Origin of the sequence: Bradyrhizobium forestalis, assembly GCF_002795245.1 — a bacterium.
Taxonomy (GTDB): Bacteria; Pseudomonadota; Alphaproteobacteria; order Rhizobiales; family Xanthobacteraceae; genus Bradyrhizobium; species Bradyrhizobium forestalis.
In genome coordinates this window covers 112,081-168,321 of sequence record NZ_PGVG01000013.1, presented here as the reverse complement: position 1 = coordinate 168,321, position 56,241 = coordinate 112,081, and the positions used below count along the sequence as shown (strand labels likewise).

At 64.8% G+C, this 56,241-nt stretch carries 55 protein-coding genes and 1 pseudogene (2 of these 56 cut by a window edge); 32 read left to right on the top strand and 24 right to left on the bottom strand.

Translation table 11 applies throughout. The features are described 5' to 3' along the window. Positions 1 to 1,023, bottom strand: the 5' portion of a protein-coding gene (gene dnaK, locus CVM73_RS18030) for a molecular chaperone DnaK (RefSeq protein ID WP_100233281.1). The gene continues 879 nt to the left of window position 1, outside the view; 1,023 of the gene's 1,902 nt are visible here — the first part of the coding sequence; its start codon is at positions 1,021 to 1,023; its stop codon lies off the left edge, out of view. 396 nt (positions 1,024 to 1,419) lie between these two features. Here dnaK and CVM73_RS18025 point away from each other — a divergent pair, with 396 nt between their 5' ends. Further along, positions 1,420 to 2,361 carry a hypothetical protein gene (locus CVM73_RS18025; protein ID WP_167406905.1) on the top strand — a complete coding sequence of 314 codons (942 nt, stop codon included), beginning with the start codon at positions 1,420 to 1,422 and terminating at the stop codon, positions 2,359 to 2,361. A gap of 270 nt (positions 2,362 to 2,631) precedes the next feature. Beyond that, positions 2,632 to 3,354, top strand: a complete 723-nt coding sequence (gene pncA / locus CVM73_RS18015) for a bifunctional nicotinamidase/pyrazinamidase (protein WP_100233278.1) — start codon at positions 2,632 to 2,634, stop codon at positions 3,352 to 3,354. A gap of 119 nt (positions 3,355 to 3,473) precedes the next feature. Here pncA and grpE read toward each other — a convergent pair whose 3' ends face one another. Beyond that, complete coding sequence (grpE, locus tag CVM73_RS18005; RefSeq protein WP_100233277.1) at positions 3,474 to 4,091, bottom strand: nucleotide exchange factor GrpE; 618 nt, start codon at positions 4,089 to 4,091, stop codon at positions 3,474 to 3,476. Between the two features lie 95 nt (positions 4,092 to 4,186). Then, positions 4,187 to 5,275 (bottom strand): heat-inducible transcriptional repressor HrcA, encoded by a 1,089-nt coding sequence (gene hrcA, locus CVM73_RS18000; protein ID WP_100233276.1) that lies wholly within the window; start codon positions 5,273 to 5,275, stop codon positions 4,187 to 4,189. Positions 5,276 to 5,443: 168 nt separating this feature from the next. On the opposite strand from hrcA, the gene rph reads away from it, so the two are divergent. The 3 genes from rph to hemW are packed head-to-tail and all read left to right on the top strand — an operon-like array spanning position 5,444 to position 8,004. Next, a complete protein-coding gene (gene rph, locus CVM73_RS17995) occupies positions 5,444 to 6,157 on the top strand; it encodes a ribonuclease PH (protein ID WP_100233275.1) in 714 nt (237 codons plus the stop codon). Between the two features lie 10 nt (positions 6,158 to 6,167). Next, a complete protein-coding gene (gene rdgB / locus CVM73_RS17990; protein ID WP_100233274.1) occupies positions 6,168 to 6,803 on the top strand; it encodes an RdgB/HAM1 family non-canonical purine NTP pyrophosphatase in 636 nt (211 codons plus the stop codon). Between the two features lie 16 nt (positions 6,804 to 6,819). After that, positions 6,820 to 8,004 carry a radical SAM family heme chaperone HemW gene (hemW, locus tag CVM73_RS17985; RefSeq protein WP_100233273.1) on the top strand — a complete coding sequence of 395 codons (1,185 nt, stop codon included), beginning with the start codon at positions 6,820 to 6,822 and terminating at the stop codon, positions 8,002 to 8,004. A 75-nt stretch (positions 8,005 to 8,079) separates the two neighbouring features. Here the strand turns inward: hemW and CVM73_RS17980 are convergent, their stop codons facing one another. Continuing rightward, positions 8,080 to 9,312 carry a penicillin-binding protein activator gene (locus CVM73_RS17980; RefSeq protein WP_100233307.1) on the bottom strand — a complete coding sequence of 411 codons (1,233 nt, stop codon included), beginning with the start codon at positions 9,310 to 9,312 and terminating at the stop codon, positions 8,080 to 8,082. 340 nt (positions 9,313 to 9,652) lie between these two features. Here CVM73_RS17980 and rsmI point away from each other — a divergent pair, with 340 nt between their 5' ends. From rsmI to CVM73_RS17945, 7 genes are all read left to right on the top strand, one after another. Continuing rightward, positions 9,653 to 10,615 (top strand): 16S rRNA (cytidine(1402)-2'-O)-methyltransferase, encoded by a 963-nt coding sequence (rsmI, locus tag CVM73_RS17975; RefSeq protein WP_100233272.1) that lies wholly within the window; start codon positions 9,653 to 9,655, stop codon positions 10,613 to 10,615. Next, positions 10,602 to 11,003 carry a YraN family protein gene (locus tag CVM73_RS17970; RefSeq protein WP_100233271.1) on the top strand — a complete coding sequence of 134 codons (402 nt, stop codon included), beginning with the start codon at positions 10,602 to 10,604 and terminating at the stop codon, positions 11,001 to 11,003. Before rsmI ends, CVM73_RS17970 begins: the two co-directional genes overlap by 14 nt. Positions 11,004 to 11,013: 10 nt before the next feature. Beyond that, positions 11,014 to 11,958 (top strand): glutathione synthase, encoded by a 945-nt coding sequence (gene gshB / locus CVM73_RS17965; protein WP_100233270.1) that lies wholly within the window; start codon positions 11,014 to 11,016, stop codon positions 11,956 to 11,958. A 360-nt stretch (positions 11,959 to 12,318) separates the two neighbouring features. Then, entirely contained in the window at positions 12,319 to 13,140 is an 822-nt protein-coding gene (gene cpaB, locus CVM73_RS17960; protein ID WP_100233269.1) for a Flp pilus assembly protein CpaB, read from the top strand. A 10-nt stretch (positions 13,141 to 13,150) separates the two neighbouring features. Further along, positions 13,151 to 14,668 (top strand): type II and III secretion system protein family protein, encoded by a 1,518-nt coding sequence (locus CVM73_RS17955; protein ID WP_100233268.1) that lies wholly within the window; start codon positions 13,151 to 13,153, stop codon positions 14,666 to 14,668. A 52-nt stretch (positions 14,669 to 14,720) separates the two neighbouring features. Further along, a complete protein-coding gene (locus CVM73_RS17950; RefSeq protein WP_100233267.1) occupies positions 14,721 to 15,452 on the top strand; it encodes a CpaD family pilus assembly protein in 732 nt (243 codons plus the stop codon). Further along, positions 15,449 to 16,738 carry a CpaE/TadZ family protein gene (locus tag CVM73_RS17945; RefSeq protein WP_100233266.1) on the top strand — a complete coding sequence of 430 codons (1,290 nt, stop codon included), beginning with the start codon at positions 15,449 to 15,451 and terminating at the stop codon, positions 16,736 to 16,738. Before CVM73_RS17950 ends, CVM73_RS17945 begins: the two co-directional genes overlap by 4 nt. Before the next feature lie 21 nt (positions 16,739 to 16,759). Here the strand turns inward: CVM73_RS17945 and CVM73_RS17940 are convergent, their stop codons facing one another. Both CVM73_RS17940 and CVM73_RS17935 read right to left on the bottom strand, forming a co-directional pair. Then, on the bottom strand, positions 16,760 to 17,545 hold the full coding sequence (locus tag CVM73_RS17940; protein ID WP_100233265.1) for a tetratricopeptide repeat protein: 786 nt from the start codon (positions 17,543 to 17,545) through the stop codon (positions 16,760 to 16,762). An 80-nt stretch (positions 17,546 to 17,625) separates the two neighbouring features. Continuing rightward, entirely contained in the window at positions 17,626 to 17,871 is a 246-nt protein-coding gene (locus tag CVM73_RS17935) for a PilZ domain-containing protein (protein ID WP_028145870.1), read from the bottom strand. A 521-nt stretch (positions 17,872 to 18,392) separates the two neighbouring features. Here CVM73_RS17935 and CVM73_RS17930 point away from each other — a divergent pair. The 6 genes and pseudogenes from CVM73_RS17930 (at position 18,393) to CVM73_RS17910 (ending at position 25,419) form a co-directional block, all read left to right on the top strand. Then, positions 18,393 to 18,782, top strand: a complete 390-nt coding sequence (locus tag CVM73_RS17930) for a hypothetical protein (RefSeq protein ID WP_100233264.1) — start codon at positions 18,393 to 18,395, stop codon at positions 18,780 to 18,782. A gap of 156 nt (positions 18,783 to 18,938) precedes the next feature. Next, complete coding sequence (locus CVM73_RS39200; RefSeq protein WP_146006606.1) at positions 18,939 to 19,361, top strand: hypothetical protein; 423 nt, start codon at positions 18,939 to 18,941, stop codon at positions 19,359 to 19,361. Positions 19,362 to 19,643: 282 nt separating this feature from the next. Further along, positions 19,644 to 21,182: a YifB family Mg chelatase-like AAA ATPase gene (locus CVM73_RS17925; protein WP_100233263.1), complete on the top strand. Its 1,539-nt coding sequence runs from the start codon at positions 19,644 to 19,646 to the stop codon at positions 21,180 to 21,182. A gap of 108 nt (positions 21,183 to 21,290) precedes the next feature. Next, positions 21,291 to 21,758: a hypothetical protein gene (locus CVM73_RS17920; protein WP_100233262.1), complete on the top strand. Its 468-nt coding sequence runs from the start codon at positions 21,291 to 21,293 to the stop codon at positions 21,756 to 21,758. A gap of 117 nt (positions 21,759 to 21,875) precedes the next feature. Continuing rightward, positions 21,876 to 24,144: pseudogene (locus CVM73_RS17915) on the top strand (ATP-binding protein). A gap of 282 nt (positions 24,145 to 24,426) precedes the next feature. Next, on the top strand, positions 24,427 to 25,419 hold the full coding sequence (locus CVM73_RS17910; protein WP_347338457.1) for an AI-2E family transporter: 993 nt from the start codon (positions 24,427 to 24,429) through the stop codon (positions 25,417 to 25,419). A gap of 72 nt (positions 25,420 to 25,491) precedes the next feature. Here the strand turns inward: CVM73_RS17910 and CVM73_RS17905 are convergent, their stop codons facing one another. The 8 genes from CVM73_RS17905 to hisB all read right to left on the bottom strand — a co-directional run bounded on the left by CVM73_RS17905 (position 25,492) and on the right by hisB (position 30,749). Continuing rightward, positions 25,492 to 25,731, bottom strand: a complete 240-nt coding sequence (locus CVM73_RS17905) for a hypothetical protein (protein ID WP_100233260.1) — start codon at positions 25,729 to 25,731, stop codon at positions 25,492 to 25,494. A 125-nt stretch (positions 25,732 to 25,856) separates the two neighbouring features. Next, a complete protein-coding gene (gene coaA / locus CVM73_RS17900; protein ID WP_100233259.1) occupies positions 25,857 to 26,813 on the bottom strand; it encodes a type I pantothenate kinase in 957 nt (318 codons plus the stop codon). A 21-nt stretch (positions 26,814 to 26,834) separates the two neighbouring features. Beyond that, on the bottom strand, positions 26,835 to 27,161 hold the full coding sequence (locus CVM73_RS17895; protein WP_100233258.1) for a phosphoribosyl-ATP diphosphatase: 327 nt from the start codon (positions 27,159 to 27,161) through the stop codon (positions 26,835 to 26,837). A 91-nt stretch (positions 27,162 to 27,252) separates the two neighbouring features. Further along, positions 27,253 to 28,026: an imidazole glycerol phosphate synthase subunit HisF gene (hisF, locus tag CVM73_RS17890; protein ID WP_100233257.1), complete on the bottom strand. Its 774-nt coding sequence runs from the start codon at positions 28,024 to 28,026 to the stop codon at positions 27,253 to 27,255. 10 nt (positions 28,027 to 28,036) lie between these two features. Next, entirely contained in the window at positions 28,037 to 28,771 is a 735-nt protein-coding gene (gene hisA / locus CVM73_RS17885; protein ID WP_100233256.1) for a 1-(5-phosphoribosyl)-5-[(5-phosphoribosylamino)methylideneamino]imidazole-4-carboxamide isomerase, read from the bottom strand. Positions 28,772 to 28,913: 142 nt separating this feature from the next. Then, entirely contained in the window at positions 28,914 to 29,564 is a 651-nt protein-coding gene (gene hisH / locus CVM73_RS17880) for an imidazole glycerol phosphate synthase subunit HisH (protein WP_100233255.1), read from the bottom strand. Next, a complete protein-coding gene (locus CVM73_RS17875; RefSeq protein WP_100233254.1) occupies positions 29,561 to 30,091 on the bottom strand; it encodes a DUF2628 domain-containing protein in 531 nt (176 codons plus the stop codon). The genes hisH and CVM73_RS17875 overlap by 4 nt, the downstream gene beginning before the upstream one ends. Before the next feature lie 64 nt (positions 30,092 to 30,155). Then, positions 30,156 to 30,749 carry an imidazoleglycerol-phosphate dehydratase HisB gene (hisB, locus tag CVM73_RS17870; protein WP_027561673.1) on the bottom strand — a complete coding sequence of 198 codons (594 nt, stop codon included), beginning with the start codon at positions 30,747 to 30,749 and terminating at the stop codon, positions 30,156 to 30,158. Between the two features lie 187 nt (positions 30,750 to 30,936). Here hisB and hslV point away from each other — a divergent pair, with 187 nt between their 5' ends. The 5 genes from hslV to CVM73_RS17845 all read left to right on the top strand — a co-directional run bounded on the left by hslV (position 30,937) and on the right by CVM73_RS17845 (position 35,493). Beyond that, a complete protein-coding gene (gene hslV / locus CVM73_RS17865; RefSeq protein ID WP_100233253.1) occupies positions 30,937 to 31,497 on the top strand; it encodes an ATP-dependent protease subunit HslV in 561 nt (186 codons plus the stop codon). A gap of 189 nt (positions 31,498 to 31,686) precedes the next feature. After that, positions 31,687 to 32,172 carry a GNAT family N-acetyltransferase gene (locus CVM73_RS17860; protein WP_100233252.1) on the top strand — a complete coding sequence of 162 codons (486 nt, stop codon included), beginning with the start codon at positions 31,687 to 31,689 and terminating at the stop codon, positions 32,170 to 32,172. Then, entirely contained in the window at positions 32,169 to 32,786 is a 618-nt protein-coding gene (locus tag CVM73_RS17855; protein WP_100233251.1) for a DUF2585 domain-containing protein, read from the top strand. The genes CVM73_RS17860 and CVM73_RS17855 overlap by 4 nt, the downstream gene beginning before the upstream one ends. A gap of 49 nt (positions 32,787 to 32,835) precedes the next feature. After that, positions 32,836 to 34,140 (top strand): ATP-dependent protease ATPase subunit HslU, encoded by a 1,305-nt coding sequence (gene hslU / locus CVM73_RS17850; protein ID WP_100233250.1) that lies wholly within the window; start codon positions 32,836 to 32,838, stop codon positions 34,138 to 34,140. Between the two features lie 228 nt (positions 34,141 to 34,368). Further along, the gene (locus CVM73_RS17845; protein WP_100233306.1) at positions 34,369 to 35,493 is read left to right on the top strand and encodes a hypothetical protein; all 1,125 of its coding nucleotides are present in this window, start codon (positions 34,369 to 34,371) and stop codon (positions 35,491 to 35,493) included. A 167-nt stretch (positions 35,494 to 35,660) separates the two neighbouring features. Here the strand turns inward: CVM73_RS17845 and CVM73_RS17835 are convergent, their stop codons facing one another. From CVM73_RS17835 to CVM73_RS17825, 3 genes are read right to left on the bottom strand one after another with little or no spacing between them, the layout of a single operon-like run. Continuing rightward, positions 35,661 to 36,251, bottom strand: a complete 591-nt coding sequence (locus CVM73_RS17835) for a Smr/MutS family protein (protein ID WP_100233249.1) — start codon at positions 36,249 to 36,251, stop codon at positions 35,661 to 35,663. Next, entirely contained in the window at positions 36,248 to 37,777 is a 1,530-nt protein-coding gene (mltA, locus tag CVM73_RS17830; RefSeq protein WP_167406904.1) for a murein transglycosylase A, read from the bottom strand. The genes CVM73_RS17835 and mltA overlap by 4 nt, the downstream gene beginning before the upstream one ends. Further along, positions 37,755 to 38,462 (bottom strand): Tim44/TimA family putative adaptor protein, encoded by a 708-nt coding sequence (locus tag CVM73_RS17825; protein ID WP_100233247.1) that lies wholly within the window; start codon positions 38,460 to 38,462, stop codon positions 37,755 to 37,757. Before CVM73_RS17825 ends, mltA begins: the two co-directional genes overlap by 23 nt. Positions 38,463 to 38,859: 397 nt before the next feature. On the opposite strand from CVM73_RS17825, the gene secB reads away from it, so the two are divergent. After that, positions 38,860 to 39,345: a protein-export chaperone SecB gene (gene secB / locus CVM73_RS17820; RefSeq protein WP_100233246.1), complete on the top strand. Its 486-nt coding sequence runs from the start codon at positions 38,860 to 38,862 to the stop codon at positions 39,343 to 39,345. On the opposite strand, the gene dnaQ is transcribed toward secB, so the two are convergent. The 4 genes from dnaQ to CVM73_RS17800 are packed head-to-tail and all read right to left on the bottom strand — an operon-like array spanning position 39,336 to position 42,159. Beyond that, on the bottom strand, positions 39,336 to 40,052 hold the full coding sequence (dnaQ, locus tag CVM73_RS17815) for a DNA polymerase III subunit epsilon (RefSeq protein WP_100233245.1): 717 nt from the start codon (positions 40,050 to 40,052) through the stop codon (positions 39,336 to 39,338). The two genes, secB and dnaQ, sit on opposite strands and share 10 nt — an antisense overlap. A gap of 27 nt (positions 40,053 to 40,079) precedes the next feature. Next, entirely contained in the window at positions 40,080 to 40,679 is a 600-nt protein-coding gene (gene coaE / locus CVM73_RS17810) for a dephospho-CoA kinase (RefSeq protein WP_100233244.1), read from the bottom strand. A 23-nt stretch (positions 40,680 to 40,702) separates the two neighbouring features. Beyond that, positions 40,703 to 41,311, bottom strand: coding sequence for a Maf family protein (locus CVM73_RS17805; RefSeq protein WP_100233243.1), 609 nt, complete (start codon positions 41,309 to 41,311; stop codon positions 40,703 to 40,705). A gap of 8 nt (positions 41,312 to 41,319) precedes the next feature. Beyond that, on the bottom strand, positions 41,320 to 42,159 hold the full coding sequence (locus tag CVM73_RS17800) for a pyruvate, water dikinase regulatory protein (protein ID WP_100233242.1): 840 nt from the start codon (positions 42,157 to 42,159) through the stop codon (positions 41,320 to 41,322). 459 nt (positions 42,160 to 42,618) lie between these two features. Between CVM73_RS17800 and hemJ the strand changes: the two genes are divergently transcribed. The 7 genes from hemJ (at position 42,619) to CVM73_RS17760 (ending at position 51,385) form a co-directional block, all read left to right on the top strand. Beyond that, positions 42,619 to 43,053: a protoporphyrinogen oxidase HemJ gene (gene hemJ / locus CVM73_RS17790; RefSeq protein ID WP_100233240.1), complete on the top strand. Its 435-nt coding sequence runs from the start codon at positions 42,619 to 42,621 to the stop codon at positions 43,051 to 43,053. 250 nt (positions 43,054 to 43,303) lie between these two features. Next, positions 43,304 to 44,569, top strand: coding sequence for a transcription termination factor Rho (gene rho / locus CVM73_RS17785; RefSeq protein ID WP_028133442.1), 1,266 nt, complete (start codon positions 43,304 to 43,306; stop codon positions 44,567 to 44,569). Between the two features lie 313 nt (positions 44,570 to 44,882). Then, positions 44,883 to 46,253: a tRNA uridine-5-carboxymethylaminomethyl(34) synthesis GTPase MnmE gene (mnmE, locus tag CVM73_RS17780; protein WP_100233239.1), complete on the top strand. Its 1,371-nt coding sequence runs from the start codon at positions 44,883 to 44,885 to the stop codon at positions 46,251 to 46,253. A 542-nt stretch (positions 46,254 to 46,795) separates the two neighbouring features. Next, complete coding sequence (mnmG, locus tag CVM73_RS17775) at positions 46,796 to 48,676, top strand: tRNA uridine-5-carboxymethylaminomethyl(34) synthesis enzyme MnmG (protein WP_100233238.1); 1,881 nt, start codon at positions 46,796 to 46,798, stop codon at positions 48,674 to 48,676. 138 nt (positions 48,677 to 48,814) lie between these two features. Continuing rightward, positions 48,815 to 49,456 (top strand): 16S rRNA (guanine(527)-N(7))-methyltransferase RsmG, encoded by a 642-nt coding sequence (gene rsmG / locus CVM73_RS17770; protein WP_245452324.1) that lies wholly within the window; start codon positions 48,815 to 48,817, stop codon positions 49,454 to 49,456. 28 nt (positions 49,457 to 49,484) lie between these two features. Beyond that, the gene (locus CVM73_RS17765) at positions 49,485 to 50,351 is read left to right on the top strand and encodes a ParA family protein (RefSeq protein ID WP_100233236.1); all 867 of its coding nucleotides are present in this window, start codon (positions 49,485 to 49,487) and stop codon (positions 50,349 to 50,351) included. 149 nt (positions 50,352 to 50,500) lie between these two features. After that, positions 50,501 to 51,385: a ParB/RepB/Spo0J family partition protein gene (locus CVM73_RS17760; RefSeq protein WP_167406903.1), complete on the top strand. Its 885-nt coding sequence runs from the start codon at positions 50,501 to 50,503 to the stop codon at positions 51,383 to 51,385. A gap of 230 nt (positions 51,386 to 51,615) precedes the next feature. On the opposite strand, the gene holA is transcribed toward CVM73_RS17760, so the two are convergent. From holA to leuS, 3 genes are all read right to left on the bottom strand, one after another. Continuing rightward, a complete protein-coding gene (holA, locus tag CVM73_RS17755) occupies positions 51,616 to 52,644 on the bottom strand; it encodes a DNA polymerase III subunit delta (protein WP_100233234.1) in 1,029 nt (342 codons plus the stop codon). A gap of 109 nt (positions 52,645 to 52,753) precedes the next feature. After that, positions 52,754 to 53,305, bottom strand: coding sequence for an LPS assembly lipoprotein LptE (gene lptE / locus CVM73_RS17750; protein WP_100233233.1), 552 nt, complete (start codon positions 53,303 to 53,305; stop codon positions 52,754 to 52,756). Beyond that, entirely contained in the window at positions 53,292 to 55,916 is a 2,625-nt protein-coding gene (gene leuS / locus CVM73_RS17745) for a leucine--tRNA ligase (RefSeq protein WP_100233232.1), read from the bottom strand. Before leuS ends, lptE begins: the two co-directional genes overlap by 14 nt. A 191-nt stretch (positions 55,917 to 56,107) precedes the next feature. On the opposite strand from leuS, the gene CVM73_RS17740 reads away from it, so the two are divergent. Then, a protein-coding gene (locus tag CVM73_RS17740; protein ID WP_208639215.1) for a GGDEF domain-containing protein crosses the window boundary here: on the top strand, positions 56,108 to 56,241 show its 5' end (the start). The gene runs 913 nt beyond the window's last position; the window shows 134 of its 1,047 coding nt (coding positions 1-134); its start codon is at positions 56,108 to 56,110; its stop codon lies off the right edge, out of view.

The window sequence follows — 56,241 nt, the reverse complement described above, 5'->3', positions numbered from 1 at the left end:
CATGCGCGACATGCCGCCGACCAGCACGACTTCGCCGATCTCGCCGGCGGTGACGCCGGCATCCTTCAGCGCCTTGCGGCAGGGCTCGACGGTCTTCTGGATGAGGTCGTCGACCAGCGCCTCGAACTTGGCGCGGGTGAGCTTCATGGTGAGATGCTTCGGACCGGTCTGGTCCGCGGTGATGAAGGGCAGGTTGATCTCGGTCTGCGTCGTCGACGACAGCTCGATCTTGGCCTTTTCAGCGGCTTCCTTCAGGCGCTGCAACGCGAGCTTGTCGTTGCGCAGATTGATGCCCTGCTCCTTCTGGAACTCGTCGGCCAGATAACCCACGAGGCGCATGTCAAAATCTTCGCCGCCGAGGAAGGTGTCGCCGTTGGTCGACTTCACCTCGAACACGCCGTCGCCGATTTCGAGAATGGAGATATCGAAGGTGCCGCCGCCGAGGTCGTACACGGCGATGGTGCCGGCCTTGGTCTTGTCGAGGCCATAGGCGAGCGCGGCCGCGGTCGGCTCGTTGATGATGCGCAGCACTTCAAGGCCCGCGATCTTGCCGGCGTCCTTGGTCGCCTGGCGCTGGGCGTCGTTGAAGTAGGCGGGAACGGTGATGACGGCCTGGTCGACCTTCTGGCCGAGATGGGCTTCCGCGGTCTCCTTCATCTTCTGCAAGATGAACGCCGAGACCTGCGAGGGCGAGTAGGTCTGGCCGTCGGCCTCGACCCAGGCGTCGCCGTTGGAAGCCTTCACGATCTTGTACGGGACGAGCTTCTTGTCCTTCTCGACCATAGGGTCGTCGTAGCGGCGGCCGATGAGGCGCTTCACTGCGAAGAAGGTGCGTTCGGGATTGGTGACGGCCTGGCGCTTGGCCGGCTGGCCGACGAGGCGCTCACCGTCATCCGTGACGGCGACGATCGAAGGCGTCGTGCGCATGCCTTCGGAATTCTCGATGACTTTGGCGTTCTTGCCATCCATCACGGCGACACACGAGTTCGTGGTGCCGAGGTCGATCCCAATGACCTTTCCCATGGTCCTGATATCCTTCTTTTTGCGGCAGGTTGGCTGGGCCCAGAAGGCACCCGAACCGAAACCCCCTAAGATCAAACATCCGCGATATTGCGATGATTGAGGCTCATATAGGAGGGGGGGAGGGGCCCGCAAGGACCGAAGCTACGTTTCTGCCGTGAAAACATTGGGTTTTGGAAGATCATATCCGGACACAACCGCCCTTGCGGGTGAGGAATTATTAACAGGTTTGCCCTTCGGCAAGCCCCCCGCTACCGCAACCGGCCCCGCCCTGTTGCGGCGAGGCCAAACCCGCTAAAAGGCGGACCGGCCGGGCAGCCGCCTCGAGCTGCCCCGCGCGACAAAGCGGCCCGGTGGCCGACCATCGAACGGCCTCAATGTGAACCAAACAAAGTGCCCATGAAGCTGATCCGCCCCCTCGCCGCGCTCGCCCTCCTCGCCGCCTCCGCGTTTCCGGCCTTCGCCGCCGACGCCGTTTTCCCACCTGGCTTGCGTCTCGGCATGGTGCCGTTGATCGGCCTCAGCACGGCCAAGACCTTTCCGGGCTTCGAGAGCGAGGACGGCAGCGTCAAGGTGCTGATCACCGAGCTGCCGCCGGCGGCCTATGGTGAGGTCGTGAGCGCCTTCAATTCCAACCCGGCCGGCACGGGCGGCGTCAAGCAGGACAAGATCGAGACCCCCGCGGGTCTTGCCTATTTCACCACCGAAAGCGGCAAGGCCGGCGATACCCCGGTGAAGCGCTATTCGATGATCGTGCCCGGCGCCGGCTTCTCCGGCTATGTCGCGGTGCAGATCCCGGAGAATGCGACCAAGATCTACACGGATGAAGCGGTGCGGCAGATGTTTGCGAGCGCCGCCACCCGCAGGCAGGTCTCGGCCGAAGAGCAGATCGCGCTGATGCCGTTCAAGATCACCGATCTCGCCGACTTCAAGGACATCCGGACCCTGGCGCCGGGCTCGAGCATCATCCTGGCCGACGGCGATGAGAGCACGGGCTACGAGTCGCGGCCGTTCATGATCCTCGGCCTGATCGGCGCCACCCCGCAGCAGGCCGACGACCGCGCCCGCTTCGCCCAGGAGACGGCGCTTCAGATTCCCGGCGTGCGCGAATCGCGCATCACCATGTCCGAGCCGATCCGCATCAACGGCCAGCAGGGTTTCGAGACCCGGATCGACGGCGTCAGCGGCAAGGACAAGGTCCCGGTGACCGTGGTGCAGTGGATCCGCTTCTCGACTGGCGGCGCGTCATTGCGCATCATCGCCAGCGCCCCGCGCGACAAATGGCAAGCCGCCTTCACCCGCTTCCGCGCCGTGCGCGACGGCATCCAGCCGAAGGGGTAGGCGCGCATCCGCAAAGACGGCGCGCTCCCTCCCCCGCAAGCGGGGGAGGGTTGGGGAGAGGGTGCTTCCGGCAACGGGACATCCCCCCAGAGGATAGAGCCCTCACCCGCCGCGCTTCGCGCGTCGACCTCTCCCGCAAGCGGGAGAGGTGCACCGAACCCGCGGCTCAAGCCCAACCACTCACCAAAGCCGGCTGCATTTTCGGGCTTCTGTTCGTATACGAACGGAACTAGGCTTCCCCAATTGGATCATCCCAAGGGGAGGCGAACGATGCTTGATCGACGACAAATCCTTGCGGCGCTCGGAACGACGGCGCTCGCGACGCTGGCGCCAACCGCGCTGTTCGCGGCCGCATCGATCAAGCCGGACGATGCATCCGCGCTGCTCGTGATCGACGTGCAGAACTGCTTCCTGCCCGGCGGCAGTCTCGCCGTGAAGGAAGGCGAGCAGGTGGTGCCCGTCATCAACAGGATGGCAAAAGCGTTTTCGAACGTGGTGATGACGCAGGACTGGCACACGCCCGGCCACGTTTCGTTTGCGTCGGTCCATTCCGGCAGAAAACCGTTCGAGACCATCGACCTGCCCTACGGCAAGCAGGTGCTGTGGCCCGACCATTGCGTGCAGGGCACCGACGGTGCCGCGCTGTCGAAGGATCTTGCGATCCCGCACGCCGAGCTCATCATCCGCAAGGGTTTTCACAAGGACGTCGACAGCTACTCGGCCTTCCTCGAAGCCGACGGCAAGACCTCGACGGGGCTTGCCGGCTACCTGAAGGGCCGCAAGATCAAGCGCGTCTTCGTCGCTGGCCTCGCGACGGACTTCTGCGTCGCCTGGACCGCGCTGGACGCGCGCAAGGCGGGCTTCGAGGTCTATGTGGTGGAAGACGCCTGCCGCGGCATCGACACCCAGGGCTCGCTGGCAAAGGCCTGGGCCGACATGGCCAAGGCCGGCGTGAAGCGGATTCAGTCGAGCGATATCGCGGTGAGCGCGTAAGATAGCAACCCGTCGTTCCGGTGCGATGCGAAGCATCGAATTACGGTGCGCAATTGCGCACCTGAGAACCTCGAGATTCCGGGTTCGGCTCTGCGAGCCGCCCCGGAATGACACCAAACTCAGTTAGCCGCGCCGCTCGACTCATTGTTGTTCGCCGCGGGCGCGGCCTTCGCGCCGCCCTTGGCGACGCCGACCAGCGCCGGGCGCAGCACGCGCTCGCCGATGGTGTAGCCGGCCTGCACGACCTGGACCACGGTGCCCGACGGCACCGACGCATCGGGCACTTCGAACATCGCCTGCTGGAAGTTCGGGTCGAACTTCTGGCCCTGGGGATCGAACTTCTTCACGCCGTGCTTTTCCAGCGCGTTGAGCAGCGAACGCTCGGTGAGCTCGACACCCTCGATCAGCGAGATCAGGCCGGGATCGGCCGCGGCACGCGCTTCGGCCGGAACGGCATCGAGCGCGCGCTGGAGATTGTCGGCGATGTCGAGCACGTCGCGGGCAAAGCCGGTGATGCCGTAGAGACGGGCGTCAGCGACCTCCTTGGTGGTGCGCTTGCGCAGATTTTCCATCTCGGCCAGCGTCCGCAACATGCGGTCGCGCGCTTCGGCGGCTTCCTTCTGCAACGTCTCGACCGAACCGGGCTCGGGATCGTCGGGCATGATGTAGGGTTTTGACACCACGGGCTCGCCGGTCGCTGCAGTCGTGTCTTGAGGTTGCCGCTCTTGATCGCTCATCGGCTCTAATCTCGAACTCGTTTCAGGGGTTGTTGGCCCGGATATCGTGCCTAAACTTGCGAAAATCAAGCGCCCGTGATCGGCGGAAACGCCGGTCAGCCCCCCAAAAGGCGGCTGACGATGCGGGCGGCGTAGTCCACGGTCGGGATCACGCGGGCATAATTCAGCCGCGTCGGGCCGATCACACCGAGAACGCCGACAATGTGGCCGGCGGCATCCCGATAGGGCGAGATGATGGTGGAGGACCCCGACAGCGAAAACAGCTTGTTCTCACTGCCGATGAAGATGCGCACGCCCTCGGCGGTTTCGGCCCGGCCGAGCAGGTCGATCACGCCGCGCTTGGTCTCGAGATCGTCGAACAACAGGCGAACCCGCTCCAGATCCTCCAGCGCGTGCAGGTCTTCGAGCAGATTGGCGTGGCCACGCACGATGAGCTGGCGATCCTCACTCTCGCCGCCGGACCAGCTGGCGATACCCGCCGAGATCACCTTCTGCGTGAGCTGATCGAGCTCGGCACGGGCCTCTCCAAGTGCCGTCTCGAGTTCGAGCCGCGCCTCGGCCAGCGTCCGGCCGCGGATGCGTGCATTGAGGAAATTACCGGCTTCGGTGAGCGCCGAGGAGGGAACTCCGGGCGGCAGCGCCAGCACGCGGTTTTCGACCTGGCCATCCTCGCCGACCAGGATCACCAGCGCCTTCTCCGGTTCCAGGCGGACGAACTCGATGTGCTTGAGCCGCGCATTGGATTTTGGCGTCAACACGACAGCGGCGGCCCGGGTGAGGCCGGAGAGCCGCATCAGGGCCTGATCCAGCGCCGCCTCGACCGATTGCGCCTCGCCGACGGAGGAGAGCTGGCTCTGGATCGACTGCCGCTCGGCCTCATTGAGATCGCCGACCTGCATCAGGGCATCGACGAAGAAGCGCAGCCCGAGTTCCGTCGGCAGCCGGCCCGCCGAGGTGTGCGGGGCATAGATCAGGCCGAGCTGTTCCAGATCCGCCATGACGTTGCGGACCGAGGCCGGCGACAGCGGCATCGTGATCAGGCGCGAGATATTGCGCGAGCCCACCGGCTCGCCGGTCGCAAGATAGCTTTCGACAATTTGACGAAAGATGTCGCGGGAACGCTCGTTGAGCTGGGCAAGGCCTGCGCGCGGCGCGATCAGATGGATCGGATCGTGATGGGCCACAGACGGTAACTCCTCTCAGATACTCATAATTTGTCCATCCCGGACGGTTCTGACAAGCGTGGCGTTTGCGGCCTCGAAACCAGGGGGTGAAAAAGCCTTGCCGCCCACCCCTGCCCCACCTACAAGCACCGCGAACAGCCTTTTCCCGTGAGTTTTGGAGGATTTCCCATGCGGCCAAGCCGCCGTGCGCCCGACGAATTGCGCCCCGTGACGCTGGAGCGCGGCGTGGTCAAATATGCGGAAGGCTCGTGTCTGGTGAAATTCGGCGACACCCACGTGCTGGTCACAGCCACGCTCGAGGACCGCCTGCCGCCGTGGCTGAAGGGTCAAGGCCGCGGCTGGGTCACCGCCGAATACGGCATGCTGCCGCGCGCGACCTCGGAACGGACCCGCCGCGAGGCCTCCGCCGGAAAGCAGAGCGGCCGCACCGTCGAGATCCAGCGCCTGATCGGCCGCTCGCTTCGCACCATCATCAATCTGGAAGCGCTCGGCGAGCGCCAGATCACGGTCGATTGCGACGTGCTTCAGGCCGACGGCGGCACGCGCACGGCCTCGATCACCGGCGCCTGGGTCGCGCTCGCCGATTGCGTCAACTGGATGAAGGCGCGCAACATGGTCAAGGCCAACGTTCTGCGCGACAACGTCGCCGCGATCTCCTGCGGCATCTACAGCGGCACGCCGGTGCTCGATCTCGACTATGCCGAGGATTCCGAGGCCGAGACCGATGCCAATTTCGTCATGACCGGCGATGGCCGCATCATCGAGGTGCAGGGCACCGCGGAACGCGAGCCGTTCACGGAAACCGAGTTCCTGGCCCTCATGGCGCTGGCCCGCAAGGGCGTCGCGCGTCTGGTGGACTTGCAGAAACTGGCTGTGGCGTAGTCAATAGGCCATGCACCGCCGAATCACGGACAGGCTCGTCATCGCCACCCACAATCCCGGCAAGCTCGCCGAGATGAAGGAGCTGCTTGCGCCGTACGGGATCGAGGCGGTGTCGGCCGGTGAGATCGGCCTATCCGAGCCGGACGAGACCGGCAACGATTTCCGCAGCAACGCCGCGATCAAGGCGATCGCGGCGGCGCGGGCAGCCAGGCTTCCCGCCTTCGCCGATGATTCCGGTATCGTGGTCGACGCGCTCGACGGCGCGCCCGGCATCTACAGCGCGCGCTGGGCCGGCCCGACCAAGGATTTCAAGGCGGCGATGGCGCAGATCGAGCGCCTGTTGCAGGAGCGTGGCGCCACCACGGCCGACAAGCGCAAGGCGCACTTCGTCTCCGCACTTTGCGTCGCCTGGCCCGACCATTATCTCGAAGAGGTCGAGGCGCGCGTCGACGGCACGCTGGTCTGGCCGCCGCGCGGGAATGCCGGTTTCGGCTATGACCCGATGTTCCTGCCCGATGGCCACAGCCGTACCTTCGGCGAGATGGAAAGCATCGAGAAGCACGGCCTGCCGCCGCTCGGCCTCGGCCTGTCGCACCGCGCCCGTGCCTTCGTGAAACTGGCGGAGATCTGCCTTGAGCCGCGCTAGAGCGTTTTCAAGCGAAGTGGATACCGGTTCGCGCCAGGAAAACGCGTCAAAACAAGAATCTGAAGCCTTCGGCGTCTACGTGCACTGGCCGTTCTGCCTGTCGAAGTGTCCCTATTGCGACTTCAACAGCCATGTCCGTCACGCCGCGATCGACGAGGCGCGGTTTGCGTCCGCTTTCGCGCGCGAGATTGCGACCACCGCCGAGCGCGCGCCCGGACGCGAGGTGACCTCAATTTTCCTCGGCGGCGGCACGCCATCCCTGATGCAGCCTGCAACCGTCGGCGCTGTGCTCGACGCGATCGGCAAGCATTGGACCGTCGCCGGCGACGTCGAGGTCACGCTGGAAGCGAATCCGACCAGCGTCGAGGCCACGCGCTTTGCCGGCTATCGCGCCGCCGGAGTCAACCGCGTCTCGCTCGGCGTGCAGGCACTCGATGACGCCTCGTTGAAGGCGCTCGGCCGCATGCACAGCGCGCGCGAGGCGCTCGATGCCGTCGCCATCGCACGCCGCTCGTTCGACCGCTATTCGTTCGACCTGATCTACGCCCGCCCCGACCAGACGCCGGCGATGTGGGCCGACGAACTGCGTCTCGCGATCGATGAAGCCGCCGAGCATCTGTCGCTCTATCAATTGACGATCGAGGAAGGCACACCGTTCTTCGGCCTGCACCAGGCCGGCAAATTGAAGACGCCGAATGAGGCGGTCGCACGCGCGCTCTACGACGTCACGCAGGAGACCTGCGACAAGCTCGGCCTGCCCGCCTACGAGATCTCCAATCACGCGCGGCGCGGCGCCGAGTGCCGGCACAATCTGGTTTATTGGCGCGGCGAGGAATATGCCGGCATCGGCCCCGGCGCACACGGCCGCCTCGACATCGGCGGCGTGCGCCACGCCACCGCCACCGAGAAGCGTCCCGAGGCCTGGCTGATGCGGGTCGAGACCAACGGCGACGGAATCGTCACCGACGATCTCCTCAACAGCGAGGAGCGCGCCGACGAATTCCTGCTGATGGGATTGCGTCTCGCCGAGGGCATCGACCCCGAGCGTTACAAGGCCCTCGCCGGCCGCTCGCTCGACCCCCGCCGCATCGCGCTGCTGCGCGAGGAAGGCGCGATCACGGTGGACGCGACGGGACGCCTGCGCGTGACCAGCAGCGGTTTTCCAGTGCTGGATGCCGTGGTCGCGGATCTCGCGGCGTAGCGATATCTCGCCATCGTCGTCCCGGATCTACGCGCGCTTGAGGCGCGCTTGTCCGGGACGACAGCGAAGATCTCGCTACGCCCCAAAACTCTTCGGCGAGCCCGCCACCGCAGCGCCGCCACCTTGCGTCACCTTCATGACGGCGAGACCACGCTCGTTGGTGCCATCGGCGCGGAATCGGAACAGGCCGTCGATGCCGGCGAATCCCGAAGGGTTGGTGAGGACATCAGAGGAGAAGCGTGTGGTGCCCTGCGTGCGCGCGAGCGCGGCGACGAGGGCGACCGCGTCATAGGCGAGCGTGGCGGTTCGCACCGGCTCGCCGCCATATTTGGTGCGGTAGCGGCCGGAGAAGGCGCGGAAGCCGGCCGGGTCGGGCGCGGCGTAGAGACCGCCTTGCAGCGCCGAGCTCGCATAGACGCGCGGATTGTCCCACAAGCCGGTGCCGAGCAGCTGGATGTTACGCAAATTCGCACCCGCCGCCGTCATCGCATCCGCCACTGACACGACGGCGTCACCGTCATCGGCGATGAACAGCGCATCCGCGCTGCCGAGCTGCTGCGCCACGGTGCGGGCCGGCGTGGCGCGATCGGCGCCGTATTTCTCGAAGGCAACGATGCGCCCGCCACGCCGCGGCACCGCCGCCTTCACCGCGGCCTCGACGACATTGCCATAGGCATTGTCGGGCACGAGCACGGCAACGGAGCGCTTTCCGATGCGCGCGGAATATTCGACGATGCGGTTGACGTCGGACTCCGGCAGGAAAGAGAGTAGATAGACGCCGCGGCCGGCGATGCTGGAATCGGTCGAGAAGGCGATGACGGAAATGCCGCGCGTGCGGGCGCCCTGCGCCACCGCCGGCACCGACTGCGCGAACAGCGGCCCGAGGATGATCTCGGCGCCTTCGTCGACCGCCTGCTGCGCGCCGGCTTGCGCGCCTTGCGGGCTGCCATTGTCGTCCTTGATGAGGAGCGGGATGTTCGGGTTCTGGAACTCGGCCAGCGCCATCTCGGCGGCGTTGCGCATCGATTGCGCGGCGAGGCCCGCATTGCCGGCGGCCGAGAGCGGCAGGATCAGACCGCCCTTCACACCGCCGGTGCCGGCGGTCGTCGCCTGTTGCTGGGGACCTGCCGGCTGGGCCGGCGGTGCGGAGCTCGAGAACGGGTTGGAGAACTGGCTGAGGCTTTGCTGCACCCCGGCGCAGGCCGACAGAAATGGCGCACCGAGCAACAGGCCGAGCGCACTCCGGCGGGTCGCCCCCGCCGATCGGGATCCCGGAACGGGAGACTTTGGATGACGCGGGCCCACCATGGCAGCTTCTCTTCTGACCGGCCGCCGCCGGCCGGTCATGACATTCCTTCCGCGACACAACCAGCGGATTCAGGCATATTGTCGGCAAATAGTTAACCAAAACAAAAGGATAACAACCGCTTAACGCGGCCGCCCTTCCCGTCCCGGCAGCTGTTCGCCATCACTCATTCAGCATCAAGGCGGCGTTTCCGCCGTGAATATGGCGCAAGCGCCCTCATTCCCTCTCGACGTGATCCTGGATCGATCACATTCCCGTCCGTTCCTCGCCCCTCACCTCGGCACGATCTTTTTCGGCCAGCCGGTTCCCAGCCCTGCGGATCGTGCCTAAGTTGACTTCATTATGCGCGCAAAGCCGGCCTCGATAAATACGCCTGAAGCTCAAGACGCCGCCTCGCGCGGTTTCTCCATCGATGCCCATCGGCTCGCGGCGCCGAAGGCCGCGCCGGGCCTCTATCTGGTGGCCACACCCATCGGCAACCTCGGCGACATCACCCTGCGGGCGCTTCAGACGCTCGCCGGCGTCGACGTCATCGCCTGCGAAGACACCCGCATCACGCGCCGCCTGACCGAACGCTATGCGATCACAGCAACGCTCAAGCCCTATCACGAGCACAACGCTGAAGCGGCGCGCCCGAAGATTCTGGAAGCGCTGGCGCAAGGCGGCTCGGTCGCGCTGGTGTCGGACGCCGGCACGCCGCTGATCTCCGACCCCGGCTTCAAGCTGGTGCGCGAGGTCTGCGCTGCGGGCCATCCGGTGCATGCGCTGCCCGGCCCGTCCTCGGTGCTGGCAGCTCTGTCGGTCGCCGCGCTGCCGACCGACCGCTTCTTCTTCGAGGGTTTCCTGCCGGCGAAATCCGCGGCGCGCCGCGCACGCCTGGCCGAGCTTGCGCGCATCGACGCGACACTGGTGATGTTCGAATCGGGCAATCGGATGCAGGCCACCTTGACCGATCTCGGCGAGATCATGGGTGAACGAGAGGCCGCGGTCTGCCGCGAGCTGACCAAGTTGCACGAGGAGGTCAGGCGTGCGCCCCTTGCCGAGCTCGCGCGGCAAGCCGACGCGCCGGAGACGCGCGGTGAATTCGTTCTGGTGATCGGCCCGCCTGCAGCCGACGCCGACGTGCTGGCATCGGATGCGCTCGACGGTCTCTTGCGCGAGCAGCTTGCCGCCAACAGCGTCAAGGATGCCGTGGCGCATGCGGTCGCACTCTCGGGCCGGCCGCGCCGCGAGGTCTATGCCCGCGCGCTCGAGCTCGCAAAGAACTTGCACAAGGATTTGCGAGGCGGCGATGGCGAAGACTGAGATCCCGGCGGAACCGAAGGTCGCCTCGCCCGAGCGCGTCGCCGCATTCCGCACCGGGATTTCCGCAGAGAGCCGCGCCGCGGCCTATCTGATGGCCAAGGGCTACCGCATCCTCGCCAAACGCTACCGCACCCCGCATGGCGAGATCGACATCGTGGCGCGTCGCCGCAATTTGATCGCCTTCGTCGAGGTCAAGGCGCGGGCGACGCTGGATGATGCCGCTTTCGCCGTGACGCCGCGCCAGCAGCAGCGCATCATCGACGCGGCGCAAGGCTGGCTCGTAGCGCATCCCGAGCATGCCGAATTCGAATTGCGATTCGACGCCATGCTGATTGCGCCGCGCTCACTTCCGCGCCATGTGTTGGCGGCATTCGACGCCTCGACCTGAAAGGCAGACCATGAAACTGAACGTCGCCGTCCAGATGGACCCCATCGCCCGCATCAACGTCAAGGGCGATTCGACCTTTGCGCTGCTTCTGGAAGCGCAGAGGCGCGGCCATGGCCTGTCCTATTACACCCCCGACAAGCTCTCGATGGTCGGCGACGAGCTGGTCGCGCCGGTCCAGCTCCTGACCGTGCGCGACGAGCCCGGCAACCATTTCACTCTGGGCGAGCCCAAGCGCGAAGCGCTGAACGGCTTCGACGTGGTGCTGCTCCGCCAGGACCCGCCATTCGACCTCGCCTACATCACCTCGACGCATTTCCTGGAGCGTATCCATCCGAAGACGCTGGTCGTCAACGATCCCGCCTCCGTGCGCAACGCGCCGGAAAAGCTATTCGTGATGAATTTTCCGCAGCTGATGCCGCCGACGCTGATCTCGCGCGACCTGGATGAGATCAACGCGTTTCGCGACAAGCACGGTGCCGTCGTCATGAAGCCGCTGCACGGTCATGGCGGCGCGGCGGTGTTCCGCGTGATGCCGCAGGACATGAATTTCGGCTCGCTGTTCGACATGTTCTCGGTGACGTTCAGGGAGCCCTGGGTGATCCAGCAGTTCATCCCCGAGGTGAAGCACGGCGACAAGCGCATCATCCTGGTCGACGGCGAGTTCGCCGGCGCGGTGAACCGCGTGCCGGCCGCCGACGACCTGCGCTCCAACATGGTGCGCGGCGGCGCGGCGCAGGAGACCGAGCTCACCCCGCGCGAGCGCGAGATCTGCGCCACCGTCGGCCCGGCGCTGCGCGAGCGCGGCCTTTTGTTCGTCGGCATCGACGTCATCAACGGCAACCTCACCGAGATCAACGTGACCTCGCCGACCGGCATCCGCGCCATCGCGCGGCTCGGCGGCCCTGATGTCGCGGCGAAGATCTGGGACGTGATCGAGCGGAAGCGGAAGAAGTAAGCGCTCATCTTTCTTCGTAGCCCGGATGAGCGCAGCGATATCCGGGGCAGAGAGCAACCAGACGTCGCTGCGCTCATCCGGGCTATGCACTGAGCGCGCGGCACCACCCCCGTACATCGCTAACCACCCATTCACCATGACGTCGCGCCTCGCAGCCACGCGCGGCGCCTCCTTCTGCGTGAATCTACGGGGTCGCTGGCCGATCGAATAACGCCACGTTCACCATCTGCCGAAAACCAGCATCGCTGGCCGGCCATCGCGTTCGGCCTCGCAACACCCCTTATACTTTTACTCCCTACTCATCGACGCGGGGGAACACGCCAGGTGCGGTTCGAGTGCCCCGCGTAAGAGTAGAAGCGTATGAATACCGCACGCATTGTCGTTCTCGTCATCGCGCTCGGCGCCGGCGGCGTCGCTGCGTATCTGGCGAGCGGCTATCAGAATGCACCCGCGCCCATCCTGCCGGCCGCCGAGAAGCTGCCGACGGTCGAGGTCCTCATCGCGAAGAACGACATCCAGCTCGGCCAAGCCGTCAAGCCCGACGACCTGCAATGGCAGGCCTGGCCGGCGGCCACCGCGAGCAGCGCCTTCATTCGCCGCGACAGCAGGCCCGAAGCGCAGACCCAGATCGCCGGCTCGATCGCGCGCGTGCCGTTGATGCAGGGCGAGCCGATCCGCGAGCAGAAGCTGGTCAAGGCCGAAGGCTCCGGCTTCATGGCCGCGATCCTGCCGTCCGGGATGCGCGCCGTCTCCACCGAGATTTCAGCCGAAACCGGCGCCGGCGGCTTCATCCTTCCGAATGACCGCGTCGATATCGTCCTGACCCGCCGCCTGAAGAATCCCGACGGCGGCAACACCAACGGTCCGACCGGCGGCAACGACCTCGTCCTGTCCGAGGTCATTCTCACCAACATCCGCGTGCTCGCGATCGACCAGGCGCCGAAGGAGAAGGACGGCCAGAACGCCGTGGTCGGCAAGACCGTCACGCTCGAGCTCCGGCCTGACCAGGTCGCCACGCTTTCGGCCGCACGCCAGGGCGGCACTCTGACACTCGCGCTGCGCAGCATCGTCGATGCCAACGCAGTCGACGGCACGCCCGAGGACCAGGCGATCAAGCGCCCGGGCGGCGTGAACGTGATCCGTTACGGCGTGCAGGCACGGCAACTGACGTCACAGAGGTGATGGGGACAGCATGAACTACGGGGGTGATCGGACGGGCCTGCGCATTCGGGGGAAGCGCGCGCGCTCGTTCCTGGCGGGGACGATGTTGATGCTGGGGCTGCTCGCGGCGCCCAGCGTCGTCAGCGCAGCTGATGCGCCGGTCGGCGACCAGGCGCCGATGCAGGCGCCGGACCTCGGCGTGTCGCCGGTCGGGACAGTCGCACCGGCGCGGACGCGCTTTCTTTCGCTCGGCGTCGGCAAGTCGGTCGTCATCGACCTGCCGCGCGAGGTCAAGGACGTGCTGGTGGCCGATCCCAAGATTGCCAACGCGGTGATCCGCTCGGCCCAGCGCGCCTATATCATCGGCGGCCAGGTCGGCCAGACCAACGTCGTGTTCTTCACCGCCGACGGCCAGCAGGTCGCGTCCTATGACATCGCTGTGAAGCGCGATCTCAACGGCATGCGCGCGGCTCTGCGCCAGTCCTTGCCGGGCGTGCAGATCGAAGGCGTCGGCGACAGCGTGATGCTGACCGGCTCGGTGTCGAGCCCGGTCGAGGCCCAGCAGGCCGGCGACGTCGCGGCAAAACTGGTCGGCGGCTCGGACAAGGTCGTCAACAACATCGTTGTGCGCGGCCGCGACCAGGTCATGCTCAAGGTCGTGGTCGGCGAAGTCCGCCGCGACATCGTCAAGCAGCTCGGCGTCGATCTCAGCGCCAGCCTGAACGCCGGCACCGCCGTGGTGAATTTCAACAATTCCAACCCGTTCTCGGTCTCCGGCGGGCCAATCGTCGGCAGCAATGGGCTCGGCGTCACCGGGCTCGCCAAGGGCGTCGCCACCGTCAACGCCACGATGCGGGCGATGGAGAGCGCCGGTGTCATGCGCACTCTGGCCGAGCCGAGCCTGACCGCGATCTCGGGCGAATCCGCCACTTTCGTCGCCGGCGGCGAATTCCCGATTCCCGGGGGCTATGCCTGCGATCCGGTCACTCACGTCTGCACCACGCAGGTCACCTACAAGAAGTTCGGCATCTCCCTGAACTTCACCCCGGTCGTGCTCAGCGAAGGCCGCATCAGCCTGCGCGTGATGACCGAGGTCTCGGAGCTGTCGAACACCAACTCGATCACGTTGACGCAGGCCGTGTCCTTGACCACGAACAACTCGATCACGATTCCTTCGGTGCAGACCCGCCGCGCCGAAACGACGCTGGAAATTCCCTCAGGCGGCTCGATGGCGATGGCCGGCCTGATCCAGCAGCAGACCAAGCAGGCGATCAGCGGCCTGCCCGGCGTCGACCAGGTGCCGATCATCGGCGCGCTATTCCGCAGCCAGGACTTCGTCAACAACGAGACCGAGCTGATGGTGATCGTGACGCCCTATGTGGTGCGCGCGGTCGCCCAGAAGGAACTGTCGCGGCCCGACGACGGCTTCGCGCCGGCCTCGGACGCGCAGAGGGCGCTGCTCGGCCGGGTCAACCGCCTCTACGGCATCGCGAGCCGTGTCGATCCGATCAGCGGCACGCCCGGTGATTTCGGTTTCATCATCGACTGAGACGAACGGTTTGGGGACCGGGGCAAGAAACGGGGCAAGAGGGGATCAGGCGATGACGAAGACGAGAGCCGATCGACGTCGCAAGTTGCGGATCGCACTGGCACTGACGGGGCTCTCCGTCATGCTCGGCGCCTGCAACACCACCGAGATCGTCACCCAGACGGTGCCGACCGACTATCGCCAGCGCCACCCGATCGCGGTGCAGGAAGGCAAGAAGTCGATCGTGATCTTCGTCGGCAAGGCGAGAGGCGGCCTGTCGGCCGCGCAGCATTCCGACGTCGCGGGCATCGCGCGGGACTGGGTGCGCGAAGGCACCGGCTCCGTCGTCGTCGACGTGCCGGTCGACACCGCCAATTCGCGCGCGGCTGCTGCGACCTATCAGGAAATCCGCTCCGTGCTCGCGTCCGGCGGCGTGCCGTCGCGTGCCATCGTCCAGCATCCCTATCGTCCTGAGGATCCCGGGCTGCTGCCGACCATCCGCCTGAGTTATTCGAAGATCGCGGCCGTCGCCGGCCCCTGCGGGCTGTGGCCGGAAGACGTCGGCCCCTCCATCCTCGATCCCGACTACAGCGAGAACCGGCCCTATTTCAATCTGGGCTGCGCCAGCCAGCGCAATCTCGCGGCGATGATCGACAACCCGGCCGACCTCGAGCAGCCGCGCGCCGAGACGCCGGCCTATACCGCACGGCGCGACATCGCCTTCGACCGTTACCGCAAGGGCACGCCGATCGCGACGCCCTCTGCCGAATCCGACAAGGCCAAACTCAGCGATACCGGCAAATGACAGGCATCCACGACGAAGACGCGGACGATCCGCGGCACCCCGACGAACACATCGCGCCGGTTCCTCGCATTTCGGTGCAGGCCTTTTGCGAGACCGAGCAGACGCTCAAGGCGGTGACCGCGGCGGGCCAGGATCGCCGGCTCGCCAAGGCCCACCTCACCGCCAAGGACGGTGGCCTCGCCGCGGCGATCGAGGCCTATGAATCGATGCCGACGCCGAACGTGATCGTCATCGAGTCCGACGGCACGCGCGACATCCTCGAGGGGCTCGACGACCTCGCCGGCGTCTGCGATCCCGGCACCCGCGTGGTCGTGATCGGCAATCCCAACGACACCGCGCCCTATCGCGAGCTGGTGCGCCGCGGCGTCAACGATTACGTGGTCGGACCGGTCGAGACCCTCGACGTCGTCCGCTCGATCTGCAGCCTGTTCTCGGCCTCCGAGGCCATCATCACCGGCCGCGTCATCGCGGTGGTCGGCGCCAAGGGCGGCGTCGGCGCATCCACCGTCGCGCATAATCTGGCCTGGACCATTGCCCGGGACCTCTCGCTCGATTCCGTCGTGATCGATCTCGACCTCGCCTTCGGCACGGCGGGCCTCGACTACAACCAGGATCCGGTGCAGGGCATCGCCAATGCGGTGCTGTCGCAGGACCGGCCGGACACGGCGCTGATGGAGCGCCTGCTCGCCAAATGCACCGATCGCCTCAGCCTCTTGGCGGCGCCCGCCACGCTCGACCGCGTCTACGATTTCGGTGCCGAAGCCTTCGATGCCGTGTTCGACACGCTGCGCATGACCACGCCCTGCATCGTGCTCGACGTTCCCCATCAATGGTCCGGCTGGACGCGGCGCGCGCTGGTGAGCGCCGACGACATCGTGATCGTGGCCGAGCCCGATCTCGCGAACTTGCGCAACACCAAGAACATGCTGAGCGTGCTGAAGGCGGCACGACCGAACGACCGGCCGCCGCTGTACTGCCTCAACCAGGTCGGCATGCACAAGCGCGCGGAGATCGAGGTCAAGGCCTTCGCCAAGACCATGGAGAGCCAGCCGATCGCGGTGATCCCGTTCGATTCGAAACTGTTTTCCACCGCGGCCAACAACGGCCAGATGATCGCGGAGGTCTCCAAGACCCACCGCACCACCCTTCTGTTCCAGGCCATGGCGAACCGCCTCGCCGGCCGCGGCGAGGTGAAGAAGCCGAAGCGCTCGCTGCTCGAGCCGCTGTTGAAGAAGCTGAAGGGCAAGTCAGGACGCGGCTCGGCCCCGCATCGCAAGGCGTCGTAAGCGTACACCAGAAGGGGCGGATTACTTGTCCGCCCGCTGCTGCTTCTTCGCCAGCAACTGCCTCAGCGCCGCGACCTTGGCCGCTGCCTGGTCCGGCGGCAAATCTGCCTTCACGAGGATTTCGGCCTCGGCCTCGCGACCCTGCAATCCCAGCACGAGCGCCAGATTGGCGCGGACCCGCGCATCGTTCTGATTGCGCTGATGAGCGCGGCCGAGCACCTGTTCGGCCTTCGACAAATTGTTTTGCAGCATATAGGACAGGCCGAGATTGGACAGCACGGTCGGCTCGTTCGGCACGATCTTCAACGCTGCGGCGTAATATTGCTGCGCTTCCTCGTTGCGGCCGAGCTGATCGAGCACCGCGCCCTGCGCCGACAGGATGCGCCAATCGGGATCCTCGGGCGAATGAGCGCGGCCGAGGACGTCGAAGGCCTGCTGGAAATTGCCGCTGTCGGCGAGTGCGCGGCCATAGCTGGCGAGCAGCGCCTTGTTGCCGGGATGGGCGAGCACGGCCTGCTCCAGCACCGCGACCGCCTGCGCACGCTGGCCGCTGTCGCGCAGCGCCTTGCCATATTCGATAGCAATTGCGGGATCGCTGGGCTTGGCGCGATAACGCTCGCGAAGTGCGTCCATCTCCGGCCTGGCGTCGGCCTTGATGTCGGCCTTGGCGACGGACTCCTGCTTGCCGCCGAGCGCACCGGTGACGTCCTCAATACCGGTGGTCTGACAGCCGCCGAGGGCAAGGATCAGAACGGCGGAACACAGATATCTCGCCGGGGGAAGAGCGAGGAACGAACGCTTGGACATACTCTGATCACTCGGCAACTGATCAGAGATGCTTACCGATTAACGCTAAAGTCCCGTTAAGGAGGCGCGCCTGTTGAGGTTCAGTCGACGAATTCGGCACCGAATTCGCAGCCGATGCGCCAGCGCAGGCGGCATTGGCGGGAATAATCGGGCGCGAAGATGATGGTGAACTGCGGCGGCACTTCCAAAAATTCCGCCACCACTTTCACGCCGCCATCCGAAATATCCGTGATCGTGCAATCCCGCGGCAGCGAGCCCGCGCCAAAATGGATCTTGGCGAGCCGGCTGCACACCCGACGTTCGCTTCTCCGGCGATTTACCAGCATCTTGCTTCTTCACTAGTTAGATCACGGCCCATCCCGCAGCCCCAGGAATAGCGGACATTCGTTGGGATGTGCTGAGGACAGAAGACCGCATTCGAAGCGTAGTCTCCGCGTCGCGTTTACGATTGGTTAGGGCTAGCGCGGCGCCCGGAAATATTTCCCGTTTTGTCCTTGCATGTGGGTGGGAGCGTGTCCTTGCAAACCTGATTTCAGAACGATCGCAGAGACTTAGGCGTACAACCTAACGCAACTCGGCTGGTTATCCACCAGATTTGGTATTTACCCGCATAACTCGACGCTAGTTCTTGACCCACAAATCCGACGGGCAGATGTTGGCAGACATCTGGAATCGAAGAAGCCACCAAGAGCTGGCGGGCTCAGGGTGGCTTTCGGAAGTTCCAGTCCGCTAATTTAACCCGAGGGACGGGCCCAGCGGAACGTCGGTTCTTGGTCTAACAGTTCGAGTGAATCGAACTTCCTACCGGTGGTCAAGCCTGTCTCTCTGCATAGCTAGCAGGTGACTAATGACTCCACCGCTCTTTCCGCAAACCTCGCCCTTCGGCTTGGTTCCTCAGGATCCGGCGCCTCCCCTTGCGACCGTTCGTGGTGCAAGTGGAGCGGTCTATCAGTTCCAGATCCACCCAATCGGCACTGAGTACCTGCCGCGCTCCGGCGTCTACATCTTTGTCAAGATCGGAGCAAACGGTCAGTGGGACCCGATCTATATTGGCGAGACAAGCAGTTTCCAGCGTCGCCTCTATAACGACCTGCGACTGCATCATCAGTGGCCGGGCATTGTTGCTCATCGGGCCAGCCATATCCTGACGCTGCACGTTCCCGGCGTTCTCGCGCTCCGTGAGAACATCGAGACGGACATCCGCCAGATCACCACCACGCCCTGCAACGAGCAGTAGGGTAATATGGCGACGGGCGATCATTGACCGCCCCCGCCTTCCTTCTTCGGACCAGATGGCTTCTGGCGCGATCTTACCGAGCTGTTCGTCGAAGCGCTTTACCCTGACGAGCTGCCGCTTAATGCCGCTCAGTGCGCCTCATTCAAGGACTACGTCGTGCGGTTGGGCGATCGATCTGAGTTTCGGGCGAAAGATATTAGGTTCTCGCTGGAGGACATAGTAGAGGTTTCATCGCACAAGCATGACATTCTGCAATGTCTCGACGTGATCCTGGGTGCGATGAACTTTCGACTGACCCGCAAACACAAGGACAAACACGACGGTAAGACGCGACGATCAGCAAAGACACTCGCAAAGCTCCGCGTCTACAATCACATCAATAAGCGCATTCGCGAAATCTATCCGAACTTCAATATCGGCATCACGACCGGCCACGGCGGCGACCGAACTAATCGCTGGAACCACCCTTACCGCCACTGGAATTTCGCATCTCAAAAGCAAGACCCGCCAAAGCGGCAAGGCCCCATACGCGCTACTCCCGCAGACGAGTCTGTGGAAGATTCCCAAGCAGGAACTTGAGCCTTCGCGGCGTACAGGGCCCAACTCGGATTGGTCCGAATCGGACCAAATGATTCGTATGCCAACTCAAGATATAGTGTTAGTCATTAACGTTTTCTACTAAAGAGGGGTCCTTTTCCTACCCTTTCTTTCGAAGGATAGCGCCATTGGCGCATGCCATGATCCTTCGGAGGTGCACCTGACGCCGCGGTGCCAAGGGTGCCGCCGGCGCGTATGTTCGCGTATTGTTCTTGTCAAGGCCACCCTGGCTCTGCTACCTTCGATTGTGCGAGGGGGCACAGCATGGTTCAACGGGTTTCTACCGTCGCCTTTGAGGGGATCGAGGCCCGCGCGGTCGACGTGCAGGTGCAGGTCGCGCCCGGCCTGCCGGCCTTCGCCATCGTCGGCCTGCCGGACAAGGCGGTGTCGGAGGCGCGCGAGCGGGTGCGCTCGGCGCTGATCGCCTCGGGGCTGGCGCTGCCGGCGCGGCGGATCATCGTCAATCTGGCCCCAGCCGACGTCCCGAAGGAAGGCAGCCATTACGACCTGCCGATCGCGCTCGGGCTGATGGCGGCGATCGGGGCGATCCCGCCGGATGCGCTGACCGGCTTCACCGTGCTCGGCGAGCTCGGCCTCGATGGCTCGATCGCACCCGTGGCCGGCGTTCTTCCCGCCGCGATCGGCGCCAATATGCGCGAGGAAGGGCTGATCTGCCCGGCGGCCTGCGGCTCCGAAGCAGCGTGGGCGAGCCCGGACATCCAGATCATCGCGGCAAGCTCGCTGATCCAGATCGCCAACCATTTCAAGGGCACGCAGGTGCTGTCGCGGCCCTCGCCCAGGGTGCACGAGGCCGCCGCCTCCACGCTCGACCTGCGCGACATCAAGGGCCAGGAAAGCGCCAAGCGCGCGCTGGAGATCGCGGCCGCCGGCGGGCATCACCTGCTCATGGTCGGCGCGCCCGGCGCCGGCAAATCGATGCTGGCCGCGCGCCTGCCCTCGATCCTGCCGCCGCTGTCGCCGGGCGAGCTGCTCGAGGTCTCGATGATCGCGTCCGTCGCCGGCGAGATCGAAGGCGGCGCGCTGACGGCGCGGCGCCCGTTCCGCTCGCCGCATCACTCCGCCAGCATGGCCGCGCTCACCGGCGGCGGCATGCGCGCCAAGCCCGGCGAGATCTCGCTGGCGCATCAGGGCGTGCTGTTCCTCGACGAGCTGCCGGAGTTCGATCCGCGCGTGCTGGATTCGCTGCGCCAGCCGCTGGAGAACGGTGAGGTCGCGGTGTCGCGCGCCAATCACCGCGTCACCTACCCTGCCCGCTTCATGCTGGTCGCGGCCATGAATCCCTGCCGCTGCGGCAATGCGTTCGAGCCCGGCTATGCCTGCAAGCGCGGCCGCATCGACCGCTGCACCGGCGATTACCAGGCGCGCATCTCCGGTCCGCTCATGGACCGCATCGATCTGCGCATCGAGGTGCCGGCGGTGTCGGCCGCCGACCTCATTCTGCCGCCGCCGGCGGAAGGCTCGGCTGAGGTCGCCGCCCGCGTGGCGGCGGCGCGCGACATCCAGCTCACGCGCTATGCGGATGCTGGCTTGCCCCGCATTCGCACCAATGCCGAGGCGCCCGCCTCGGTGCTGGAGGAGATCGCAAAGCCCGACGCGCAGGGTCAGAAACTGCTGAGGGATGCCGCCGAGACCATGCGCCTGTCGGCGCGCGGCTATCACCGCGTGCTGCGGGTGGCGCGTACGCTGGCCGACCTCGATCACGCCGACAAGATCGGCCGGCTGCACCTGGCGGAAGCGCTCTCCTACCGCGCACTCGCGGAGGATGTGCGGCAGATGGCGTAAGCGCCTCGCGCATCAACCCGGCGGTAACGAGTTTCCTTTACGCTCTGCAAACCATAAGGCCCAACGCTTTCGGTTGTGAGGTTCCAAGGGCCTGGCGAGTAGAGCGTCATGTTGCGTTTCAAGTTCCTGGCCTCGGTTGTCCCCGTGTTGGCGGCTGCGGTGTTCGCCCGCGCCGAGATCGGATCGGTTTCGCATCCCTGCATCGCGCTGGGCGAAACATCGGTCGAGCTCACCTCCCTGTTCTGGACCGCCGGCGTGCATGTCGCCTTCACCGACGATCCTGCGCGGGCCACGGTCCGGGTCCAGATCACCGACGATGCGGACGTTGCGGACTTCGCCGTCGTCGACGACGGCCTCGGCGACGAGCCGGAGTCCTGCCAGGCCAATCCGTCGACCCGCCTGGTCTCGATTGCCGCGCAGCCGGTCGATGGCGGCCAGGTGATCTATCTCTCCAGCGAAGGACCGGCGGATTACCGCATCTATGTGCGCTCGAAGACGTTCTCGCCGCGCGAAGCGGCGGCGCTGATCGTCGGCGCCCGCGGCGGCCATGGCCGCGTCCAGGCGGCTTCGCTTTAACCCGTTAACACCTCGTCAACCCTGTTTGGAGGCAGCGCCAAAACCTCAAGCTGTTCGCAAGGTCAGCGGGCCATCGTCGCACGCGGCGGCGGGGGTCACAGGCAAGGGTCGGTTGCGATGGGTCGGACGTTCCGGATCAAGGTGCGCATGCGCCGCTTCAGGCGGCAGCATCCCAGGCTAGCCTTCGCGATCCGCTCCTTCATGATTTTCTCGGCGACCTTCGGTGGCGCCTATGGTTTCGTGTCCGGCAGCCGGTCCGAGAATTCCGGCTACGATCCCCACGCCTTTGCGATCGGCGCGAGCTTCCTGTTTGCGCTCGCCTGCCTCGGCCTTGCGACGTTGAGCATACGCCTGCGCTTCGTGGGCAAGCGACTGCGGACGCTCGCCGCCCACAACGAGGCGTTGATCGACCGCAATTGGGAGCTGAAGGAAGCGGAGGAACGCGCCCGCAGCCTGTTCGAACAGCAGGGCGACCTCATCGTGCTGCGCGACACAAGCGGCCGCATCACCTTTGCCAACGAGGCCTATTGCGCGCTCGCAGGACAGGCGCGCGGCGCGCTGGTCGGCACGCGCTTCGATTTCGACGTGCTGGAGCAGGGCGACAGCGCGCGCGAGAGCAACGGCACGCGCATCCACGACCAGAAGATCGCAACCCCGCTCGGTGCGCGCTGGATCGCCTGGCGCGAGGGCTATGTCCGCCTCGATGCCGGGCAGCCCGCCGAATTGCAGAGCGTGGGCCGCGACGTCACCGACCGGACCGAGACCGAACGCGCATTGTCCGACGCGCGCGACCAGGCCGATGCCGCCAACCGCGCCAAATCGCGCTTCCTCGCGATGGCCTCGCATGAGATCCGCACGCCGCTGAACGGCATCATCGGCATGGGCGGCCTGTTGCTCGACACCACGCTGACCCCGGAGCAGGCGACCTATGCCAGGGCGGTGAAAACCTCGGGCGAAGCCTTGATGGCGCTGATCGAGGAACTGCTGGACTATTCCAAGATCGAGGCCGGCAAGCTCGACCTCGATCAGCGTCCCTTCGCGCTCTCGACCCTGGTCGAGGAGATCACCGAGCTGCTCGCGCCGCGCGCGCAGGCGAAGTCGCTCGAGATCGCCGCCTATGTCGACGAGCGCCTGCCGCTCGAAGTAGTCGGCGACGCCGCGCGGCTGCGCCAGGTGTTGCTCAACCTCGCCGGCAACGCCATCAAGTTCACAGGCAACGGCGGCGTCGCGCTGATCGTCGAGCCCGGCATCTGGCCGAACGAGATCAGCTTCCTGGTCCGCGATACCGGCATCGGCATTGCCGCCGAAGCACAGCAGCGCATCTTCCGCGAGTTCGAGCAGGCCGACGAGCGCGTCGCCCGGACCTATGGCGGCACCGGGCTCGGCCTTGCCATCAGCGAGCGCATCGTCAAGCGCATGGGCGGCCGGATCACGCTCACGAGCGAGCCGGGCAAGGGCTCGACCTTTGAGGTCGCGGTGCCGCTTCCGCCATCGCAAGCCGACGCCGGGCAAACCGCATTTCCGAGCCCCGACCTCACCGGCAAGTCGATGCTCCTCGTCGCCGACGGCATCGAGGCCTCGTTGATCGCGCGGCGTCTCGAGCGCTGGGGCGGCCAGACCTGCCTGGTTGCGGATGCGGCGGTCGCCGAAGCACTGCTGCCGGAACGCTCATGGCACGCGGTGCTGATCGATCGCGCGATCGGTCCTGCCATCACCGACCATCTGGGTGACGCGGCCCGCGCACATGCGTTGCAGCGCCTCGTGCTGCTGACGTCGAGCTCGCGCCACGAGAAGCTGTCGCCGGCCTTCACCGGCTTTCTGGTCAAGCCGCTGCGCGCGGCCTCACTCGCCGCGCGTCTCGCCCTGACGCCGGAGGTCGCCTCGCCCGATCTCGCGCCGGAGCCGTCGGCTGTATCCACCGGCACAGCACAGGCGAAAGGCCTGTCGATCCTCGTCGCCGAAGACAACGAGATCAACGCCTTGTTGATGCGCTCGCTGCTGACCAAGCTCGGCCATCGCGTCGTCATCGCCGTCCACGGCGAGGCCGCGCTGGAATCCTGGCTCGCCGCCTCATCCGCCGGCACGCCGTACGATCTCGTGCTGATGGACATCCAGATGCCGCAGCTCGACGGCATCGAGGCGACCAAGCGCATCCGCGCGCACGAGGCGGCCACGGTCGGTCACCACACGCCGATCCTGGCGCTCACCGCCAACACGCTGGTGGAGGATCGTTATGCCTGCTTCGAGGCGGGCATGAACGGATTTCTGATCAAGCCGCTCGATCGGGAGAAGCTCGAGGAGGCGCTGGCCGGGCTGGGCCGCGTCCCTGCATCTGACAGTCCCGAACCTCACGGGAGCCTCCTTTCGGCCGGCAATCGGTAATTGAAATCGGCCGCGTTGCGCGTCACCATCCTCGGGGGCACTTGCAAGAGGATCGCCGATGCCATTGGCAAGGACGCCCGACAATGAGCCGCGCGTCGCCAGCATCCGGAGCGAGCCGAGTGCTCGCGTGACGTGGCGGGGCGCCGTCACGGCTTGCCGCTCCGCCACGATGTTGTGCTACGGACGTCGTCTGACCAACGAGTGAAGAGCTGGCGAACACGTGAGAGCATCGGAAGACCGTTCATTCCTCATCCTGCTCGGCGCGATCTCCGTTGCGTTCGCCTGGGTGCTTTGGCCGTTCTCCGGCGCATTGTTGTGGGCCACGCTGCTGGCCATCATCTTCGCCCCATTCTATCGACGGGTCCTGAAATCCTGCCCGGGAAAGCACAACCTGGCCGCATTGGTCACCGTCGTCGTGGTGATCGTCATGGTCCTGATCCCCGTGGCGATCGTGATCGCTTCGCTCGTCGACCAGGGCGGAGAGCTGTATCAGCGCGTTCAGAGCGGGGAGATCAGCCTCGCTCATCCCCTGCAGCGGCTGAAATCCGCGCTGCCCGACTGGGCTGCGTCCCTCTCGGATCGCCTGGCCGGCATCGATCTTTCGTCCCTGAAGGAACGCCTGTCGGGTCTGGTCGTCCCTGCCGGCCAACAGCTGGCCGGGCATGCGATCAACATCGGTCAGGTGACGCTGGAGTTCGTCGCAAGCCTGCTCGTGATGTTGTACCTGCTGTTCTTCCTGCTGCGCGATGGTGAAGAGCTCAACGCCCGCATTCGCGACGCACTCCCGCTGCACCCGAGCCACACCACCGAAATTCTCGATGTGTTCACGCTGGCGGTTCGCGGAACGATCAAAGGGATCGTTCTCGTCGCCCTGATTCAGGGGGCGCTTGGCGGGCTCATCTTCTGGCTGCTCGGCCTGACGGCACCGCTGCTGGCGGGCGCGCTGATGGCGCTGGTTTCGCTGCTGCCCGTGCTCGGCTCCGCCCTGGTTTGGGTTCCGGTCGCACTCTATTTGCTTGTGGCAGGCGCAGTCACGAAGGGCCTCATCCTGCTCGCTTTCGGCACCTTCGTGATTGGCCTTGCGGACAATTTTCTCCGCCCGATCCTGGTCGGCCAGTCGATCCAGATGCCAAGTTATGTCGTGCTGCTTGCCACCTTGGGCGGCCTTGCGACGTTCGGGGCGAACGGCTTTGTCATCGGCCCGCTCGTCGCCGCGATGTTTCTGACGACGTGGCACATCTTCGTCGGCTGGAAGGCGCAACAGGAGGTCCGGAAATGACCGTCATTTCTGCCCCCTCGGCGGTGGGAGGCGCCCGTCGGGCTTCGGATCTGGCCGACCCGGAAGGATCTCTTACGCGGCATAGGCGATAAAGCGCGGCGCAGACAGCTTTTCAGGCGGCGCTTGAACGCCCCTGAAGATGGTGTCTGTCTGCGCGGCGCGCTTGCAGTGCGGGCACACGAAGAGATGCGCGATGATCGGGGTCGGCTCGTCCACGAGCAGTTCCGAGCGGAACCACTTCATCTCGATATGGCAGTCCGAGCAGATCGGTGCTTCCAGCTGCTCCGCGGCGCTTCTGAGACGATCAACCATGGGGGCCTCCTCGCGTTCTCGAAGGCCATAACGAAATACCCTTCGTTGGTCTGCAACGAAAGATACTCAGCCTGAAGAATTAGCTAAGGCCCGAATTTAGCTCAGGCCCACGTCCACCGGCGCGATTACAGCCGCCTGAGCGCCACGCTCTCCACCACGTGATCCGGGCCCTTCTTGAGGATCAGCGTCGCGCGGGGGCGGGTCGGCAGGATGTTGTCCTCGAGATTGGCGAGGTTGGTGCGTTCCCAGATCGCGATCGCAGTGGCGGTGGCTTCCTCATCCGACAGCAGCGCGTAGCGGTTGAAATAGGATTTTGGATTGGTGAATGCGGTGTCACGCAACGCCAGGAAGCGCTTGATGTACCATTGCCGCAGCGCCGCTTCGTCGGCGTCGATGTAGACCGAGAAATCGAAGAAGTCGGAGACCACGGGCACTGCCTTGCCGTCACGCGGCAGCTTGCCGGTTTGCAGCACGTTGACGCCCTCGACGATCAGGATGTCGGGCTGGTCGATCTCGGCCCACTGGTTCGGCACGATGTCGTAGGTCAGATGCGAATAGACCGGCGCGCGCACGTGGCGGCGGCCGGCCTTGATGTCGGAGAGGAAGCTGAGCAGCAGCGGCAGATCGTAGCTCTCCGGAAAACCCTTCTTCTGCATCATGCCGTGCCGCTCGAGCACCGCGTTGGGATAGAGAAATCCGTCGGTGGTGATCAGTTCGACCTTCGGCCGCGGCGACCAGCGCGCCAGCAGGGCCTGAAGCACACGTGCCGTGGTGGATTTCCCGACCGCAACCGAGCCGGCGACGCCGATGATGTAGGGCACCTTGCGATCGCGGATGTTGAGAAACTGGCGCTCCGCGTAATACAGGCGCTGCGTCGCATCGACGTAGATCGACAACAGGCGCGACAGCGGAAGATAAATGTCCTCGACCTCCTGCAGGTCGAGGCGATCATGCAGCGAGCGCAGCCGGTCGAACTCGCCCGGCTCCAGCGTCATCGGCGTATCGTCGCGCAGGCGCGCCCACTGCTCGCGCGTATAGACGCGGTACGGATTATACTGCTGCTCCGGTGCGCGGATATCCATGACGCGACCTCTCCACCTCGGCTAGTTGCCGCCCTTGCGCGACGCCTTCTCTTCCAACCCTGACATGTTCGTCCGCTTGTCCAGCGCGGCTTCGACCTCTTCCAGCTTTACGCCGCGGGCCTTGAGCAGCACAAGGAAATGATAGAGCAGATCTGCGCTTTCAGCGATCAGATGCGCGCGATCGTTTTCGACTGCAGCGATTACGGTTTCGACTGCTTCCTCGCCGAACTTCTTGGCGCAATGCTCGGCGCCTTTGTCGAGAAGCTTGCGGGTATAGGACGCTTCACCGCCGGAGGCCGCGCGGGCGTCGATGGTCTCGGCCAGATCATGGATCGTGAAACGCGGCATCGGACTTGCTCAAAAAACACGCTTGGCAGCACATTTGGCCACGGACGGCCATTCCCGTCCGCCAATGTAGCATTGTTGTGAACCGGAGTCGTCAGGCATCCAGGCGCATCGGCAGCCCGCGCCGCGCCATGTGCTCCTTGGCTTCGCGAATGGTGAATTCCCCGAAATGGAAGATCGAGGCGGCCAGCACGGCGGTGGCGTGCCCGTCGCGGATACCGTCGACGAGATGGTCGAGATTGCCAACGCCGCCCGAGGCGATCACGGGAACGGGAACGCTGTCGGCGATCGCGCGGGTCAGCGGAATGTCGAACCCCTGCCTGGTGCCGTCGCGGTCCATCGAGGTGAGCAGGATTTCACCGGCGCCGAGCGCGACCACCTCCTGGGCATATTCGATGGCATCGATACCGGTGGAGTTGCGGCCGCCATGGGTGAAGATCTCCCAGCGGTCACCGCCCGGGCGTTTGACGCGCTTGGCGTCGATCGCAACCACGACGCACTGTTCGCCGAATTTTTCGGCGGCTTCCTTGACGAACTCACGCCGCGCCACCGCGGCGCTGTTGATCGAGACCTTGTCGGCGCCGGCGCGCAGCAGCGTCTTGATGTCGTTGACCTCGCGCACGCCGCCTCCGACTGTGACAGGCATGAAGCAGGCTTCCGCCGTGCGCCGGACCACGTCCAGCATGATGCCGCGGTTCTCATGGGTCGCGGTGATGTCGAGGAAGGTGAGCTCGTCGGCACCGGCGGCGTCATAGGCGATCGCGGCTTCGACAGGATCGCCGGCATCGCGCAGGTCGACGAAGTTGACGCCCTTGACGACACGGCCGTCCTTGACGTCGAGGCAGGGGATCACGCGCACCTTGAACATCGGTCAGCTCCTACGCGCGCGCATTGCGGATCAGGGCGAGGGCGGCGGCGGGATCGAGCCGGCCGTCGTAGAGCGCACGGCCGGCGATCGCGCCGGCGAGCTTTTTCGCGCGCGGCGTCAGCATCGCCCTGACGTCCTCGATCGAGGCGAGGCCACCGGAGGCGATCACCGGAATCGAGATGGCGTCGGCCAGCGCGATGGTCGCCTCTAAGTTCAGGCCCTTGAGCAGGCCGTCACGCGCGATGTCGGTGAAGATGATGGCGGCGACGCCGGCATCCTCGAAGCGCTTGGCGATCTCGAGCACCGTCACCTGCGAGGTCTCGGCCCAGCCTTCGACCGCGACCTTGCCGTCGCGGGCGTCGAGGCCGACGGCCACGCGGCCGGGGAATTTCTTCGCCGCGGACTTCACCAGCTCGGGATCGCGCACCGCGGCGGTGCCGATGATGACACGGGTGATGCCCTTGTCGAGCCAGGCTTCGACGGTCTTGAGATCGCGGATGCCGCCGCCGAGCTGCACCGGGATCGGAATCGTCTTCAGCATCGCCTCGACGGCCTCGGCATTCACCGGCTTGCCGGCGAAGGCACCGTCGAGGTCAACGACGTGGAGATATTCAAAGCCCTGCTCGGCAAAGCTCTGCGCCTGAGCAGCGGGATTGAGGTTGAAAACGGTCGCGCGCGCCATGTCGCCCTGCTCGAGGCGCACGCACTGACCGTTCTTGAGGTCGATCGCTGGAAAGAGGATCATGTCGCACCTTCTCCCTCCCCCCTTGCGGGGGAGGGTCGGGGAGGGGGGTAGCCGAGAGGACGGTGCTCGTGGCTTACCCCCCTCCCGAACGCTTCGCGTTCGACCTCCCCCGCAAGGGGGGAGGTAACAAGAGCGAGCGCCATCACGGTTTCCATCGCAAGAAATTCGAGATCAGGGCCAGGCCGAAACGCTGGCTCTTCTCGGGGTGAAACTGCGTGCCGATAGCGGTGTCCTTCGCGACGATCGCGGTGACAGGCCCGCCGTAATCGGCCCGCGCGAGAACGTCCGCCTCGCTGGCGGGATTGAGGTGATAGGAATGCACGAAATAGGCGTGCTGGCCCTTCGGGCCGAGCGGCAGCTTGTTCAGCACCGGATGCTCCCTGAGCACCTCGAGCGTATTCCAGCCCATGTGGGGAATCTTCAGGCTCTCGTCGCGCGGCGTGATCTTCTCGACGTCGCCGCCGATCCAGTTCAGGCCTTCGGTGATGACGTGCTCCTTGCCGCGGCTCGCCATCAGCTGCATGCCGACGCAGATGCCGAAGAAGGGCCGCGCCTTGACCCGCACCGCTTCGGTGATCGCCTCGACCATGCCGTTGACGGCATCGAGGCCACGCCGGCAATCGGCGAAGGCGCCGACGCCCGGCAGCACCAGGCGGTCGGCGCTGTAGGCCTGGTCCGGATCGCTGGTGACGAAGACCTTTTGCGGGCTCTCCAGGCTGCGTGCCGCGCGCTCGAACGCCTTGGCCGCGGAATGCAGATTGCCGGAACCGTAATCGATGATGGCGACGCTCATCTTGACCCTCCCGGTTCTGGAAACAATCCAATGATGCCGCCGGCCGGAATCGGCGGCGGGTTCGAGAACTGCTGCCCCGGCACGCCCCGGGTCGGCGGCGGACCGCCGCGATCGACGGCCCATTGATCGTTGACGATGCCGTGCTGCTTCTGGCTCCAGCACTCGAAGAAGCGACGCTCGGCGGTGTCATGGTCGTCGGCAACGACGATGTCGAGCTGCCGCCACTTGCCGCGCGACAGCGTCCAGCGCCGCAGGGTGGAGGCCTCGAGGCCCGTCAACAGCGCGACGACGATGTCGGCGAAGAAGATCGAGCTCCGACCGAGACCCAGGCTGGAGAGGCCTGCATGGAATGCCGCCATGAAGACCAGCCAGCCGATCAGCGCCAGCCACAGCCGATTCCACAGCAGCCAGAACGGACCGAAGATCATCGCCCAGAAATGGAAGCCGTCGCGCACGAAGACGAATTTGTCGGTCGCGCGCAGATCGGCTCCGCCGGGGAAGGGAGCATGAACTGTGTAGACAGGCATGGTGATGCCCCGCTCCTAGGAATTCAATGATGCCGCCGGCGGCGTTCGCCGCGAGACGGAGATGTCAGCCGCCGAGCGAGCCCTTGGTGGACGGGATTTCGCCCGCCGCCTTCGGATCGATCGCAACGGCGGTGCGCAGCGCCCGCGCCAGACCCTTGAAGCAGGACTCGGCGATATGGTGGCTGTTATCGCCATATAGGGTCTCGACGTGGAGAGTCACGCCGGCATTGATGGCGAAGGCCTGGAACCACTCGCGCACGAGCTCGGTGTCGAACTCGCCGATCTTATCGCGGGGGAAGTCGGCCTTGAACACCAGGAACGGGCGGCCCGAGATGTCGATGACCACGCGCGACAGCGTCTCGTCCATGGGCATGTGCACGCCGGCATAGCGGGTGATGCCCGCCATGTTGCCGAGCGCCTGCTTGACCGCCTGGCCAAGCGCAATGCCGGTGTCTTCGGTGGTATGGTGATAATCAATGTGCAGATCGCCCACCGCCTTGACCGTGAGATCGATGCGGGAATGGCGGGCGAGAAGATCGAGCATATGGTCGAAAAAGCCGATGCCGGTCGCGATATTGGCCACGCCGGTGCCATCGAGGTTCACGGAGACCTCGATGTCGGTTTCCTTGGTCTTGCGCTTGATCGTCGCGGTGCGCATTGAAAGCTTTCGCTATGGTTAGGCCGAAAACGCCAGTCTATTAACAGCGAAATGGCACCTTCGCTACTGCGGGAACGCCCGAACAGGGCAGCACTTCCGCCTATGGTGAGCGAAATCTAGGGCCGGAACGGCCCGTTGTGCCCCCGCTCCGGACCCCCTAAATCAGGCCGGACAACGAGGGTCATTCATGCAGAATTCCCAGAACAGCTCGCCGGTCTGGCACGGCACCACGATTTTGACGGTCCGCAAAGGCGGCAAGGTGGTGGTCGGTGGCGACGGCCAGGTCTCGATCGGCCAGACCGTGATCAAGTCCAACGCCAAGAAGGTCCGCAAGCTCGGGAAGGGCGACGTGATCGGCGGCTTCGCCGGCGCCACGGCCGACGCCTTTACGCTGTTCGAGCGGTTGGAATCCAAACTCGAGCAATATCCGGGGCAGCTGACCCGGGCCGCCGTGGAGCTCGCCAAGGACTGGCGCACCGACCGCTATTTGCGGCGGCTGGAGGCCATGATGATCGTGGCCGACAAGGACGTCTCCCTGGTGCTGACAGGCACCGGCGACGTGCTCGAGCCCGAGGCTGGCGTAATGGCGATCGGCTCCGGCGGCAACTACGCGCTCGCCGCCGCCCGGGCCCTGCTCGACACCGACAAGGACGCCGAGACCATCGTCCGCCACCCCCCCGACATCGCCGCCGAGATCTGCGTCTACACCAACCGGAATGTGACCATCGAGAGCCTGCCGAGCGGGTAGGCGGAGCGTCATCTTGTCCGAACGCCTATCTGCACGCTCGGTGCAACCTCTCCCGCTTGCGGGGGAGGTCGGCGCGAAGCGCCGGGTGGGGGCTCTCTCCTCTGGGGAGCTGTCCCATTGCGGAGACACCCTCTCCCCAACCCTCTCCCGCAGGCGGGAGAGGGGGCGCAGCACCGCCGTGGTTGCTAGATGACCCCAAGCTATACCTTCCGCCCGATGACCGTGGCCGACCTGCCGCTGATCCGGCGCTGGCTCGGCGAAGCCCATGTGCGGGAGTGGTGGGGCGATCCGGACGAGCAGTTTTCGCTGGTGAGTGGCGACCTCACTGAGCCGGCGATGGATCAGTTCACCGTATTGGCCGGCGACACGCCCTTCGGCTATCTTCAGTGCTACCGCCTGACCGCCTGGAATACGGGCTTCGGGCCGCAACCGGAGGGCACGCGTGGGATCGACCTGTTCATCGGCGACGGCGACATGATCGCGCGCGGCCACGGCTCGGCGTTCATTCGCCAATTCGTCGATGAACGTTTTCGGCATGGTCTGCCGCGCATGGTCACCGATCCGGACCCGCTGAACCTGCGCGCGATACGCGCTTATGAAAAGGCGGGATTCATCCGCGACCGTATGGTCGAGACGCCGGACGGTCCGGCACTGCTGATGGTGCGCGAACCGTGACGCTGGTGCAGACGAGCGAGAGCAAGGTCGCGGTCCCGCCGCTCGCCTGGGCCGGCATTGCGCTGTTGCTGCTGGCGCTGCAGGCCTCGATCCTGCTTGCGATGGGGCGGGTCCCGATCTGCACCTGCGGCACCATCAAGCTCTGGCATGGCGTGGTGAACAGCTCGGAGAATTCGCAGCAGATCGCCGACTGGTACAGCTTTTCGCACGTGCTGCACGGCTTCCTGTTCTACGGCTTGACCTGGCTGCTGTTCGCACGGCTGCCGTTCCTGACCTTATCGTGGCCAGCCCGGCTGATCATCGCCATGATGATTGAAGGCGCCTGGGAGATCGTCGAGAACTCGCCCTTCATCATCGAGCGCTACCGCGCGGGCACGATCTCGCTGGACTATTACGGCGACAGCATCGTCAATTCGGTGTCTGACAATGTGGCCATGATCCTGGGGTTCCTTGCCGCTCGCATGCTGCCTGTCACCGCGACCGTGCTGCTCGGGCTTGCCTTCGAAATCATGCTGGCGCTCCATATTCGCGACAATCTGACGCTCAATATCCTGATGCTGATCCATCCGCTCGAGGCCGTGAAGCAATGGCAATCGGGCCCGCCAATCATCTGACCTAAAATGCGGCTTGTCCTTGGCCGCCTCCCGCCCTAGCTAATCAGACATGACAGACTTCTCCCCCCGCGAAATCGTTTCCGAACTCGACCGTTTCATCGTCGGCCAGGGCGACGCCAAGCGCGCCGTCTCGATCGCACTGCGCAATCGCTGGCGCCGGCAACAGCTCGAAGGCTCCTTGCGCGAAGAGGTGCTGCCGAAGAACATCTTGATGATCGGCCCCACCGGCGTCGGCAAGACGGAAATCGCGCGACGTCTCGCCAAGCTTGCCAATGCGCCGTTCCTGAAGGTGGAAGCGACGAAGTTCACCGAGGTCGGCTATGTCGGCCGCGACGTCGAGCAGATCGTGCGCGATCTCGTCGAGGTCGCGATCGTCCAGGTGCGCGAGAGGAAGCGCAAGGACGTGCAGGCGCGCGCGCAGCTTGCCGCCGAGGAGCGCGTGCTCGACGCGCTGGTCGGCGCCAACTCCAGCTCGGCGACGCGGGAATCCTTCCGCAAGAAGCTGCGCGCCGGGGAGCTCAACGACAAGGAAATCGAGATCGAGACGCAATCGTCCGGCGGCGGCATGCCGATGTTCGAGATCCCGGGCATGCCGGGCGCGCAGATGGGCGCGATTTCGATCGGCGACATCTTCGGCAAGCTCGGCGGCCGCAGCAAGACGCGGCGGCTGACGGTGGAAGGCTCGCACGAGATCCTCATCAACGAGGAATCCGACAAGCTCTTGGACACCGAGCAGCTGACGCTGGAAGCGATCAGCGCGGTCGAGAACAATGGCATCGTGTTCCTGGACGAGATCGACAAGATCTGCGCCCGCGAGGGCCGCGTCGGCGGCGACGTCTCGCGCGAGGGCGTGCAGCGCGATCTGCTGCCGCTGATCGAGGGCACGTCGGTCTCGACCAAGCATGGCGCGGTGAAGACCGATCACATCCTGTTCATCGCTTCCGGCGCCTTCCACGTCGCAAAACCGTCGGACCTGTTGCCGGAATTGCAGGGCCGGCTGCCGATCCGCGTCGAGCTGCAGGCGCTGACTCGCGACGACATGCGCCGCATCCTGACCGAGCCCGAGGCCTCGCTGATCAAGCAATATATCGCCCTGATGCAGACCGAGGGCGTGACGCTCGACATCACCGACGGCGCGATCGACGCGCTCGCCGACGTCGCGGTCGCCGTCAATTCCACGGTCGAGAACATCGGCGCGCGGCGGCTCCAGACCGTGATGGAGCGGGTGCTGGACGAGATCTCCTTCACCGCCCCCGACCGCAACGGCGAGACGGTCAAGGTGGATGCCGATTACGTGCAGAAACACGTCGGCGACCTCGCCAAGAACGCCGATCTGAGCCGGTTCATTTTGTAATTCCGACTCAGTCCGCTATCTATCCGCCGTCGTCCCTGCCTAGTGCGCAATTGCGCACGGGAGCAGGGACCCATAACCACCGGCGGCTCTCGTTGAAACAGATAGTAGCTCCAGCCCTGCCTCAAATGACTTCCTGTGGTTATGGGTCCCGGATCGGCGCTCACTCTGGACAACGCTGCGCGTTGCCAGGAGTTCGCTTGTCCGGGACGACGGCGGAGTCTTGTGCGCGTGCCCGCTAATATCTGGCAAAACCCCTGGCGGCTCCTGCTCGCGATCAACGCCGCGATCATCGTCGGCGTCTTCATCCATAAGATCCAGCTGCCGCCTTACGTTCCCTATATCCATCTCCTCGTCGACTACCATTTCGGCTTCATCAAGCGCGCGCTGATCGGGGCAATCGTCGCACTGTTCACGGCGAAGGTGCCGGTCTGGCTGGTGTTCGGGCTCGGCGGAGCGACGTGGCTGGTGACGCTCGCCCTGTATGCAAAACTGTTTCGGAAGACGTTCGGCTTTTCCTCGAGAACGCTGCCGCTGTTCGTCTTCACCGCGGGCTCGCCGTTCTTCCTGAAGAACTTCATGCACACGCTCGGCCATTTCGACATCTATGGCTGCGCGCTGGCGATCGTGCTGCTGCTGATGCCGGCGGGCTCGTTGCTGTTCGTTGCCACGGCCGCGCTGTTCTCGATCATTCTCGTGCTGATCCATCACATTCATCTCTTGATGTATGTGCCGACGATCATCACCATCGTCACGATCAGGCATTACTTGGCCTTTGGCAGCAATCGCAGCAACGTCGCCTTCGGCGCCGTTGCCTTGCTGATGGTCTCGGCACTGTTCTTCGCGGCGCAATTCCTGGGAACGATGCCGATCCCGGAAGCGGACTTCGTCGCGTATCTGAAGAGCCGGATGGCCGATCCGTCGCGCACCGACCTGCTGCAATTCGCCTACATCTGGTACCAGCCGCTGGCGAAGGAGGTTGCCGACACCTGGGGCCGCCTGCCGCACAACATTCTCGGCGTACCCGTGTTCGCACTGCTGATCTGGCTGCATACGCCGCTGTGGCGCTTCTTCGCCAGCCTGATCGGCGCGCTCGCCAGCGAGACACATCGCCGCCTCATCGTTGCGGCGCTGATCGTGATCAGCCTCGCTTATCTCGTGATGTTCGCGATGGTGTTCGACTATTCGCGCTGGATCTCGAACTGGGCGGTGTGCATGATCCTGCTCCTGCATGCGGTGAAGATGCTGCCGTCTGCAAAGGAGACGCCGCTGATTCCGGCGGAGGATCGGAAGACGAATATCTACGGCTTGATCATCACCTTGATCCCACGCGTCGGAATCATCCGGCCGTTTTAGACGGTGCGCTCCCTCGCCCGCTTGCGGGAGAGGGCTGGGGAGAGGGTGTCTCAACAGAGGGATTCCCCAAGAGGAGAGAACCCTCACCCGCCGCGCTTCGCGCGACGGCCTCTCCCGCAAGCGGGAGAGGCAAGAGAAGCCTCGCGCGTCGGAATCATCCGGCCGTTCTAACCCCTCGCCCGCCTGATCCGGACATACAGCGCGCCCTCGCCGCCGTGGCCGATATGCGCGGTCTCGAAGCCGACGACGAAGGCACGGAATTCCGGCAGGCTCAGCCATTCCGGCACCTGGCGGCGGAGCACCCCGCTCTCGCCGCCGCTGCGGCCCTTGCCGGTGATGACGAGCACGAAGGTCAGGCCGTCCTGATGGGCGCGGTGCAGGAAGCCGGCCAGCGCGCGATGGGCGCGCGTCTGGGTCATGCCGTGCAGATCGAGCCGCGCTTCGATCTCGCTGCGGCCACGCGAGAGCTTTGTCCGCTCGCGCTTGCCAAGCGGCGCAAGGGGCGGCGCGGACGGTTTTACGACGCGCGGCACCGGCGCAGCGGCGACAGGCCGCGGCGATGACGCGGGTCGCACGGCCGAACCGGCGGGTGTCGACTCAGCACGTGGCGCGGCATGCGCCTTCGCCACGCGATGCTTCCGCAGCGGCTTGACCTGCTTCGAAACGAGATCCCACAGCTCGCGCTCCTCCTCGCTCAGCGCGCGGCGGCGCGGCGAGGGGCGAGGCTCCAGCACGGGCGGACGGGACGATCGTTTCATTGCTGCCGATGAGGCCGATTCTTCACCGGTCGACGCGGCTCAGAGGCAGGCTCGATCGCGGGACGCGGCACCGGTAGCGGAACGGGACCGGCGATGGCAACCGTCTCGTTCTTGCCTTGCGCCGCGGCGGCCGCAGGCGTGCCCGTCTTGGCCGGGTCGGTTTGCGGAAACAGTTTTGCGATCTTCTCCGAGGGCCTGGGGTCCGGTATCGGCAGCTTCGCGGCGCGCAGGCCGGGATCGAGGCTCTTCGGCACCAGCATCACGAAATGCATGGGGTGGCGCAGCCGCCCGGAGATGCGGCCTGCTTCCTGACCAGCGCCGAAAAAGAGATCGGCGCGCGCAGGTCCAATAATGGCCGACCCGGTGTCCTGCGCAATCATCAGCCGATGGAACGGCGACTTGGAGCGCTCGGATTCGATCGGCAGCTCGCCCTCGATGAAGAACGGCGTGCCGTAGACATGCAGCGATTTGTCGACCGCGATCGAGCGTCCCGCCGTCAGCGGAATGCCCTGCGCGCCCACCGCCTCATCCTTGTCGGAGAGATTGACCTCGCGGAAAAAGATGTAGGCGCGGTTCTGCCGGCGCAGCTCCTTGGCACCGTCAGGATTCTGCGCCATCCACTCCCTGATCTTCTGCATCGACATCTCCTCTTTCGGGATGATGCCGCGCTCGATCAGGATGCGACCGACCGCCGTATAGGGATAGCCGTTATAGGCGTCATAATTGAGCCGAACCGTGCCGCCGTCCTCGAACTTGATCCGCGCCGAGCCCTGGATCTGGGCGAACAAGAGATCGGTCGGGTCTTTCAGCCAGGCAATCTCCAGCCCGCGGCCGGCGATCTTGCCGTCCTCGATCTCGCCGCGATCGTAATAGGGCACCAGCTTGCGACGGCCGATCTTGCGATAGACCGGACCCTTGTTGGGCAGGCTGACCGAATCCTGCTTGTAGCCGCGCACGAACAGATTCGAGGGACGGCGATAGACGGGGACGTTGTAGACGTCGGTCTGCGTGCGCGATCCCTCCAGCACCGGCTCGTAATAGCCGGTGACGAAACCATCGGGTTCGCCGAGGCGCGAGATCCGCAGCGGCGCGAAGTTCTGCTCGAAGAAGGTTTTCGCTTTGGCATCGTCGGTGAGATCGAGCGTCTTGGCAGCCCGGCAAGGCTCGCTCAGCGAGGCGCCCAAAGCCTTGGGTTCGGCCGCGCCGTTCTGCGCATTGATCGACCGGCAGCTGGCGCGGAAGGTCTTGTAGGCGGCAAGATGATCGTCGTCGCCCCAGCCCTTCACGTCCGCCCAGGCCAGCGGCAGATATTGCGCGCCGGGAATTTCGAGCGGCAGGGAGAGCTGCGGATAGGGCAAGGCCCGCGGCGGAGCGGCAGGCACTTGCGGAGGATGGTGATGGTGGCTGCGGTAGTGGCGCCGCGCCGCCTCGGCGCCGAGCGAAAACGACGACAGCACGACGGCACCTGCGCAAAGCGCCGTCGCGCCGGTCTTCAGGAAAGTCTTAATTCGCGCTTCCGGTGCCAACCAGCTTCCAGTTCGGATCGCGAGAGGAGGTGTCGCGGGCGAAAGTCCAGATATCGGTGATGTCGGCGACCGTGTCGGCGCTGCCGTCGACGATGTTGCCGGCCTTGTCGCGGGTGGCCGAGATCATCTGCGAAACGAAGCGCACGGTGAGCTGGGCGGTGCGATCGCGCAGCTCGGCGCCGACGAGCTCGGCCTTGTCGATCGAGACGAAGCGCGTCTCGGTCTTCTGCTCGTTCTTCTCGCGTTCCCTAATCGCGGCGTCGAAGCTCTCATAGACTTCCGACGACAACAGGTCGCGCAGCGCGCGGCGGTCGCCATTGGCGAAGGCCAGCACGATCATCTCGTAGGCGCCGCGGGCGCCCGAGAGGAAATGGCGCGGGTCAAAGCTGGAATCCTTCTCGACGATGGCATCGAGGCCCTGCGCCAGCGCAGTGCCCGGCTCTGCCAGCTCCTTCCAGCGATCGGAGGGTGCGGTCGGCTCGGCCGTCGGCGCCAGCGGGGCCTGGTCGATCACCTTGCCCGGCATGGTCACGACGTTGTTGTCCTGGGCACCCCCCAACGCATTGCGGGCGGCGGTGCGATCGAACGGCGGTCGCTCATTGCCCGTGCGCTGCCCCAGCACGCTACGCAATCTCAAGAAGATGAAGACTGCCAGCGCCAGGAATATGATGGTGTAGATGTCCACGTCGTATTCGCTTTCTGGTCTTGTCAGGGGTCGTTGCCGGGAAAATCGATCCGGCCAGTAGACCGTTCCCTAGGGAAACGGCAAGTCCACATCACCATTTTGGATCCACATCAGGTCCGTGGGATGTAGGCACGAAATCTTGCCCGGCCAATGGCGCCTTTTGGCACAGTAGCAAGTGTAGCGCGTTTTATGCTTAAGGGGAAACCCGTTCCTGCCCGGAAATCGCGCATCTTCAATCGTTTAAGGCGCAATTTCGCGGAAAAGGCAGGATGAACGTCCAAGGCGCGGGCGCAGCCCGAATCCCCGATCCGGGACCGTTCGTCCTTGTGGAACGAGGCGGCCCTATGTTACCCAACCGCCGCGAAATTCAGCCCCAATCGGGTAAGGAGAGACTCTCATGACCAACGGTAACGGCACCCCTCCCGAGGCGGCCCAGGCTCCCCAGCTCAACGTGCTGGCGCAATATACCAAGGACCTTTCGTTCGAAAATCCCAACGCGCCGAGCTCGCTCCAGCAGCAGGGCCAGCCGCCGCAGATCAACATCCAGATCAATGTCAGCGCCAACAACCTCAGCGAACAGGAGTTCGAGGTGACGTTGTCGGTCGAGGGCAAGGCCGAGACTGCAGGTAAGGTGATGTTCTCGTTCGAGCTCGCCTATGCCGGCGTGTTCCGGATCGTCAACGTGCCCAAGGAGAACCTGCACCCGCTGGTCATGATCGAGTGTCCGCGCCTGCTGTTCCCGTTCGCGCGCGAGATCATCGCGACCGCGGTGCGCGACGGCGGGTTCCCGCCCCTGATGCTGGATCCGGTCGACTTCGTCGGTCTCTATCGCCAGAACATGGAGCGGCAAATGGCCGCTCAGGGACAAGCCGGTCAGGCCTGAGCCGCTGCGGCTGGAGCGGGCAGGTACTCGTTCCAGATCGCCTTTTCGCCCATCGTCGCGATGAAGGCCCGATGGGCCTCGCGCTCGGCATCTGAAACCCGCGGCGCGAGCGGCACCAGGCGTTGCCGCCGCGGCGCATCGCCGGTCGCACTGACGCGAATCTCCTGGGTGTCCGAAGCCAGCAGCAGCTGCGACTGCCGCGCCCCGACCAGATCGACATAGACCTCAGCCAGCAGCTCGGCGTCCAGCAGCGCGCCGTGCTTGGTACGGTGTGAATTGTCGATGGCGTAGCGCGAGCAGAGATCGTCGAGCCGGTTCGACACGCCGGGATGCTTGCGACGCGCCAGCAGCAGCGTGTCGACCAGGCGCTCGCGCGGGATCGCGACGCGCTTGATGCGGTCAAGCTCGGCATTGATGAAGCCGACGTCGAACGAGGCGTTGTGGATTACCAGCGGGGCGTCGCCGATGAACTCGAGAAACTCGTCGGCGATTTCGTGGAACAATGGCTTCGTCGCCAGGAATTCGGACGACAGTCCGTGCACCGCGAAGGCTTCCGCCGGCATGTCCCGTTCAGGGTTGATGTAGACGTGGAAGCTTTGCCCCGTCGGCATGCGGTTGAAGATCTCGACGCAGCCGATCTCGACCAGGCGATCGCCGCGGAGCGGATCGAGGCCGGTGGTTTCGGTGTCGAGGACGATTTCGCGCATGATCGGGAGGCCGTGTGAGACGGCGAATCAGGCTCGCCGCTGCGGCATCTTAACGACCTCGGCCAGGATGTGCTTGATTTGAGCGCGCACCGGCTCAAGTCCGTGTGAGGTATCCACCACGAAATCGGCCCGCTTGCGTTTCTCGGCATCGGGCGTCTGCTTGGCGATGATCGCGTCGAGCTTGGTTTGGTCCATGGTGCCGCGCGCCAGCACCCGCTCGCGCTGGAGTTCGGGCGAGGTCGAGACCACGACCACGGCGTCGACCCGCTTCTCGCCGCCGGTCTCGAACAGCAGCGGGATGTCCAGCACCACCACCGGCACCTTGGCGGCCTCGGCATCGGCGAAGAATTTCTGCCGGGAGGCGCCAAGCATCGGATGAACGATCTGCTCGAGCTGCTTGATCGCGGCAGGATCATGCACGACGCGCGCCGACAGTTTTTGCCGGTCGACCTTGCCGTTCACGGTGGTGCCGGGGAAGGCGGCCTCGATCGCCGGCGCCGCTTCGCCTTCATAGAGCTGATGCACGGCGGCATCGGCGTCGTAGACAGGCACGCCAGCCTCCGCGAACAACTTTGCGGTGGTGGATTTGCCCATCCCGATCGAGCCGGTCAGTCCCAGGATTCGCATCAGCGCCCAGCCTTCTCTAGCATCTACACCGCAATTAGCTGTTCGCTCCGCAGGAACGCAAGCAGCGGCAGCAGCGGCAGGCCGAGAATGGTGAAATGATCGCCCTCGATCCGTTCGAACAGGTGGATGCCGAGGCCTTCGAGCTGATAGGCGCCGACGCTGGTCGTGACGGCCTCGCCGGCAGCGTCGAGATAGGCCGAGAGCTCGGCCTCGGTCATCTCTCGCATGGTCATGCGGGCGACTGACACATCCTCGAAAACAATCTGGCCATCATGCGCCACGGCTACGGCGGAATTCAGCTCGTGGCTCCTGCCGGCGAGATCGCGCAATTGCGCCAACGCCTGTGCGCGGACTGCAGGCTTGTTGAAGAGACGCATCCCAAGAGCCAATGTCTGATCCGCGCCGATCACGTAGCTCCCCGGATGACCCACCGAAACCGCCTTGGCCTTTTCTCGCGCCAGCAACAGGGCGATCTCGCGCGGATTGGACAATCTTGAGGCGGCCTGAATGCCGCGCTCGTCGATATCGGCCGTCACGGCCTCGAATTCGAGCCCGGCATTGGCCAGCAGCATTTTGCGCGCGCTGCTTTGCGAGGCCAGGATCAACGGGGATATGCCGCGCCACAGAGCCATGGCGGAAGCTATTCCGAAGGCCGGTTGCGCTGGCGATCGCTGTAGAGCTTCATGATCGCCGCCGCGGTTTCCTCGATCGAGCGGCGCGTGACGTCCAGCAGCGGCCAGTCATGCTTGGCGCTCAGCTTGCGAGCAAACGCGACCTCCTCGGTGACCGATTGTTTGTCGGTATAGGTGTCGCTGCCGGATTCGGCCCCCATTGAGAGCAGGCGATTCTGGCGGATCTGGATCAGGCGTTCCGGCGTCGCGTGCAGGCTGACAACCAGCGGCCGCGTCAGCGTCTCCAATTGCGAGGGCACCGGAATGCCCGGAACCAGCGGCACGTTGGCGGTGCGGATGCCGCGATTGGCAAGATAGATCGATGTCGGCGTCTTCGAGGTGCGGGACACGCCGACCAGCACCACGTCGGCCTCGTCGAGACCTTCAACGTGCTGACCGTCGTCGTGAATCATCGTGTAGTTCAAGGCATCGATGCGCTTGAAATATTCCGCGTTGAGGACGTGCTGGGCGCCGACGCGGCCCGTGGTCGCCGCGCCCAGATAGGCTTCGAACAGCTGCATCACCGGACCGATGATCGACAGGCTCGGAACGTTGATCTGCTTGCACTTGTCCTCGAGTCTCGCGACCAGATCCTTCTCGAGCAGCGTGAACAGCACGATCCCCGGCGCTTCCTCGATCTCGTCGAGCACGCGGTCGAGCTGCTTCTGGCTGCGCACCAGCGGATAGACGTGCTCGACCGGCGTCACGTTGGCGTATTGGGCCGCGACCGCGCGCGCCACCGTGATGAGCGTCTCACCCGTGGAGTCCGAGACCAGGTGCAGATGGAAATAATTGTTCGAGGTCGGCACAAAAACCCTTTGAATTTCGGTGGGGTGGTTTGTGGATTTCTGTGGAGCTTAACCCCTCGGAAAGGGATGTGCGACACCAGGGGCGGGACAACGGCCGATTTTCTTCACACCGCTACCTGTCAGAACAAGTCCGGCACCTTGCCGAGACGAAAACGGGATTGCGCGGGCAACTCCCTTGATAAGCTGCCGACAGAAACGCGCAAGCCTTTGAAGCCGACTGACTTATCGGAAGTCGCCAGAGCTGTCAGGGATATGTGGATGAATGTGAACAAGCGCGCGTGAACTCGCGGATGGAATTGCGTGAGTCCAATCCACGGTCACATAGACTCAAACCTTAAGAATCTAAGATTCTAGATTTGAGGAAGGCGCTACGGACGGATATGTGTGCAGGGTAAGACCTTAACGGGTTCTTACTATCCCCAGCGTTCCCCGACCTGGGCATCAATCCGGACCGCGAAAATGTTCGAAGACGTCTATCTCTGGATCAAGGCGCTGCACGTGATTGCCGTCATCTCCTGGATGGCCGGCATGCTCTATCTGCCACGGCTGTTCGTTTATCATTGCGAGGCCGAAATCGGCTCGAAGCAGTCCGAGACGTTCAAGATCATGGAGCGTCGGCTGCTCAAGGCGATCATCAATCCCGCCATGATCGTCACCTGGCTCGCAGGGCTCTATCTCGCCTGGTCCGGCCATTGGTTCTCGTTCGGCTGGCTGCACGTAAAACTGGCACTGGTCCTGGTGCTGTCCGCGGTCCACGGCTTTTTTTCGCGCTGGTGCAAGGATTTTGCCGCCGACCGGCGCCCGCGCAGCCAGAAATTCTATCGGATTATCAATGAGGTGCCGACCGTCCTGATGATTTTCATCGTCATCATGGTGATCGTGAAACCGTTCTAGGCAGGGCGCGCGACGATTAGCTCAGCGCTTCGGCTTGCGGAGCGGGAAGCGATTTTCTATATTATCGATATCCCACCCAACGCAGGCGGATGTGGTTGTGTCCGAGCTTTCCAGAGGCCGGACACCGCATCAGGTTTGAAGCCTCACCGGCACTCACCTTGCCAGACCTGCGGACCTTACCTTCTCACGTCCGCATTTCAGAGCCTCCTCGCACCCCCCTCTTTTCAGGTTACCCCACAGGACCACCCCAATGCGGGAAATCAAACTCCAGGACCTCAAGTCGAAAACCCCGGCCGAGCTGGTCTCGTTCGCGGAAGAGCACGGGGTCGAGAACGCCAGCACCATGCGCAAGCAGGAGCTGCTGTTTGCCATCCTCAAGCAGCTCGCACTCGCCGAGACCGACATCGTCGGCGAAGGCGTCGTTGAGGTGCTCTCCGATGGCTTCGGCTTCCTCCGCTCGCCCGATGCCAACTATCTGCCGGGCCCCGATGACATCTACGTTTCGCCCTCGCAGATCCGCCGTTTCGGCCTGCGCACCGGCGACACCATCGAAGGCCATATCCGCAGCCCGAAAGAAGGCGAGCGCTATTTTGCGCTGCTGAAGGTCAACACGCTCAATTTCGAGGACCCGGAAAAGGCCAAGCACAAGGTCAATTTCGACAACCTCACGCCGCTGTTCCCGAACCAGCGTTTCCGCATGGAGATCGACGATCCGACGCGGAAAGACCTGTCTGCACGCGTGATCGACATCGTTGCTCCCATCGGCAAGGGCCAGCGCGCCTTGATCGTGGCGCCGCCGCGGACCGGCAAAACCGTGCTGATGCAGAACATCGCGCACTCGATCACGCACAATCACCCCGAATGCTATCTGATCGTGCTCTTGATCGACGAACGTCCGGAAGAAGTCACGGACATGCAGCGCTCGGTGAAGGGTGAGGTGGTGTCCTCGACCTTCGACGAGCCGGCAGTGCGTCACGTCCAGGTCGCCGAGATGGTGATCGAAAAAGCCAAACGCCTGGTCGAGCATGGCCGCGACGTCGTGATCCTGCTCGATTCGATCACCCGCCTCGGCCGCGCCTACAACACGGTGGTGCCGTCATCCGGCAAGGTCCTGACCGGCGGTGTCGACGCCAACGCGCTCCAGCGCCCGAAGCGCTTCTTCGGCGCCGCCCGTAACATCGAGGAGGGCGGCTCGCTGACGATCATCGCGACCGCGCTGGTCGATACCGGCAGCCGCATGGACGAAGTCATCTTCGAAGAGTTCAAGGGCACCGGTAACTCGGAGCTGATCCTCGACCGCAAGGTCTCGGACAAGCGCACCTTCCCGGCGATCGACATCTCGCGCTCCGGCACCCGCAAGGAAGAGCTCATCACCGATCCGCAGGTCCTCAAGAAGATGTACGTGCTCCGCCGCATCCTCAATCCGATGGGCACGATGGACGCGATCGACTTCCTGCTCGACAAGCTGCGCTCGACCAAGAGCAATTCGGAGTTTTTCGACTCCATGAACACCTGAGTGGACTGCAGCAAAGATCAGGGGCGCCTTCGGGCGCCCTTTTGTTGTGCGGCTTTGCTGCAGCGGAGGCGCAGCATAAAGGGCAGCCAGCGACCTGACCCTAGATGTCCTTTAATCTGTTGATATATAAAAATAATACTTGAAGTTCGATCAGCCTGTCCGTTGTGCGGAAGGCTTTTCCCGCAGCAAAAGTGCTTGCGGGTATGCTGCAGCGCAATACGAGCTTGCTGCGGAATCTGGTGCAGCAAAATCCCGCCGCTCGGCGGCTAAAAACGGATGTTTGCCTTTTCGCCGGGAGCCCGACAAATAGGCCATGCATCCGCGAGACCAGACCATTTTTGCGCTGTCATCCGGGCGGGCGCCCAGCGCGATCGCCGTGGTGCGCGTGTCTGGCTCGCAGGCCGGCCTGGTGCTGACGACGCTCGCGAGCAAGCTGCCGGTGCCGCGACAGGCGAGCCGCCGGCTGCTCCGCAACAGTGCGGGCCAGCCGATCGACGATGCGGTGGTGCTCTGGTTTCCAGGGCCGGGCAGCGCGACCGGCGAGGACATCGCCGAATTTCACGTCCATGGCGGCCGGGCGGTGCTGGTGGCGCTCCTCGCCGCAATTTCCGATATTCCGAATACACGCACGGCTGAGCCGGGCGAGTTTACCCGGCGGGCCTTCGAGAACGGCAAGCTCGACCTCACCGAGGCCGAGGGTCTCGATGACCTCATCCACGCTGACACCGATCGGCAACGGCGCCAGGCGCTGCGGCAGTTGCAAGGCCTGCTCGGCGACCGTGCGCGCGATTGGCGCGAGCGAATCATCGAGGCCTCGGCGCTGATCGAGGCCGGCATCGATTTTTCCGATGAAGGCGATGTGCCGGCGGAGCTGAGGGCGCCGGCGGTGAAGGCGATCAGGGCGCTTCACGACGAAATCGCAAAAGTCCTTGCGGCACAGGGACAAGCTGAACGCTTGCGCGACGGCCTGGTGGTTGCGATTGCGGGCGAGCCGAACGTCGGCAAGTCGACGCTGATGAATCAGCTTGCGCGCCGCGAGGTCGCGATCGTCTCGCCGCATGCCGGGACCACGCGCGACGTCATCGAGGTGCAGCTCGATCTCGACGGCTATCCCGTCACGGTGATCGACACCGCCGGCATTCGCGAGACCGATGATCCCGTGGAGCAGGAAGGTGTGCGCCGGGCGAGGGCGCGCGCCGAAGACGCTGACCTGGTGTTGTGGCTGGTCGAGGGCGGTCGTTTGATCGAACAGGGCGCAAGGCCGCCGCTGTGGACGCCCGGCGATGGAAGCGATCGATCCCGCGGCTCGGTCTGGATCGTGCGCAACAAGATCGACCTTGGCATCGACCCTGGCGGGGCCGGAGGAGCCGAGCCGGCTGGCGAGTTCGGGATCTCGGCAAGCCGGGGCGATGGCATTCCCGAGTTGATCAGTGCGCTCGTAGAATTCGCCGCCAATTTTTTCGGGACGACCGAGGGTGCCTTGGTGACCCGGACCCGCCAACGCGACCTGTTGCGTCAGGCGTTAGACAGCTTGCGCCGGAGTCTGGAGCTTGTAGAAGAGGGCGAAGAGCTCGCGGCCGAAGAGCTGCGTGCCGCGGCCTATGCCTTGGGTCGCCTGTTGGGCCGGGTGGACGTCGAAGACGTCCTCGGGGCCATCTTCCAGAAGTTCTGCATCGGAAAGTAACGCTAGTTCTTCATTGTAGAACTAGCGCTTGTTCCAGTTCTTGCGTTTCACGTGAAACAGCAGGTGGGATGTTCCTGCCTAAGGATTTCTGGCTGTTTCACGTGAAACAACGCTAGGGCTAGGGCGACCGCCCGTTGCGCGGTCTGATATCGCTTCAGGGGGCGTTAAGGCCGACGGCCATGCCCCAATTCTCGTCATTGCGAGGAGCCCTTGCGACGAAGCAATCCAGACTACCTCCGTCGCGAGACTCTGGATTGCGCTGCGCTCGCAATCACGGAGTGTGACGCGATTGTCTCGGGTCCAACCGTCAGCTCAGGCAGCGAGATAACGGGCACCTGATAAGGCTTTTGCTCGATCATCCGGCCAAGGGCCTCGATCTAGTTTCACGCGAAACATGAGGTGGATCAACGCGCTTCCTACTGTGCATGGGGTTGTTTTCGCGAAAAACGTCTCGACCTGAGAGCAGCCGCCTCCGTTTCACGTGAAACACCCGTCCCAGTTTCCACTTCCGGCTTTTCCGCCTCTGAGTTAGAAGTCCGCTCATGCGAACAGAGCAAGCAAGTTTCGACGTCATCGTGATTGGCGGCGGCCACGCCGGCTGTGAAGCTGCGGCAGCGGCGGCCCGGATGGGAGCAGCGACTGCCCTGGTGACGCATCGTTTCTCCACGATCGGCGCGATGTCCTGCAATCCCGCCATCGGCGGTCTCGGCAAGGGCCATCTGGTTCGCGAAGTCGACGCTCTCGATGGTCTGATGGGCCGTGTCGGTGATGCCGGCGGCATCCAATTCAGGGTGCTCAATCGCCGCAAAGGTCCAGCGGTCCGGGGTCCGCGGGCCCAGGCCGACCGGAAGCTCTATGCGGCGGCGATGCAGGCCGCGATCCGGGAGACCGATGGGCTCTCCGTGATCGAAGGCGAGGCCGATGAGCTTTTCGTAGTCGATGGCCGGGTCACGGGACTGCGTCTGGCCGATGGCCGGGAGCTTCGGGCAGGGGCGATCGTGGTCACAACCGGCACCTTCCTGCGCGGCCTGATCCATCTCGGCGAGAAGAACTGGCCCGCCGGTCGCGTCGGCGAGGCCCCGGCGATGGGTCTTTCGGCCTCCTTCGAGCGTGCCGGCTTCACCCTCGGACGGCTGAAGACCGGGACGCCGCCGCGTCTGGACGGCACCACGATCGACTGGTCGGCGGTCGAAATGCAGCCCGGAGATGAGCCGCCGGAGCCGTTCTCGGTCATGACCAAGCGGATCACGACCCCGCAGATCCAGTGCGGGATCACCCGGACCACGCCCGCGACCCATGAGGTGATCCGGGCCAATGTCCATCGCTCCCCGATGTACTCCGGCCAGATCAAGAGCTCCGGGCCGCGCTATTGCCCCTCGATCGAGGACAAGATCGTCCGGTTCGGCGACCGCGACGGCCACCAGATCTTCCTGGAGCCGGAAGGGCTCGACGACAGCACAGTCTATCCCAACGGCATCTCGACCTCGCTCCCCGAGGAAGTCCAGCTCGCGATCCTCGCCAGCATTGCCGGCCTGGAGCGGGTGAAGATGGTCCGTCCGGGCTACGCCATCGAATACGACCACATCGATCCCCGCGAGCTCGATCCGACCCTGCAGACCAAGCGTCTGCGTGGCCTGTTCCTGGCCGGGCAGATCAACGGCACCACCGGATATGAGGAAGCCGCCGGGCAGGGCATCGTCGCTGGCCTAAATGCCGCGCTCTCCGCCAGCGGCGCTGCGCTGACGGTGTTCGACCGTGCCGATGGCTATCTTGGTGTGATGATCGACGACCTCGTGACCCGCGGGATCACCGAGCCTTATCGGATGTTCACCTCCAGGGCCGAGTATCGGCTGACGCTGCGGGCTGACAATGCCGATCAGCGCCTGACCGAGAAGGGCATCGCGCTGGGATGCGTCGGCAGTGCCCGTATCAGGCATCACCGCGCCAAGATGGACGCCCTGAACGCCGTCAGGACGCTCTCGAAGTCGCTGACCATCACCCCGAATGAAGCGATCAAGCACGGGCTGTCGCTGAACCGGGATGGCCAGCGCCGCTCGGTGTTCGAGCTGATGGCGTATCCAGAAATCGGCTGGAGCCAGGTCTGCGCGATCTGGCCGGAGCTGTCTGCCATTGATCCCGTTATCGCCACTCATCTCGAGATCGACGCCAAGTATGACGTCTATCTGGAGCGCCAGAGCGCCGACGTCGAAGCCTTCCGGCGCGACGAGGGGATGGTGCTGTCAGAGGTCGACTACAACCTCGTCCCGGGTCTCTCCAACGAAGTCCGCGCAAAGCTGGAGAAGGCCCGGCCGTTCACCGTCGGCCAAGCCGGCCGGATCGATGGCATGACGCCCGCGGCGCTCGGCATCCTCGCGGCTTATCTGCGCCGCGAAGCTCGGAAAACCTCCAAGGCAATCGCATAGGCGTTTCACGTGAAACAGCGCGGATCGGGCGGGGACAAACCGCTATCGCGACGACCCGAAGCGGGTGAGGGCGCTCGGCGGCCCGAGCCGGCACCGGCCAGACCGAGAATCGACAAGGCCTTTGCCAACGATCAGTCACTGGACGCGATCATCGCCGCCGACAAGATTGCGGCCCTCAAGCTCGCTCCCGTTTCACATGAAACCGAAGCCCGGCTCGATCGCTACATCGCGCTGCTCCGGGCGTGGCAGGCCAAGACCAATCTCGTCGCGCCCTCGACGCTGCCGCACCTTTGGACCCGGCACATCGCCGATTCGCTCCAGCTCGTCGATCTCGCGCCGACCGCAAGGCACTGGGCCGATCTCGGTAGCGGCGGCGGCTTTCCCGGCGTCGTCCTGGCCTGCGCCATGGCGGGCACGCCGGGCGCGAGCGTCCACCTCGTCGAGCGAATCGCCAAGAAAGCAGCGTTCCTGCGCGAAGCGATTCGCGTCACCACATCTCCGGGAGTCGTACATCTCGCTGAGATCGGGGATAATGTGGATAGAATCACCGGCCCCGTCGATTGCGTCACCGCGCGTGCGCTGGCTCCGCTACATCAACTCATCGGCTTTGCGGAGCCGCTGATGCGCCAGGGCGCGAAGGCGTTGTTCCTCAAGGGTCAAGATGTAGAGGCTGAATTGACCGAAGCCGCTAAATATTGGAATATTCAGCCGCAGCTCCACCCAAGCCGCACCGGCGACGGATGGATCGTGGAGCTGAATGCCGCCGAACGGCGCAGCTGAGGCGTTCAGGGGTGAATGGGGAGTTTCGATGAGCGTGACTGACGAGCCGCAAGACCAGACCGCCCAGGAACAGCCGGCTGAAGTCCCGCAGGGCCATCCGCGCATCCTGGCGCTGGCAAATCAAAAGGGCGGTGTGGGAAAAACAACCACCGCGATCAATCTCGGCACGGCGCTCGCGGCGATCGGCGAGCGCGTCCTGATCGTCGATCTCGATCCGCAGGGCAACGCCTCGACCGGCCTCGGCATCGATCGCCGCAACCGCTCCTGCTCGACCTACGACGTGCTGGTCGGCGAAGCCGCCTTGCGCGAGGCGGTGGTCTCGACCGCGGTGCCGCGGCTGCATATCGCGCCCTCGACGATGGATCTCTCTGGCCTCGAGCTTGAGCTCGGCACCACGCCCGGCCGCGCCTTCAAGTTGCGCGACGCCATCGCCGCGCTCAACAACAACGTCTCGCCGGACGCCGACTACACCTATGTGCTGATCGATTGCCCGCCCTCGCTCAACCTGCTCACGGTGAACGCGATGGCCGCGTCCGACGCGATCCTGGTGCCGCTGCAATGCGAGTTCTTCGCGCTCGAAGGTCTGTCGCAATTGCTCCAGACGGTGGAGCAGGTGCGCTCGACCCTCAATCCGAACCTGTCGATCCACGGCATCGTGCTGACCATGTTCGACTCGCGCAACAACCTCTCGAACCAGGTCGTCGCTGACGTGCGCCAGTTCATGGGGGAGAAGGTCTACAAGACCATGATCCCGCGCAATGTGCGCATCTCGGAAGCGCCGTCCTACGGCAAGCCGGTGCTGGTCTACGATCTCAAATGCGTCGGCAGCGAAGCTTATCTGCGCCTCGCCACCGAAGTGATCCAGCGCGAGCGCGAGCTGCGCGTCGCACATTGATGGAGCCGTAGGGTGGGCAAAGGCGTCTTCGCCGTGCCCACCATCTTCCGCACACAACTGGTGGGCACGCTCCGCTTTGCCCACCCCAAGATTCGAAATTCGACAATTCAGTTCTGGAGTGCTGCACCGTGAATCCAAGGGAGCTGGCGATGGCCGACGAAGCGCGTTCGCGACTGGGCCGGGGTCTTGCAAGTCTGATCGGGGATGTCGGCGGCGAGGCTCAGCATGTCGATCGTCCGCGCGCGCAGCGCAAGGTGCCGATCGAATTCATCAAGCCCAATCCGCGCAATCCGCGCCGCACGTTTTCGGACGTGGAGTTGAAGGAGCTCTCTGACTCCATCAAGCAGCATGGCGTGATCCAGCCGATCGTGGTGCGTCCGGTGAAGGGCGCGCAGGATCGCTACGAGATCATCGCCGGCGAACGGCGCTGGCGTGCGTCGCAAATGGCCGGCCTGCACGAAGTGCCGATCGTGCCGGTCGACATCAGCGACAGCGACGCGCTGGAGTTCGCGATCGTCGAGAACGTGCAGCGCGAGGACCTCAACCCGATGGAAGAGGCGCAGGGCTATCACGCGCTCGCCAACGAGTTCAAACGCAGCCAGGACGACATCGCAAAGGTCGTCGGCAAGAGCCGCAGCCACGTCGCCAACATGATGCGGCTGACGAAACTGCCGGCCGAGGTGCAGGCCTTCATCGCGACCGGCGAATTGACGGCCGGCCACGCCCGCGCGCTGATCGGCGTGCCCGATCCGCTCGCTGCCGCCAAGCGCATCGTCGAGGAGGGACTCAACGTCCGCCAGGCCGAGGCGCTCGCGCATGACGAAGGCGTGCCGGAGCGCAAGCCGCAGAAGGCGCGCGCTGGGGCGAAGGAAAAGGACCCCGATACGATCGATCTCGAAAAGCGCGTCAGCGATGCGCTCGGCCTCAAGGTCACCGTCAATCATCGCGATCCCGGCGGCTCCGTGCAGATCAACTACCGCAACCTCGATCAGCTCGACGAGGTGATGAAGCGGCTCGCCAAGGGTGCGCTGTAGGCCGCAGCAACGCTCTATCGCCGTCACCCTGAGGTGGCCGCTTCTTCAGCGGCCCTCGAAGGGCGACGGCCCTGCTGCATCCCGGCCGTTCATCTTTCGAGGCTTTCCGCGCGCCGCGTTGCGCCGTGCGGCTCGCACCTCAGTATGACGGATTTAGCGCTACGCTCCGTCATTGCGTTCGCAATATGAGTCGAGAGAGCTACGCTCGAATGACGCGGAGAGCGCTGTGCCTAGCCCCGCCGCTTCGCATTCGCCGCGATCGCCATCAGCGTGCGCTGGGCGATGGCGGCGGCGAGGGTGGACTGCTTGCGGGTGTCGAGCGCGGCGGTCGCGAGCTGCTCGATGATGGCGGCGAGCCGCGCCGGGCTGAAATTGCGCAGCGCGGTCTCCACCGCGGGCTTTCGTGAAAAATGCAGGCGCGGAAAGCCGCCGTCGAGCACGGCGGAGGCAGGCTGGCCGTCGGCGATGGCGAGCGCGGATTTGTGCAGCCACGCAGCCTGGCGCTGCGCGGCGGAGATGATCACGCCGGGATAGGTGCCGGCGATCATGGCCTTGGCGAATTCAGTCTCGACGATGTCGGGCCGCCCGGCAAAGGCGCCGTCGACGATCGGATCGAGCTTCAGCTCGGAGGCATCGGCGACCACGGCCATGACGTCATCCAGCGTGACCTCGCCCTTGCCATGGGCGTAGAGCGTCAGCTTGCGCAGCTCGTTGCGTGAGGCCTGGCGGTCACCGCCGAGGAACGACATCAGTGCCGCACGGGCGTCCTGCGTGATGCGCAAGTTCGCGATCCGGAGCTCGTCCTCCATTAGCCTCGCAAGATCGCGCTCGGTGTCGGGATAGCAGCCGATTGCGACCGCCGTCTTGGCCTTCTCGCAAGCCTTGCGCAGCGGCGATTCCGGGCGCAGCTCGCCGGCCTCGATCACGATCCGGCAATCCTTCACGTTCATCTCGGCCAGCGTCTCGATGCCGCTGGCAAAGCTGCGCGAGCCGGCGCGAACGCGGATAGCGCGGCGGCCGCCGAACAGCGGCACCGTCATGGCTTCGTCGACGAGGCGCGAAGGCTCGGCGGAAAGCTCGTCGCCGTCGAGCCTGACCAGCGAGAACGGATCGTTGGGATCGTCGACGCTGGAAGCGATCAGCGCATCGGCGCGCTCGCGCACGAGGCCGGCATCGGGACCGTAGAGTAGGATGATCGGACGGCCCGCATCGGGGCGGGCGAGGAAGGCGTCGATCTCTTTTCCGCGCAGCGCGACCATCGGGCCCAATTGTCATTCCGGGGCGCGCAGCGCGCGAACCCGGAATCCAGAGGTTATGGATCGAGATTCCGGGCTCTCGCTTCGCGAGCCCCGGAATGACGAGAATGAATCAGGTGCCCGCGGTGAAGAACGAGGCGAGCCGGGTGGTGATGTTCTCGGCGATCTCGTTGGCGGCGCGATCCTCGGCATCGCGCACGGCGCGGGTGCGCGAGAAGCGCTGATAGGATCCCGGCATGTCATAGGAGACGCGCGAGAAGGTCGAGCCGGTCATGACCGACTTGCCGGTCGCGACCTCGATCAGATTGTACTGGGCGTCGATGCCGAGATTTTCGCTGGTCGGCAGTCCCGTCGTGGCGCTGACGATCAGCGAGGAGCGGCTGGTGGTGAAGCGGATGTCGAGCCGGTGGGTCGGCGGCATGCCCGTCGCCGTGCCGTAAAGCTTGAAGGCCAGCGCGTTACGGATTTCGACGCCGACGCGGGCCTCTCGGGAAGCATTGGGCTTGCTGATCGGGGGCAGCTCGACCCCCATCAGCTTCTCGCGCAGGCCTGGGGTGCCGTCGCTGCGCTCGGCATACATCGGCTGGAAGCAGCCGGCCGTCAGCGCCGCCAGCGCGGCGACTGCCAGCAAGCGGGCTGCGATGCGGATCCTAGCCGACAACATTCACGATCCTCTTGGGAACGATGATCACCTTGCGGACGGGCTTGCCGTCCAGGGCCAGCTTTACCGCATCGAGGGCCAAAACGGCAGCCTCGATTTCCGGATTCTGGGCCGCTGTTGCAACTGTGACCTCACCCCGCTTCTTGCCGTTGACCTGGACCACCAGGGTCACGCTGTCCTCAACCAGCAAATCGCGTTCGATTTGGGGCCAGTTGGCCTCCGAAACCAGCCCCTTCTGGTCCAGAACCTGCCAGCACTCCTCGGCCAGATGCGGCATCATCGGCGAGAACAGCTGGACCAGGATCTGGCTGGCTTCGCGGATCGCCCAGGCGAGATCGGCGGGCGGCTGGCCGGGGCGCTGGAGCACCTCCGAGAACGAATTGGTGAACTCGCGGATATGGGCGAGGCAGACGTTGAAGTGCAGCCGCTCGATCCCGGTGGTGACCTTGTCCAGCGCGCCGTGGGCGGCCTTGCGCAAGGCAGTGGCGTCCGGGCCGAAGCTGGCCGGCCGGGCTGCCGGCGCAGCCTTGCCGAGCTCGACGGAATCGTTCCCCAGCCGCCACAGCCGCTGCACGAATCGCGAGGCGCCCTGAACGCGCTCGTCGCTCCAGATCACGTCGCGGTCGGGCGGGGAGTCCGACAGCATGAACCAGCGGGCGACGTCGGCGCCGTAGGTCTCGATGATGTCGTCGGGGTCGACCGTGTTCTTCTTCGACTTGGACATCTTCTCGATCGGGCCGATCTGGATGTCCTCGCCTGACGTCAGCAGCGTCGCGCGACGCCCGTTGCCGCCGACCTCGATCTTCACCTCGGCCGGCTGCACATAGCTGCCGTCGGCCTTCTGGTAGGTCTCGTGCACCACCATGCCCTGCGTGAACATGCCGGCGAACGGCTCGTCCAGCGCAATGTGCCCCGTCGCCTTCATGGCGCGGGTGAAGAAGCGGCTGTAGAGCAGATGCAGGATCGCGTGCTCGACGCCGCCGATATATTGGTCGACCGGCAGCATCCGGTTGGCGACCGCGGGCGTCGTCGGCGTGGCCTCGTTCCAGGGATCGGTGAAGCGCGCAAAGTACCAGGACGAATCCACGAAGGTGTCCATGGTGTCGGTTTCGCGTTGCGCCTTCCCGCCGCATTGCGGGCAGGTGACGTGCTTCCAGGTCGGATGGTGATCGAGCGCGTTGCCCGGCCTGTCGAAGGTCGCATCGTCAGGCAGCTTCACGGGCAGGTCGGCATCCGGCACCGGCACCACATCGCACTTCGGACAGTGAATGACGGGAATTGGGCAGCCCCAATAGCGCTGGCGTGAGATGCCCCAGTCGCGCAGGCGGAAATTGACCTGCCGCTCGCCGACCGGCGCATTGCCGCGCAGCTCCGTCTCGAGACGCTTCGCTACCTCTTCCTTGGCTTGATCGATGGTCATGCCGTCGAGGAAGCGCGAATTGATCATGCGACCGTCACCGTCATAGGCAGTGTCGGTGATGACGAAGCTCTTGGGATCCTGGCCTTCCGGGCACACCACCGGTGTGTTGCCGAGACTGTACTTGTTGACAAAGTCGAGGTCGCGCTGATCGTGCGCCGGGCAGCCGAAGATCGCGCCAGTGCCGTATTCCATCAGCACGAAGTTGGCGACATAGACCGGCAGCTTCCAGCTCGGGTCGAACGGGTGCACCGCGCGGATGCCGGTGTCGAATCCCTGCTTCTCCGCGGTGTCGATGATCTCCTGTGCGGTGCCGATCTTCTTGATCTCGGCAATGAACTCGGCAAGTTTCGGGTTCCTGGCAGCGGCGGCCTGTGCCAGCGGATGATCCGCCGAGATCGCCATGAACTTTGCGCCGAACAGCGTGTCCGGACGCGTGGTGAAGATCTTCAGCTCGCCCTCGCCGGCGGGCGTCGTCGCCGCATCCAGCGCGAAGCGGACCAAGAGGCCTTCGGAGCGGCCGATCCAATTGCGCTGCATCAGCCGCACCTTGTCGGGCCAGCGATCCAGCCCGTCGAGCGCCGACAGCAGCTCCTGCGAGTACTTCGTGATCTTGAAGACCCACTGGCTCATTTCCCGTTGTTCGACCACTGCGCCCGAACGCCAGCCGCGGCCGTCGATCACCTGCTCGTTGGCGAGCACGGTCATGTCGACGGGGTCCCAGTTCACCTTGCGCTGCTCGCGCTCGGCGAGGCCTGCGCGCAGGAAGTCCAGGAACATCTTCTGCTGGTGCCTGTAATAGGAGGGATCGCAGGTCGCGATCTCTCTGGACCAGTCCAGCGACAGCCCGATCGAGCGGAGCTGCTTCTTCATCGCGGCGATGTTGTCGTAGGTCCAGGCCTTCGGTGCGACCTTGCGCTCGATCGCGGCGTTCTCCGCCGGCAGGCCGAAGGCGTCCCAGCCCATCGGATGCAGCACGTTGAATCCCTTGGCGCGCATGAAGCGGGCCAGCACGTCGCCGAGCGTGTAATTCCGGACATGGCCGATATGGATCCGCCCGGAGGGGTAGGGGAACATCTCGAGCACATAGTATTTCGGCCGCGGATCGTCGTTCTTGGAGACGAAGATCGCCTGCTCGTCCCAGAGGCGTTGCCAGCGCGGTTCGGCGTCGCGGGCGTTATAGCGTTCGGAGGTCATGGAATCGTTGGGTTTTTCGTGGGTTCGGCCGTCTCAAGACGGCGGACTAGGCCATAGAAGTCCGCAAGGGGTCAATGGGTTGCCGCAGCTCGGGAACCTTTTGGCTGCTCCGCAGAAATACCGAGGCCGCCGTTGGGGTGTGATTAAGGGGTCAATGCCAATTTGCGGCCCGACAGGGCCGCAGGACCGCGATGGATTCCAGCTTCGACGATCCCGATTATGACTATGCCGCGTCCATCGCCGGACGGGCGATGCGGAGCATGGCCGAACAGCGGATTGCGCCGACCCCGGCCAATTTCGCCGTCTGGTTCCAATATTTCGCCGG

Bases quoted from the DNA above. Each gene is read 5' to 3' on its own strand.
- CVM73_RS17895 (WP_100233258.1), bottom strand. From the start codon at position 27,161: ATGCCGCGTTTCACGATCCATGATCTGGCCGAGACCATCGACGCCCGC.
- CVM73_RS17970 (WP_100233271.1), top strand. From the start codon at position 10,602: ATGGCGAAGACTGAGATCCCGGCGGAACCGAAGGTCGCCTCGCCCGAG.
- cpaB (WP_100233269.1), top strand. From the start codon at position 12,319: ATGAATACCGCACGCATTGTCGTTCTCGTCATCGCGCTCGGCGCCGGC.
- hemJ (WP_100233240.1), top strand. From the start codon at position 42,619: ATGTTCGAAGACGTCTATCTCTGGATCAAGGCGCTGCACGTGATTGCC.
- CVM73_RS17935 (WP_028145870.1), bottom strand. From the start codon at position 17,871: ATGCTGGTAAATCGCCGGAGAAGCGAACGTCGGGTGTGCAGCCGGCTC.
- hisA (WP_100233256.1), bottom strand. From the start codon at position 28,771: ATGATCCTCTTTCCAGCGATCGACCTCAAGAACGGTCAGTGCGTGCGC.
- gshB (WP_100233270.1), top strand. From the start codon at position 11,014: ATGAAACTGAACGTCGCCGTCCAGATGGACCCCATCGCCCGCATCAAC.
- rdgB (WP_100233274.1), top strand. From the start codon at position 6,168: ATGCACCGCCGAATCACGGACAGGCTCGTCATCGCCACCCACAATCCC.
- mnmG (WP_100233238.1), top strand. From the start codon at position 46,796: ATGCGAACAGAGCAAGCAAGTTTCGACGTCATCGTGATTGGCGGCGGC.
- rsmI (WP_100233272.1), top strand. From the start codon at position 9,653: ATGCGCGCAAAGCCGGCCTCGATAAATACGCCTGAAGCTCAAGACGCC.
- coaA (WP_100233259.1), bottom strand. From the start codon at position 26,813: ATGGATATCCGCGCACCGGAGCAGCAGTATAATCCGTACCGCGTCTAT.
- CVM73_RS17925 (WP_100233263.1), top strand. From the start codon at position 19,644: ATGGTTCAACGGGTTTCTACCGTCGCCTTTGAGGGGATCGAGGCCCGC.
- CVM73_RS17945 (WP_100233266.1), top strand. From the start codon at position 15,449: ATGACAGGCATCCACGACGAAGACGCGGACGATCCGCGGCACCCCGAC.
- dnaQ (WP_100233245.1), bottom strand. From the start codon at position 40,052: ATGCGCGAAATCGTCCTCGACACCGAAACCACCGGCCTCGATCCGCTC.
- CVM73_RS17875 (WP_100233254.1), bottom strand. From the start codon at position 30,091: ATGCCTGTCTACACAGTTCATGCTCCCTTCCCCGGCGGAGCCGATCTG.
- hisF (WP_100233257.1), bottom strand. From the start codon at position 28,026: ATGTTCAAGGTGCGCGTGATCCCCTGCCTCGACGTCAAGGACGGCCGT.
- hslU (WP_100233250.1), top strand. From the start codon at position 32,836: ATGACAGACTTCTCCCCCCGCGAAATCGTTTCCGAACTCGACCGTTTC.
- CVM73_RS17760 (WP_167406903.1), top strand. From the start codon at position 50,501: ATGGCCGACGAAGCGCGTTCGCGACTGGGCCGGGGTCTTGCAAGTCTG.
- grpE (WP_100233277.1), bottom strand. From the start codon at position 4,091: ATGAGCGATCAAGAGCGGCAACCTCAAGACACGACTGCAGCGACCGGC.
- lptE (WP_100233233.1), bottom strand. From the start codon at position 53,305: ATGTTGTCGGCTAGGATCCGCATCGCAGCCCGCTTGCTGGCAGTCGCC.
- secB (WP_100233246.1), top strand. From the start codon at position 38,860: ATGACCAACGGTAACGGCACCCCTCCCGAGGCGGCCCAGGCTCCCCAG.
- CVM73_RS17805 (WP_100233243.1), bottom strand. From the start codon at position 41,311: ATGGCTCTGTGGCGCGGCATATCCCCGTTGATCCTGGCCTCGCAAAGC.
- CVM73_RS17860 (WP_100233252.1), top strand. From the start codon at position 31,687: ATGACCCCAAGCTATACCTTCCGCCCGATGACCGTGGCCGACCTGCCG.
- mnmE (WP_100233239.1), top strand. From the start codon at position 44,883: ATGCATCCGCGAGACCAGACCATTTTTGCGCTGTCATCCGGGCGGGCG.
- CVM73_RS17920 (WP_100233262.1), top strand. From the start codon at position 21,291: ATGTTGCGTTTCAAGTTCCTGGCCTCGGTTGTCCCCGTGTTGGCGGCT.
- rho (WP_028133442.1), top strand. From the start codon at position 43,304: ATGCGGGAAATCAAACTCCAGGACCTCAAGTCGAAAACCCCGGCCGAG.
- leuS (WP_100233232.1), bottom strand. From the start codon at position 55,916: ATGACCTCCGAACGCTATAACGCCCGCGACGCCGAACCGCGCTGGCAA.
- CVM73_RS17835 (WP_100233249.1), bottom strand. From the start codon at position 36,251: ATGAAACGATCGTCCCGTCCGCCCGTGCTGGAGCCTCGCCCCTCGCCG.
- holA (WP_100233234.1), bottom strand. From the start codon at position 52,644: ATGGTCGCGCTGCGCGGAAAAGAGATCGACGCCTTCCTCGCCCGCCCC.
- CVM73_RS18025 (WP_167406905.1), top strand. From the start codon at position 1,420: ATGAAGCTGATCCGCCCCCTCGCCGCGCTCGCCCTCCTCGCCGCCTCC.
- CVM73_RS17930 (WP_100233264.1), top strand. From the start codon at position 18,393: ATGACTCCACCGCTCTTTCCGCAAACCTCGCCCTTCGGCTTGGTTCCT.
- CVM73_RS17940 (WP_100233265.1), bottom strand. From the start codon at position 17,545: ATGTCCAAGCGTTCGTTCCTCGCTCTTCCCCCGGCGAGATATCTGTGT.
- hisB (WP_027561673.1), bottom strand. From the start codon at position 30,749: ATGCGCACCGCGACGATCAAGCGCAAGACCAAGGAAACCGACATCGAG.
- CVM73_RS17905 (WP_100233260.1), bottom strand. From the start codon at position 25,731: ATGGTTGATCGTCTCAGAAGCGCCGCGGAGCAGCTGGAAGCACCGATC.
- rph (WP_100233275.1), top strand. From the start codon at position 5,444: ATGCGGCCAAGCCGCCGTGCGCCCGACGAATTGCGCCCCGTGACGCTG.
- pncA (WP_100233278.1), top strand. From the start codon at position 2,632: ATGCTTGATCGACGACAAATCCTTGCGGCGCTCGGAACGACGGCGCTC.
- coaE (WP_100233244.1), bottom strand. From the start codon at position 40,679: ATGCGAATCCTGGGACTGACCGGCTCGATCGGGATGGGCAAATCCACC.
- CVM73_RS17950 (WP_100233267.1), top strand. From the start codon at position 14,721: ATGACGAAGACGAGAGCCGATCGACGTCGCAAGTTGCGGATCGCACTG.
- hisH (WP_100233255.1), bottom strand. From the start codon at position 29,564: ATGAGCGTCGCCATCATCGATTACGGTTCCGGCAATCTGCATTCCGCG.
- CVM73_RS17980 (WP_100233307.1), bottom strand. From the start codon at position 9,312: ATGGTGGGCCCGCGTCATCCAAAGTCTCCCGTTCCGGGATCCCGATCG.
- CVM73_RS17955 (WP_100233268.1), top strand. From the start codon at position 13,151: ATGAACTACGGGGGTGATCGGACGGGCCTGCGCATTCGGGGGAAGCGC.
- CVM73_RS17765 (WP_100233236.1), top strand. From the start codon at position 49,485: ATGAGCGTGACTGACGAGCCGCAAGACCAGACCGCCCAGGAACAGCCG.
- hslV (WP_100233253.1), top strand. From the start codon at position 30,937: ATGCAGAATTCCCAGAACAGCTCGCCGGTCTGGCACGGCACCACGATT.